The 57,671-nt window shown below is 61.7% G+C and carries 47 protein-coding genes and 1 pseudogene (1 of these 48 running past the window's edge); 15 read left to right on the top strand and 33 right to left on the bottom strand.

Annotated elements, in window-relative coordinates; genetic code table 11:
• A protein-coding gene (locus E3O45_RS03925) for a peptide chain release factor 3 (RefSeq protein WP_134441896.1) crosses the window boundary here: on the top strand, positions 1 to 1,152 show its 3' portion. It extends 492 nt beyond the left edge of the window; only the last 1,152 of its 1,644 coding nucleotides appear in the window; its start codon lies beyond the left edge, outside the window; it ends in the stop codon at positions 1,150 to 1,152.
• A gap of 92 nt (positions 1,153 to 1,244) precedes the next feature.
• Here the strand turns inward: E3O45_RS03925 and E3O45_RS03920 are convergent, their stop codons facing one another.
• The 4 genes from E3O45_RS03920 to E3O45_RS03905 all read right to left on the bottom strand — a co-directional run bounded on the left by E3O45_RS03920 (position 1,245) and on the right by E3O45_RS03905 (position 6,389).
• Positions 1,245 to 2,768 carry an aldehyde dehydrogenase family protein gene (locus E3O45_RS03920; RefSeq protein ID WP_134441895.1) on the bottom strand — a complete coding sequence of 508 codons (1,524 nt, stop codon included), beginning with the start codon at positions 2,766 to 2,768 and terminating at the stop codon, positions 1,245 to 1,247.
• 169 nt (positions 2,769 to 2,937) lie between these two features.
• Positions 2,938 to 4,173, bottom strand: a complete 1,236-nt coding sequence (locus tag E3O45_RS03915) for a GAF domain-containing protein (RefSeq protein WP_134441893.1) — start codon at positions 4,171 to 4,173, stop codon at positions 2,938 to 2,940.
• A gap of 9 nt (positions 4,174 to 4,182) precedes the next feature.
• A complete protein-coding gene (locus E3O45_RS03910) occupies positions 4,183 to 5,868 on the bottom strand; it encodes a ribonuclease J (protein WP_134441891.1) in 1,686 nt (561 codons plus the stop codon).
• 26 nt (positions 5,869 to 5,894) lie between these two features.
• On the bottom strand, positions 5,895 to 6,389 hold the full coding sequence (locus E3O45_RS03905) for a hypothetical protein (RefSeq protein ID WP_134441890.1): 495 nt from the start codon (positions 6,387 to 6,389) through the stop codon (positions 5,895 to 5,897).
• A 299-nt stretch (positions 6,390 to 6,688) separates the two neighbouring features.
• Between E3O45_RS03905 and E3O45_RS03900 the strand changes: the two genes are divergently transcribed.
• A complete protein-coding gene (locus E3O45_RS03900) occupies positions 6,689 to 7,963 on the top strand; it encodes an MFS transporter (protein ID WP_241985216.1) in 1,275 nt (424 codons plus the stop codon).
• A 15-nt stretch (positions 7,964 to 7,978) separates the two neighbouring features.
• Here E3O45_RS03900 and E3O45_RS03895 read toward each other — a convergent pair whose 3' ends face one another.
• On the bottom strand, positions 7,979 to 8,368 hold the full coding sequence (locus E3O45_RS03895; RefSeq protein ID WP_134441888.1) for a MerR family DNA-binding transcriptional regulator: 390 nt from the start codon (positions 8,366 to 8,368) through the stop codon (positions 7,979 to 7,981).
• A 197-nt stretch (positions 8,369 to 8,565) separates the two neighbouring features.
• Between E3O45_RS03895 and E3O45_RS03890 the strand changes: the two genes are divergently transcribed.
• Together E3O45_RS03890 and E3O45_RS03885 are read left to right on the top strand one after the other, a co-directional pair.
• Complete coding sequence (locus E3O45_RS03890; RefSeq protein WP_134441886.1) at positions 8,566 to 10,086, top strand: SulP family inorganic anion transporter; 1,521 nt, start codon at positions 8,566 to 8,568, stop codon at positions 10,084 to 10,086.
• 256 nt (positions 10,087 to 10,342) lie between these two features.
• A complete protein-coding gene (locus tag E3O45_RS03885; RefSeq protein ID WP_134441885.1) occupies positions 10,343 to 11,866 on the top strand; it encodes a SulP family inorganic anion transporter in 1,524 nt (507 codons plus the stop codon).
• 768 nt (positions 11,867 to 12,634) lie between these two features.
• Here the strand turns inward: E3O45_RS03885 and E3O45_RS03880 are convergent.
• Together E3O45_RS03880 and E3O45_RS03875 are read right to left on the bottom strand one after the other, a co-directional pair.
• The gene (locus tag E3O45_RS03880; RefSeq protein ID WP_104082774.1) at positions 12,635 to 13,027 is read right to left on the bottom strand and encodes a hypothetical protein; all 393 of its coding nucleotides are present in this window, start codon (positions 13,025 to 13,027) and stop codon (positions 12,635 to 12,637) included.
• Entirely contained in the window at positions 13,024 to 14,946 is a 1,923-nt protein-coding gene (locus E3O45_RS03875; RefSeq protein WP_166789393.1) for an ATP-binding protein, read from the bottom strand. The genes E3O45_RS03880 and E3O45_RS03875 overlap by 4 nt, the downstream gene beginning before the upstream one ends.
• A gap of 609 nt (positions 14,947 to 15,555) precedes the next feature.
• Between E3O45_RS03875 and E3O45_RS03870 the strand changes: the two genes are divergently transcribed.
• Positions 15,556 to 16,739, top strand: a protein-coding gene (locus E3O45_RS03870) for an IS3 family transposase (protein WP_134441881.1) whose coding sequence is annotated in 2 segments (ribosomal slippage) — positions 15,556 to 15,817 and positions 15,817 to 16,739 — 1,185 coding nt in all. Because the reading frame shifts where the segments join, the coding sequence is not laid out codon by codon here.
• Between the two features lie 75 nt (positions 16,740 to 16,814).
• Here the strand turns inward: E3O45_RS03870 and E3O45_RS03865 are convergent.
• Positions 16,815 to 17,018, bottom strand: coding sequence for a hypothetical protein (locus E3O45_RS03865; protein ID WP_233193068.1), 204 nt, complete (start codon positions 17,016 to 17,018; stop codon positions 16,815 to 16,817).
• A 616-nt stretch (positions 17,019 to 17,634) separates the two neighbouring features.
• Here E3O45_RS03865 and E3O45_RS03860 point away from each other — a divergent pair.
• From E3O45_RS03860 to E3O45_RS03845, 4 genes and pseudogenes are all read left to right on the top strand, one after another.
• On the top strand, positions 17,635 to 18,420 hold the full coding sequence (locus tag E3O45_RS03860) for a S8 family serine peptidase (RefSeq protein WP_104082777.1): 786 nt from the start codon (positions 17,635 to 17,637) through the stop codon (positions 18,418 to 18,420).
• Positions 18,417 to 19,256: a hypothetical protein gene (locus tag E3O45_RS03855; protein ID WP_104082778.1), complete on the top strand. Its 840-nt coding sequence runs from the start codon at positions 18,417 to 18,419 to the stop codon at positions 19,254 to 19,256. Before E3O45_RS03860 ends, E3O45_RS03855 begins: the two co-directional genes overlap by 4 nt.
• Entirely contained in the window at positions 19,253 to 19,888 is a 636-nt protein-coding gene (locus E3O45_RS03850) for a hypothetical protein (protein WP_134379357.1), read from the top strand. The genes E3O45_RS03855 and E3O45_RS03850 overlap by 4 nt, the downstream gene beginning before the upstream one ends.
• A gap of 524 nt (positions 19,889 to 20,412) precedes the next feature.
• Positions 20,413 to 21,075 (top strand): annotated as a pseudogene (locus tag E3O45_RS03845) (recombinase family protein).
• A gap of 299 nt (positions 21,076 to 21,374) precedes the next feature.
• Here the strand turns inward: E3O45_RS03845 and E3O45_RS03840 are convergent.
• Complete coding sequence (locus E3O45_RS03840; protein WP_134441879.1) at positions 21,375 to 22,166, bottom strand: GntR family transcriptional regulator; 792 nt, start codon at positions 22,164 to 22,166, stop codon at positions 21,375 to 21,377.
• Between the two features lie 88 nt (positions 22,167 to 22,254).
• Between E3O45_RS03840 and deoD the strand changes: the two genes are divergently transcribed.
• Positions 22,255 to 23,025, top strand: coding sequence for a purine-nucleoside phosphorylase (deoD, locus tag E3O45_RS03835; protein WP_241985215.1), 771 nt, complete (start codon positions 22,255 to 22,257; stop codon positions 23,023 to 23,025).
• Positions 23,025 to 24,428, top strand: a complete 1,404-nt coding sequence (locus E3O45_RS03830) for an MFS transporter (protein ID WP_134441878.1) — start codon at positions 23,025 to 23,027, stop codon at positions 24,426 to 24,428. Before deoD ends, E3O45_RS03830 begins: the two co-directional genes overlap by 1 nt.
• 40 nt (positions 24,429 to 24,468) lie before the next feature.
• Here the strand turns inward: E3O45_RS03830 and E3O45_RS03825 are convergent, their stop codons facing one another.
• The 8 genes from E3O45_RS03825 to E3O45_RS03790 form a co-directional block, all read right to left on the bottom strand.
• Positions 24,469 to 24,636: a recombinase family protein gene (locus E3O45_RS03825; protein WP_241985214.1), complete on the bottom strand. Its 168-nt coding sequence runs from the start codon at positions 24,634 to 24,636 to the stop codon at positions 24,469 to 24,471.
• A gap of 388 nt (positions 24,637 to 25,024) precedes the next feature.
• Entirely contained in the window at positions 25,025 to 26,020 is a 996-nt protein-coding gene (locus E3O45_RS03820) for a hypothetical protein (RefSeq protein WP_134441876.1), read from the bottom strand.
• A gap of 212 nt (positions 26,021 to 26,232) precedes the next feature.
• On the bottom strand, positions 26,233 to 26,622 hold the full coding sequence (locus E3O45_RS03815) for an ASCH domain-containing protein (RefSeq protein WP_166789392.1): 390 nt from the start codon (positions 26,620 to 26,622) through the stop codon (positions 26,233 to 26,235).
• Between the two features lie 5 nt (positions 26,623 to 26,627).
• Positions 26,628 to 28,154 (bottom strand): hypothetical protein, encoded by a 1,527-nt coding sequence (locus E3O45_RS03810; RefSeq protein WP_134441873.1) that lies wholly within the window; start codon positions 28,152 to 28,154, stop codon positions 26,628 to 26,630.
• Between the two features lie 248 nt (positions 28,155 to 28,402).
• Complete coding sequence (locus E3O45_RS03805) at positions 28,403 to 31,609, bottom strand: type I restriction endonuclease subunit R (protein ID WP_134441872.1); 3,207 nt, start codon at positions 31,607 to 31,609, stop codon at positions 28,403 to 28,405.
• Between the two features lie 57 nt (positions 31,610 to 31,666).
• Positions 31,667 to 32,878 (bottom strand): restriction endonuclease subunit S, encoded by a 1,212-nt coding sequence (locus tag E3O45_RS03800; protein ID WP_134441870.1) that lies wholly within the window; start codon positions 32,876 to 32,878, stop codon positions 31,667 to 31,669.
• A complete protein-coding gene (locus E3O45_RS03795) occupies positions 32,871 to 34,451 on the bottom strand; it encodes a class I SAM-dependent DNA methyltransferase (protein WP_134441967.1) in 1,581 nt (526 codons plus the stop codon). Before E3O45_RS03795 ends, E3O45_RS03800 begins: the two co-directional genes overlap by 8 nt.
• Positions 34,452 to 34,489: 38 nt before the next feature.
• Entirely contained in the window at positions 34,490 to 36,514 is a 2,025-nt protein-coding gene (locus E3O45_RS03790) for a hypothetical protein (RefSeq protein WP_134441869.1), read from the bottom strand.
• 236 nt (positions 36,515 to 36,750) lie between these two features.
• On the opposite strand from E3O45_RS03790, the gene E3O45_RS03785 reads away from it, so the two are divergent.
• Complete coding sequence (locus E3O45_RS03785; protein ID WP_134441867.1) at positions 36,751 to 37,239, top strand: hypothetical protein; 489 nt, start codon at positions 36,751 to 36,753, stop codon at positions 37,237 to 37,239.
• A 50-nt stretch (positions 37,240 to 37,289) separates the two neighbouring features.
• The gene (locus E3O45_RS03780) at positions 37,290 to 38,366 is read left to right on the top strand and encodes a TM2 domain-containing protein (protein ID WP_134441866.1); all 1,077 of its coding nucleotides are present in this window, start codon (positions 37,290 to 37,292) and stop codon (positions 38,364 to 38,366) included.
• Positions 38,367 to 38,552: 186 nt separating this feature from the next.
• On the opposite strand, the gene E3O45_RS03775 is transcribed toward E3O45_RS03780, so the two are convergent.
• The 11 genes from E3O45_RS03775 to E3O45_RS03725 all read right to left on the bottom strand — a co-directional run bounded on the left by E3O45_RS03775 (position 38,553) and on the right by E3O45_RS03725 (position 49,429).
• Positions 38,553 to 39,437, bottom strand: a complete 885-nt coding sequence (locus tag E3O45_RS03775; protein ID WP_134441864.1) for a DUF4393 domain-containing protein — start codon at positions 39,435 to 39,437, stop codon at positions 38,553 to 38,555.
• A 47-nt stretch (positions 39,438 to 39,484) separates the two neighbouring features.
• Positions 39,485 to 39,829 carry a hypothetical protein gene (locus tag E3O45_RS03770; protein WP_134441863.1) on the bottom strand — a complete coding sequence of 115 codons (345 nt, stop codon included), beginning with the start codon at positions 39,827 to 39,829 and terminating at the stop codon, positions 39,485 to 39,487.
• Positions 39,830 to 39,993: 164 nt separating this feature from the next.
• Entirely contained in the window at positions 39,994 to 40,656 is a 663-nt protein-coding gene (locus tag E3O45_RS03765) for a hypothetical protein (RefSeq protein ID WP_134441861.1), read from the bottom strand.
• Between the two features lie 425 nt (positions 40,657 to 41,081).
• Positions 41,082 to 41,324 carry a glutaredoxin family protein gene (locus E3O45_RS03760; RefSeq protein ID WP_134441859.1) on the bottom strand — a complete coding sequence of 81 codons (243 nt, stop codon included), beginning with the start codon at positions 41,322 to 41,324 and terminating at the stop codon, positions 41,082 to 41,084.
• Positions 41,325 to 41,580: 256 nt separating this feature from the next.
• Positions 41,581 to 42,645, bottom strand: a complete 1,065-nt coding sequence (locus E3O45_RS03755; RefSeq protein WP_241985213.1) for a hypothetical protein — start codon at positions 42,643 to 42,645, stop codon at positions 41,581 to 41,583.
• A gap of 4 nt (positions 42,646 to 42,649) precedes the next feature.
• Complete coding sequence (locus E3O45_RS03750) at positions 42,650 to 44,125, bottom strand: ATP/GTP-binding protein (protein ID WP_134441857.1); 1,476 nt, start codon at positions 44,123 to 44,125, stop codon at positions 42,650 to 42,652.
• Positions 44,122 to 45,792, bottom strand: a complete 1,671-nt coding sequence (locus E3O45_RS03745; protein WP_134441855.1) for a hypothetical protein — start codon at positions 45,790 to 45,792, stop codon at positions 44,122 to 44,124. Before E3O45_RS03745 ends, E3O45_RS03750 begins: the two co-directional genes overlap by 4 nt.
• Entirely contained in the window at positions 45,789 to 47,237 is a 1,449-nt protein-coding gene (locus tag E3O45_RS03740; RefSeq protein ID WP_134441854.1) for a hypothetical protein, read from the bottom strand. Before E3O45_RS03740 ends, E3O45_RS03745 begins: the two co-directional genes overlap by 4 nt.
• Before the next feature lie 11 nt (positions 47,238 to 47,248).
• The gene (locus tag E3O45_RS17435) at positions 47,249 to 47,944 is read right to left on the bottom strand and encodes a hypothetical protein (RefSeq protein WP_166789391.1); all 696 of its coding nucleotides are present in this window, start codon (positions 47,942 to 47,944) and stop codon (positions 47,249 to 47,251) included.
• A gap of 8 nt (positions 47,945 to 47,952) precedes the next feature.
• The gene (locus E3O45_RS03730; RefSeq protein ID WP_241985212.1) at positions 47,953 to 48,282 is read right to left on the bottom strand and encodes a pilin; all 330 of its coding nucleotides are present in this window, start codon (positions 48,280 to 48,282) and stop codon (positions 47,953 to 47,955) included.
• Positions 48,283 to 48,301: 19 nt separating this feature from the next.
• A complete protein-coding gene (locus E3O45_RS03725) occupies positions 48,302 to 49,429 on the bottom strand; it encodes a hypothetical protein (RefSeq protein WP_134441852.1) in 1,128 nt (375 codons plus the stop codon).
• A gap of 674 nt (positions 49,430 to 50,103) precedes the next feature.
• Here E3O45_RS03725 and E3O45_RS03720 point away from each other — a divergent pair.
• Positions 50,104 to 51,039, top strand: a complete 936-nt coding sequence (locus tag E3O45_RS03720; protein ID WP_134441851.1) for a DNA-processing protein DprA — start codon at positions 50,104 to 50,106, stop codon at positions 51,037 to 51,039.
• Positions 51,040 to 51,066: 27 nt separating this feature from the next.
• Here E3O45_RS03720 and E3O45_RS03715 read toward each other — a convergent pair whose 3' ends face one another.
• The 3 genes from E3O45_RS03715 to E3O45_RS03705 all read right to left on the bottom strand — a co-directional run bounded on the left by E3O45_RS03715 (position 51,067) and on the right by E3O45_RS03705 (position 54,281).
• On the bottom strand, positions 51,067 to 52,980 hold the full coding sequence (locus E3O45_RS03715) for a hypothetical protein (RefSeq protein ID WP_134441849.1): 1,914 nt from the start codon (positions 52,978 to 52,980) through the stop codon (positions 51,067 to 51,069).
• Complete coding sequence (locus E3O45_RS03710) at positions 52,977 to 53,723, bottom strand: hypothetical protein (RefSeq protein ID WP_134441847.1); 747 nt, start codon at positions 53,721 to 53,723, stop codon at positions 52,977 to 52,979. The genes E3O45_RS03715 and E3O45_RS03710 overlap by 4 nt, the downstream gene beginning before the upstream one ends.
• 108 nt (positions 53,724 to 53,831) lie before the next feature.
• Positions 53,832 to 54,281, bottom strand: a complete 450-nt coding sequence (locus E3O45_RS03705; protein ID WP_134441846.1) for a hypothetical protein — start codon at positions 54,279 to 54,281, stop codon at positions 53,832 to 53,834.
• Positions 54,282 to 54,468: 187 nt separating this feature from the next.
• Between E3O45_RS03705 and E3O45_RS03700 the strand changes: the two genes are divergently transcribed.
• Positions 54,469 to 56,124: an ATP-dependent endonuclease gene (locus tag E3O45_RS03700; RefSeq protein WP_166789390.1), complete on the top strand. Its 1,656-nt coding sequence runs from the start codon at positions 54,469 to 54,471 to the stop codon at positions 56,122 to 56,124.
• 134 nt (positions 56,125 to 56,258) lie between these two features.
• On the opposite strand, the gene E3O45_RS03695 is transcribed toward E3O45_RS03700, so the two are convergent.
• Positions 56,259 to 56,618: a hypothetical protein gene (locus E3O45_RS03695; RefSeq protein WP_134441842.1), complete on the bottom strand. Its 360-nt coding sequence runs from the start codon at positions 56,616 to 56,618 to the stop codon at positions 56,259 to 56,261.
• A gap of 60 nt (positions 56,619 to 56,678) precedes the next feature.
• Positions 56,679 to 57,041, bottom strand: a complete 363-nt coding sequence (locus tag E3O45_RS03690; protein WP_104177879.1) for a single-stranded DNA-binding protein — start codon at positions 57,039 to 57,041, stop codon at positions 56,679 to 56,681.
• Between the last annotated feature and the right edge of the window lie 630 nt (positions 57,042 to 57,671).

Below are 57,671 nucleotides of genomic sequence, written 5' to 3'. Positions count from 1 at the left end.
GAGATCCATGACCGCACCGGGCTGATCCCCACGCCGCTGACCTGGCCCGTCGGGCCGGCCGGCCAATTCCACGGCGTCCTGGATCGCCAATCCCCCGGATTCGTTCGTTTCACCCGCACCCCGGGAGGCGCGACCACCGCGATCGAAACCCGAACCACAGCGACAGCTGCTGCCGCCGAACTCGGCCCGGACTGGACTACCGCTGCCGAGGAATCCGCCCTGCTCCATGCCGAAGGGCAAGATCATGACGAAGCCCGCTTTCTTCGCGCGGCGACCACGCCCGTGCTCTTCTGCGCTGCCGTGCTCAACTTCGGTGTCCACCAGCTGCTCGACGCTCTCGTCGAGTTCGCACCGCCCGCTCTCGCCCGGGCCGACAGCACCGGTCGACGACGGCCCGTCAACGGCGACTTCTCCGGATTCGTCTTCAAGGTTCAGTCCGGTATGAACGCTTCGCACCGCGACCATGTCGCCTTCGTGCGTGTGTGTTCGGGCAGGTTCCGCCGCGGAATGGTCCTGACTCAGGCGTCGACCGGACGCCCGTTCGCGACGAAATATGCCCAACAGATGTTCGGGCGGGAGCGCACCATGGCGGAGCAGGCTTGGCCCGGCGACATCGTGGGATTGATCAACGCCGCCAGCCTGCGCGTGGGTGATTCACTCTACGATTCCGAGGCCGTCGAATACCCGCCACTGCCGGTCTTCGCTCCCGAGTACTTTCGAGCTGTGCGCCCCGTCGACACCAGCAAACACAAGCAATTTCGTCGCGGAATCGACCAGCTTGACCATGAAGGGGTCATCCAGGTGATGCGCTCCGACCTGCGTGGCGACCAGGCTCCCGTGCTCGGCGCCGTGGGACCGATGCAATTCGACGTCGTGGAGGAACGCATGACGCACGACTTCGGCGCTGACATCCGCATGGAGGAACTGCCCTACCAAGTTGCCCGGCGCACCGATCCGGTCGGCGCAGGACGGCTGGGATCATTGCGTCAAGTGGAAGTCCTCACTCGCTCCGACAACACGCTACTTGCTCTGTTCAGCACACCCTGGCGCCTGCAGGCCGTCTCCCGGGAACTCCCGGATCTGGTTTTGGAGAGTCTCAGCCCGTCGGTCGCGGCAGAACCCGGCGACGCTGCGGTGCGACCGAGGCACTAACCACCTCTGTCATCGCCCCTGTCATCATTTTGTCAGCGAGACAACCGGCCCGGCACACGTGGTGCGCCGGGCCGGTTGTCTTTAACTATCGCTTAGAACAGCCCCAATGCATCCTCGGAATAAGACACCAGCAGAGTCTTGGTCTGCTGGTAGTGGCCGAGGGCCAGCTTGTTGTTCTCACGGCCGATGCCCGAGTTCTTGTAGCCACCAAACGCGGCTCCGGCCGGATACGTGTGGTAATTGTTGACCCAGACTCGACCAGCCTGAATATCCCGGCCAGCACGGTAGGTGATGTTGCCGTTGCGCGACCAGACCCCGGCGCCGAGACCAAACTCGGTGTCGTTGGCAATTGCAATCGCATCGTCGTAGTCGTCGAAGCTCGTGACGGCCAGCACCGGCCCGAAAATCTCCTCCTGGAAGATACGCATATCGTTGGTGCCCTCAAAGATGGTGGGCTCGACGTAGAAACCTCCGGAAAGGTCTCCGCCCAGGTCAACCTGCTTCCCGCCGAGGAGCAGCGTGGCGCCCTCCTGCTTTCCGATTTCGATGTAGCCCAGGATCTGTTCCAGCTGTTCAGCACTGACCTGCGCGCCCACCTGGGTTGCGGTGTCGAGCGGGTTGCCCTGGATCGCTTTCGCGGTGCGCTGGACGGCGTCACCCACGAAGGTGGCATACATGGATTTCTGCACGAGAGCACGGGTGGGTGCGGTGCAGACCTCGCCCTGGTTGAAGGCGAAGAGGGCAAAACCTTCTTGCGCTTTGTCATAGAAGGCGTCACGCTTCGCGTCGATATCGTCGAAGAAGATGTTCGGGCTCTTGCCGCCGAGCTCGACGGTCGTGGGGATGATGTTGGCGCTGGCGGCCTTGAGGATGAGGCGCCCGACCGGGGTGGATCCGGTGAATCCGATCTTACGGATGCGCGTTGACGCGGCCAGGGCGGCTCCGGCTTCTTGGCCGAAGCCGTTGACAACGTTGATGACGCCGGCGGGCAGGATGTCGGCGAGCAGCTCCATCAGGACGAGAATCGACACGGGGGTTTGCTCGGCTGGTTTGAGCACGATGGCGTTACCGGCGGCGATGGCGGGAGCGAGCTTCCAGGATGCCATCAGGATGGGAAAGTTCCACGGAATGATCTGCCCGACCACGCCGAGCGGTTCGTGGAATTGGTAGGCCACGTTGTCGCCGTCGAGTTCGGCGTGATCGCCGTCCTGGGAGCGAATGGCGGCGGCAAAATAGCGGAAGTGGTCGGCGGCGAGGGGGATGTCGGCGGCGAGGGTCTCGCGAACGGGCTTGCCGTTGTCCCAGGTCTCCGCCACGGCGAGAAGTTCGAGGTTGGCGTCGATCCGGTCGGCGATGCGGTTGAGCACGGCGGCACGCTCGGCCGCACTGGTCTTGCCCCAGGCTGGTGCGGCGGCGTGCGCGGCATCCAGCGCCAATTCAATGTCTTCCACCGTTCCGCGGGCCGCCTCGGTGAAGGACTTGCCATTGACGGGCGACACGTTGTCGAAGTATTGGCCCTTGACGGGCTTGATCCACTCTCCGCCGATCCAGTTTTCGTACCGGGGCTTGAAGGTGACGGAAGCGCCCGGAGTCCCGGGGGCGGGATAAATAGTCATATAACTCCTCTTGTCGACGGCTGCGTCAGAGTTGAATCGACGCCTGCGTCGGGTGGTGCCGTGTGCCGGGGCTCTTCTGAAGAGACCATGCCGGGCTGTTGTTTTAAGGCTACGAGCGGTAGGGCTGCCAAGGGGTAGCCCGATGTTGCCCGCGAACCGCCTGCACCGGCTAAAACCGGGCCGGCGTGCCGATCTCGGCACTAATCGTGGTCAGCCGGGCAATGACGCCTGCTCGTTTGGCGGAATGTGACGGCAGCCGGTCAAGGCAGGCCTGCCACACTTGGGCATCGTCGTGAGCTTCGTCCGTGCGTGCATAGGCCAGCAGCAGGTCGGCGGATGCATCGCTGAGGAGGGCTTGCCGGAGTTGACCGCTCACTTCGGAGCGCATGTCAACGATGCCCGGCGCGACGGAACTGGGTAGCACCGCGCCGTGATATTTGGCCAACGCCGCCCGATGAGCGCCCCGATCCAGCAGATCCAGCACCTCACGGGCGTCCAAAGCGACCGGCATCCGCAACCGATACGGCTGGGACTCGATGATGATACCGGGTGCCAGCCGGGTGAGCTGCTTCCGCAGGCGCACCATCTCGGCGCGGACATGGTCCACCGACACGGTGTGCTCGTGCAGCAGAATAGTGAGGCGTTCAGCCGACAACCCCTGCGGATGCCAGGCCAGCAGTGCGAGTATCTCGGCGTGGCGCGGGCGCAATTCTCCCGTGTGGTTTCCCACCGCCACCTGCCCGTGATCGCGGCCGAGAACGCGCATTTCCACGAGTTTGGCATCAGCGCTGGGTCCCGTGCGTTGAAGTCGGGTGTGCTTCTCCGGTTGTTTCAACGCGATGAGGCGCAGTTCGGCTTCAATCGCCGCCACGGCAGCCTCCACCATCGGCAGTGTTTGTGGTGCGACGGCATGGTCGAAACCGGTGATGTCAATCGTGCCCAGCAGCGCCCGCGTGGTGGGGTCCCGCACGGGAGCTGCCGTGCAACTCCACGATGCCGCGAGGCGGGTGAAGTGCTCATCTTGATGAATCTGCACTGATTGCCGTGTCGCCAGGGCGGTGCCGGGCGCGTTGGTGCCCCGGGTCCGTTCCGACCAGTCGGTGCCCTCAACGAAACGCATGGCTTCGGCGCGGCGCCGCACAGCATGGTCGCCGTCCACCCACAGTAGTCGGCCCCGCTCATCGCTCACGGCCACGATGAGTCCGGCATCAACGGCGTGTCGAATCAGCAGATTGTGCACCACGGGCAATACATCGGCCAACGGATGTCCATTCCGCAAATCCCGCAAGCCATCGGCGGCCAAGTCAACGCTCGTCGCGGCAGCATCTGGCGAGAGTCTCTCGCGCAGGGAGCGCTGCCAGGACTCGCGGATCAGCATCCGCCGTCCCGCATCCGAGTGCATCATCGGTGCCGACTAGGCGTCAACAACGACCGACGTGATTACCGGGCTGCGCCGATACTTGCGTTGCATCCACCGGGTCACGCTCTCAGAAAGGAGGCGCTCGAGGGCGGCGGCGTCCAGCGCGTTGCTCTTGTTTGCTGTGACCATAGCCTCGTCGATGACCTGAGCGGCGTTGCGCGCCCAGTCGGCATCATGATTGAAACCGCGGGAAATGAACTCCACCGGCTCGGCCAGCCGTCCCGTCTCGGTGTTAAGAATGCCGAGGACGGTAATGGCACCGTCTTCTGCCAGGAGTCGGCGGTCTTCCATCGCTTCGGCCGCGTCTCCTCCGACGGTCATGCCGTCGACCAGCACATACTCGGCCGGCACTCGGCCCACAATGGTGGCGCGTCCGTCCACCAGGTCGACCACGACGCCATCTTCGACGACGAGAACGCGGTCTTGACTGATTCCGGTGCGCACAGCCAGATCCGCATTGGCGGTCAGGTGGCGCCATTCACCGTGGACAGGCATCACGTTGGTGGGGCGCATGACGTTGTAGCAGTAGACGAGTTCGCCCGCGCTCGCGTGCCCGGACACGTGGACTTTCGCGTTGGCCTTGTGCACGACGTTGGCACCCCAGCGAGTCAGCCCGTTGATGACGCGATAGATGGAGTTTTCGTTCCCGGGAATGACCGAACTGGCCAACAGAACGGTGTCGCCGTCTCCGATGCGGATCGTGTGTTCGCGGTTCGCCATGCGGGCCAGGGCAGCCATGGGCTCGCCCTGCGAGCCGGTGCAGACGAGAACGACCTTGTCGTCCTTCATTCGCTCCAGCGCCTTGACGTCGACGAGAAGTCCCTTCGGGACGTGCAGATACCCCAGTTCAGCGGCCATACCCATGTTGCGCACCATGGATCGGCCGACGAAGGCCACCTTGCGGTTGTGGCGTGCAGCCGCATCGATCACCTGTTGGATGCGATGGACGTGGCTGGCGAAGCTGGAGACAATGATCCGTCGCGGCGCGGTGCGAAACACAGTGTCGATGGCGGGGCCGATGTCGGCTTCGGGTGTGGTGAATCCGGGCACAACGGCGTTAGTCGAGTCGATCAGCAGCAGGTCGATGCCTTCGTCGCCGAGCCGGGCGAAGCCAGGCAGGTCGGTGAGCCGGTTGTCGAGGGGGAACTGATCCATTTTGAAGTCGCCGGTGTGCACGACCAGTCCGGCTTCCGTGCGGATGCCGATGGCAAGGCCGTCGGGGATGGAATGGTTCACGGCCAGGAATTCGAGGTCGAAGGGACCAACAGAGCGGCGTTCGCCCTCCTTGACTTCCACGACCGGGGGATGCAGGCGGTGTTCCTGAAATTTTGCCCCGACGAAGGCGAGGGTCAGTTTGGAAGCGATGACGGGGATGTCGCCGCGCTCTTTGAGCAGGTAGGGAACAGCGCCGATGTGGTCTTCGTGACCGTGGGTGAGGACGATGGCTTCGATGTCGTCGAGGCGGTCACGCAGGATCGAGAAGTCAGGCAGGATCACGTTGATGCCCGGCTGGATATCTTTCGGGAATAACAGCCCGCAGTCGACGATGAGGAGTTTGCCTTTGTGCTCGAACACGGTCATGTTGCGGCCGATTTCGCCGAGCCCGCCGAGCGGGATGATGCGCAGGCCGTGCGCTGGAAGTGCCGGGGGCGTCGTGAGGGAGAGTGGATGGGTGCTCATGGAGCTCTTTTCTTGGGGCGCGGGCGTCAGCCCACGGACGGGTCTGTTTCGTAAGGGTCGGGTAGGAAATCGGCTACGTCGCTGGCGATGAAATCCGGGGTCGGCACGGTGAGCCGGTCGAGGAATTCAAAGGCGAGCTGCCGGATTGCCGGTGCGGCGATGTCGGTTTCAGCGCTGAAGTCGGTGGAGAACCACCGCGTCAACGCTCGTTTCGGGTCGTTGCTGGCGACAGCATCGCTGAAGTCGCCGAAGAATGTTGAATCGTCGCGGTCGGGTCCGGTCTCGGAGTCGTTGGAGTGCGCGTGAGCGCGCGTGACCGCGACGTAGTACCGCGCGACGGTGTAGATGAAGAGGAAGGAATGTCCCTGAGACGATCCTTCGCGGGATTGGTCATCCATTGCCGCGAGCTCAAATTCCCACTCCGCATGTTCCGCGTGGCGGGCCAGCAGGAGGGTGATCTTGGTCAGCATGAAATCCTGAATCAGGTGCTGGTCGGTACGAGCGAGGGGATGAATAAACATGGTGTGCTCCTCTCGGGAACCTTGAACGGGGAAAGTTGGGTCTAGGTTCGGTCAGGGACCGATCGGTGGTTCCTCGACCACCTCCAGCAACTCTACCGTAACGTAAGGGAAGAGTGTGAATTACGGGCCGTCTCCTTTCCGATGTCATGCACCTTCCTCTCACGTGAGAGTAGAGTGTAGGTGGGCTTGCGTGTCGCCCAGCACTCGGACTAATTCGAACCTTCCAGACGCGCGTCTCTCGGCATCGTGGCCAGCGCCTTGGCAGCGCGCCGCGAGCCCCATTTTTTGTGAAAGTTTCCGTGTCGTCTCCCGCACCACAGTCCCCCACCTCCCCCGCACCGTCCGGTCGCCACTCAGCGCCTCGCTCACGCCCACGAATCTCCTGGTCGTGGCTCGCCCTCATCGGTGCCGCCGGGCTCATCTCGGTCATGACGGCCCCCGGCCAGACAGCGGGTCTTTCCGTCTTCACCGATCCCCTCATCGGCGACCTGGGGCTGTCACGAACAGACGTGTCGCTCAGCTATCTGATCGGCACGCTCGCCGGCGCGTCCGTGCAGCCATTTATTGGGCGGGCGCTGGATCGATGGGGAGCACGGTCCGTCACGGTCGTGATCGGCCTCGGGTTTGCCGTTATTCTTCTAGCCTTCAGCTTCGTCGGAGAAGTCATCGGGCTCACCGCCGGCTTCACCGGAGTGCGCATGGCTGGCCAAGGCGCACTCACCCTGGCCGCGACCACCGCGGTCGCCCGCGCCATCCATCATCGGCGCGGACTTGCCCTGGGAATCACGAGCGCCATCGGCTCCGCTGGAATCTCACTCGCGCCGATCTTTGTGGAACGTTTGATCGCATCCGTTGGCATTTACGACGCCTGGCGATGGGAGGCCGTCGCGGTGGCCGCGGTGGTCATTCCGCTGGCATTCGTCTTTCCTGGGCGCGCTCCGGCCGTCGACCCGGAATCGACGCCGTCCACGGCTCAGCTCACCATCCAGAAGGAATCCTGGACATTACCCGAGGCGATCCGCTCAGGGATGTTCTGGGTGATCGCCGCGAGCCTGGCAACCTCGGGCATGCTGACCACCGCGCTGGCCTTTCACCAAATCGCCATTCTCGGCGCCCAGGGCCTGACCCCGCTCGAAGCAGCGGCGAACTTTCTCCCCCAGACCGTGACCGGGATTTTGGCAACCCTGTTCACGGGAAGCCTCGTCGACCGGGTCAGCCCCAAAATTTTCATCGCGTTTTCCATGATTACGCTCGCCGCGGCCCTGGTCATGCTGCCCTGGGTGACCAGCGGCCTGGCGGCCATCGTCTACGGGCTCATTCTCGGTGCCGCCGGCGGCAGCCTGCGCGGCATGGAAGCGGCCTCCTATGTGCGGTACTACGGCTTGGCACATATCGGCAGCATCCGAGGAGTGGCCACGGCAATCGGCCTCGCCTCGACGGCCTTCGGCCCGGTAGCGCTCTCGCTCGGATTCGACCTGACCGGCAGCTTCACCACGCCGGCGCTGGCACTGGCACTGATTCCCCTACTTATTCTCGGCGTCGCCCTCTTCGTCCGACCTCCCCAGCGCGCCTAACTCGGGCGCGCGGCCCTACTGGGTGCGCAGAACCTCAAGAAACTCGTCGGCCATCCCCAGCTGGTCCTGGAGCTTTTGCCGACGCTCCACCGCTTGCGCAATGAAGGTGTCAAGCTCTGCGCGCACATCGGGATTGTCCGAGCCAGCCACGCCGCCCTGCAGCGTGTCGATGATCTTCAACAACGCCATCATCTCTTCCAAAGAGAACCCCAGCGGCTTCATGCGGCGAATGAGGATCAGCCGAGAATGATCTTCCTGGGTGTAGAGGCGAAAACCGCCCTCGGTACGACCAGACGCCTTGAGCAGCCCGATTTCGTCGTAATGACGAATGGTGCGCAGGGAGAGGCCGGTTTTCTCGGCGAGCTCTCCAATGTGCATGGTGCCCGCGGTGGCCTGGGAAGTCATAGTCGATACCTTTCTCGAGCGGATTAGCAATCAACCCTAACGTTAGAGTAGTGTTGCAGAAGTTGGCTGACATTGTCATGTGAGCCACACTCTCCCACCATTGTCCCTGATGACTGGTGGAGGTGCGCGACGGGGCGCCCACACTCACTTCTCTATTCATTCGACACCACTCGTGTGTCCCGCTCCAGGAAGGCCCCATGGCCATCATTGAAAAGACCACGGAAAAGAATCGGTACAAAGCCGATCCCACCGTGATGAAAGCTCTGCGCACACCGCGCATCCTCACCCGGGAGGTGCTCGCCGGCCTCGTTGTGGCAATGGCCCTCATTCCCGAGGCAATCGCCTTCTCCATCATCGCCGGCGTCGACCCGCGCGTCGGCCTTTTCTCCACCTTCGTCATGGCCGTGGCCATCGCGTTCCTCGGCGGCCGCCCCGCCATGATCACCGGCGCCACCGGCGCTATTGCGCTGGTCATCGCCCCCGTCGCCCGCGATTACGGCATCGAATATTTCATCGCCACCGTGATTCTAGGTGGCGTATTCCAGATTATCTTCGCCTTTCTCGGCGTCGCCAAGATCATGCGCTTCATCCCCCGCAGCGTCATGGTCGGCTTCGTGAACGCCCTCGCCATCCTCATCTTCACCTCGCAGCTGCCCCAGCTCCTCGGCGTTCCCTTCATGGTCTACCCGCTCGTCGCGGTCGGCATCATCATCATGGTCGTCATGCCACGCATCACCAAGGTCGTCCCCGCCCCCCTCGTGGCAATCGTCGTGCTGACCATCCTCACCGTCGTCGTCTCGATCAACGTGCCGACAATTGGGGATCAGGGCGAACTGCCCAAGACGCTTCCGCAACTGTTCTTCCCCGATGTCCCGATCAACCTGGACACCTTCTTGATCATCGCCCCCTACGCACTCGGCATGGCAATGGTCGGTATTCTCGAATCCTTGATGGCCGCCAAGATCGTCGATGAGAGCACGGACACGCACTCCAACAAGACGCGCGAGTCCTGGGCGCAAGGCGTTGCCAACATGCTCTCCGGCTTCTTCGGCGGCATGGGTGGTTGCGCAATGGTCGGCCAGACGATGATCAACGTCAAGGCCTCCGGTGCCCGAACCCGCATCTCCACCTTCCTCGCCGGCATCTTCCTACTCGTGCTCGTGCTCGGACTGGGCCCCGTGCTATCCGTTGTCCCCATGGCCGCACTGGTATCGGTCATGATCATCGTGTCCGTGCTGACCTTCGACTGGCACAGCATCCGTCTCAGCACTCTGAAGCGGATGCCCAAGAGCGAGACGACCGTGATGGTCTTCACCGTCGTCGCCGTCGTCGCGACACACAACCTCGCGGTCGGCGTCGTCATCGGCGTCGTCATCGCCATGGTCGCCTTCGCCCGACGCGTCGCCCACCTCGCCCAGGTCGAACGCAGCCTCACCGTCGACGACGATGGTCCGATCGCCTACTACACCGTCACCGGCGCCCTCTTCTTCGCCTCGAGTAACGATCTGAAAACTCAGTTCAGCTACCTCGACGACCCCGACCGCATCGTCATCGACATGACGAACTCACACATCTGGGATGCGTCAACAGTCGCCACCCTCGACGACATCAAGTACAAATACCAGCGTCACGACAAGGTCGTGACCATCGAAGGACTCAACGAATCCAGCACCCTGCTGCACGCACGCCTCGCCGGAAACATGGGCACGGGTCACTAACCACCCGCACGCCTCAGCCTGAATAGGTCGGTCCTCGCCACATGGCGAGGACCGACCTATTTCTACGCAACGGGACATTTAACTCTTACGTTAAGGTAACGTTGCGATGGTTGAGTGGTTCGACGGACCAAATATGCTCTGTCGGGTCGACTCTCATCACGCCGCACACTCAGCTGTGAGACGCGTGACCACGGCGGCCCGATCGCCCACTCCCACCCATTTGGCTTCTCCTTGAGGTCCCGTTCCTGGAGGCCTCATGGCCATCGTTCAAAAATTCGCGTCAACAAATCGCTACAAGGCGGAACTCTCGGTACTCACCGCGCTGCGCACGCCCCGCCTGCTCACCCGCGAGGTCCTCGCCGGCCTCGTCGTGGCCATGGCGCTGATTCCCGAGGCGATCGCCTTTTCGATCATCGCCGGCGTCGACCCCCGCGTGGGCCTGTTCTCCTCCTTCGTCATGGCCGTCACCATCGCCTTCGTCGGCGGGCGCCCCGCCATGATCACCGCCGCGACCGGCGCCATCGCCCTCGTCATCGCCCCGGTCGCACGTGAGTACGGAATGGACTACTTCATCGCCACCGTCATCCTCGCCGGGATCTTCCAAATCGTGCTGAGCCTGATCGGCGTGGCCAAGATCATGCGGTTCATCCCGCGCAGCGTCATGGTCGGCTTCGTCAACGCCCTCGCCATCCTCATCTTCACCGCCCAGCTCCCCCAGCTGCTCGGCGTGCCTTTCATGGTCTACCCGCTCGTCGCCGCCGGCCTCATCATCATGATCGTCATGCCACGCATCACCAAAGTGATTCCGGCACCGCTCGTCGCGATCGTCGTACTCACCGTTGCGACCGTCGTGATCGCCATCAACGTGCCGACCATCGGCGACCAGGGCGAACTCCCGCAGAGCCTGCCCGAGCTCTTCGTACCCAATGTTCCCCTCACCTGGGACACGTTCATAATCATCGCCCCCTACGCCCTTGGCATGGCGCTGGTGGGAATTCTCGAGTCCCTCATGACGGCGAAGTTCGTCGACGAGATCACCGACACCCACTCCAACAAAACCCGCGAAACCTGGGGCCAGGGCGTCGCCAACGTCATGTCCGGCATCTTCGGCGGCATGGGCGGCTGCGCCATGATCGGCCAGACCATGATCAACGTCAAAGCCTCCGGCGCCCGCACCCGAATCTCCACCTTCCTCGCCGGCATCTTCCTGCTGGTGCTCGTGCTCGGCCTCGGCGACGTGCTCGCCGTGGTGCCCATGGCTGCTCTGGTAGCGGTGATGATCATCGTCGCGTATCTTACGTTCGACTGGCACAGCATCCGATTCTCAACCCTCAAGCGGATGCCCAAGAGCGAGACCACCGTCATGGTCGCCACGGTCATCGTCATCGTTCTCACCCACAACCTCGCCATCGGCGTTGTCGTCGGAGTCATCGTCGCCATGGTCGCGTTCGCCCGCCGCGTCGCCCATCTCGCCACGGTTGAGCGGAGCGTCACCGACGTCGCTGGTGAAGCGCCGACGGCGTACTACACGGTCACCGGCGCGCTGTTCTTCGCCTCCAGCAACGACATGATGACGCAATTTGAATACGCCGACGACCCGGAACGAATCGTCATCGAGATGTCTGGATCCCACATCTGGGACGCCTCGACCGTCGCCACGCTCGACGCGATCAAGTACAAATACGAACGTCACGGCAAGCACGTCGTCATCGAAGGCCTCAACGAGGCCAGCACCGTCCTGCACAGCCGCCTGGCCGGCAACCTCGGCGGCGGCCACTAGCCGCAGCAGCCCACGGTGCTAGCGAATGCCTCAATCGCATGGGCTTGGTCGCGTACCTCGTTGCCGCCGCTGCAGGAGGCGTCTGGCCCCAAACTTGTCTTTCGACAACGCTGACCTGGGCCCCCCGCACGCGTTTTCGCACCGTTCTGGGACGAACGCACATCCTGAGAATCGATAGAGGATTCAAGTGGGAGTATCAACAGATTGACGGCCCAGCCCAGTCGGAATCGAATCTTCCTGGTCAAAACATTGCCCGTCAATCACCATGATGTGGGTGAATTGTGGGCAAAACGGCACTCCACAGTGAGCAAAAGTCTATCTGATCAAGGATAAAGATGGCGGTACCGGTGGGATTTGAACCCAATCTCCGTCCCAATCAGCGCCCGGCAACGGCCCAATTCCCGCATAAAATCAACGATCTATGATCATCGGCGGGGCTCTAGAATCACAATGATTTTGGAGAGTTGTGGGCAAAATGTGGGCAGGGCAGCCTCGGTTTTCGGGCGGCGATAGGGCGTCACGAGCGCATCATCCTGCCGTCTCGCGACCCGCAAGTTAATACGCATAGGTTATGAGACCGACTGCCCCTTGAGGCCGTGCGGTATTTCACTTGTGGCTGTCAATGAACACGTCCGCGCTTTGCACCACGGCCGATAGTGGTGATTATGTCAAGTTCTTGATTTCCTCACAGTTGGGTCGAACCTGCCTGGTCGGCCGAGCTCTCCCTCACGGCGAAAGCATCTCTCAGCCCCAAAATCAAGCTGAGATTCACCTGTTGCTTTCTCGTCCTGACAGATACAGCTGGGCCAACGCGATCCAGTCTTCTGGTGTAACTTCAGGCGCCCAGATTGCGAGGTATTCGCGGGGCGTGAGCCCACTCGGCGTCATTTCGATACCGTCACGATAGGTGGCAAAAGGAGAACTGGATCGACTGACGCGGAACAAAACGTCGCGAAACCGATTCTTCCCCAGTGCGAACGTCGGGAATTCCGAGACGCTCGCGCAACGCCAGGCTCGCCAGGCTTTCCCGAACGCAAATTCAAAGTCCATGATCGATGGGTTGAACTCGACAACGCCCTCCGCTGCAAGAGCTCCAAAGAATCCATTGGCTACAAGAAGGAGTTGTTGGTTGCGGGTAGTGGCCGAAGCCCCCGGATTCACGCTGCCACATCCGCCACCGTCGCAACGGCCAAAAGAAGATCTCGCTCGGCACCGAGGGCCAAAAGAGCCTCCGCCACAGACGGGTGCCCGAAACATGGGACTAGTTTCCTCTTCACGTCAGACTCCTTCTCGCTGCGCTTCTTGTCAGAAGCGAGTGACCATTCGACCTCCGAATTGAGAGAGTGAAGCACTCTTGCGACGGTCTCCGGCACGTCGACATATCCCCAGTCGTGGCCTTCGACAGCTTCCCGGAATAGTTTCGGGAACATTGGGTTTGCACCCTTGAAAGCATCTTCGATCGCCTCAATAGTGAGGTAGTTTTCCATCTCTCGCCGGGTCAGAACAAACATGTGTGACGACAGGTGATCGTCGGTGTTGTAGCGCGCTAGGTACTTGGATATCTCGGGTTTCAGAGCCGACCCTTCAACCAAGCGATCGGAATCAAGAAGGTGAACCTCAGGCCTACTAAACGGCGACAGGCGGCTCTCCCAAAGAGCAGCGGCGCCGCAGCCGCCGATAGGTATGAAGCAAAGCTCACCGTCAGTTTCCATTTGGCGAAGATCTGGATATTCAGTGGGACGGGCGGCTTGTAGCGCATCGCTCAGTGCCAGTAGACCGCCGATATCGTTCTTGCCCTCAACGATGAAGAAGCAACGCACATTGTGATCCGCGAAAGTCCCCATCGCCTTGTTCAATTGCTGGAGAACGAACCGCTCGCTGGATGTGTCACTGGAACTCCACACGCGCTTCCCCTGCTGCTCCTCGACGAAACGCACGGCTGCGATCGGTATGTTCCTCACCAAGTGCGAGCTGTGCGTCGTCATCAAAACCTGCCTGTTTGCGAGCCCCGCAACTTCAATTAGAGCGGAAACAGTTTCGCGCTGAAGATCCGGGTGGAGAGCCGTCTCGGGCTCCTCCACTGCGATGATGACGCCCCGTCGCCACTCATCCGTTTCTTCATATCCTCGCTCAACTTCCGCCCGAAAGAAGCTCAAGAGAACCAGTCTGCGTGTCCCGCTGCCACGCTTCGCAAGGGGAACATCGTTCTCGTCGACAAATTGTAGGGACGAGAATGCCTTCTGCCATACGGGGTCTAGGTTGGCCGGAATCAGCTTGGCCGCAAGATTTGGTGCGAATTCCTCCAATTTCCCAACGACTTCCAGGAGAAGTTCTGAAATCTCAGCCTTAACATCGCTCGTAAGCTTCGTGAGTTCAGCCGTATGGCGATCGAGCACGGCCTTGACTATGAGCTTGGCTGGGTCTTGGGCAACCTCATCGGACTCCGCCCCCAGCCGGTCAGCTTGAAAGAGGTGGAACAGGGGAAAGACACTCTCCAGAGCGCTGGCAACGTGCTTCCCGTCCTCTGAGTTCAACGGGATGATCGTCGGTTGCAGCGACGAGAGCCCCTTGGCTTCCCAGGCGCGCCAGATCGCCTGCCTATAGTTCAGGTTCACGCGTCGATCCTCCAGCTCCGCGACAACATCAAGAGTCGAGGCGAGGGATTTGAGTTGCGCGTGCTTCAGGCCGATAAGCGTTGGGCCGCCATCGACGACCGGGTGTAGAGCATGCGCCAAAATCTCGGGGTTGGCTCGCCCCCTGGTCCAGGTCTTGCTAATCACCAAGTGGCCGTTAGCGTCGAGGAGTTTCTCATCCTGGAGGGTCGTCACCGCAGTCTGGTCGATGACCAGCTCAGGGGGAAGGTCAGCGAATGTGCACGTGATGCGAATCGTTCCATGCCCATGAACCGAATAGTCAGAGACGTCCGGCTTTCCCTTGTCCAGGAACAGCCTCATAGCTTCCAGGATGCTGCTCTTTCCAGCGTCATTCTTGCCGGCAAACACAGTCAACGTATCGATCGACACGTAACTCGATGTCAGATATCCGCGAAAACCCTCTAGCTCAATACCCACAATGCGCATTTGTCCCCCTCGACAACAACTTGACATTCAAGTGCCAAGGCTGAGCCTGCCGGATTTGGGCCGACTCCGCAAAAGCGGACTGGTCAAGGCGCAACATGAAGCAGCGCGGCGACCAGCGATGCTAATCACCTCCGAAATAGCACCGACATCAGGCATGAGAGTGAGACACGCGTGGGAGGCAACTCGTGCGTTCCATCGTTCGGATTGTCCTTCCGAATGGAATCTATCGCCTCTACGCACCCGGCATAGCCCTAACCAATCGCCAGCAGGGTCACGCCCACAAGAATGAATGTCAAGGATGTGTCGAGATTAATCTGGGAATTGATTGAGTGTTAGCGCTTAGTGGCGGCGTTCTGTGATCGCTGTTTGGCGCATCGACCCGGTTCTCTGCGTTGCGTCAAAGGGCAGTCAGGGTCTTGTATCTCGTGCGATACGAAACAGGTCAGTTATGAGACACCACAGTCGTGAGAACTGGGGCAGCCTGGTCGACCTGGAACAGGCATTTCTATGTGTGGAAGACTCGAGAGTAGAGGGGATCTCTGACCTGCCGCGGATATCTCGGACAGTGGGCCCTCTTAAAATGAGGGTTCACTGAAAGTAGAGATCAGCATGGCCGCAGCACGTAGGCGTTTCACCCAGGAGTTCAAAGACGAGCTGTGCCGTGAGGTGATCAACACCTCCAAGCCGATCAAGGACGTCGCCACCGCATATGGCGTCGGCCCCGAGACGCTCCGGAACTGGCTCAACAAATATCGCGAGGCCAACGGCGGCACCGAAGCGGACCTGACTGTGTCGGAACGGGCCCGTCTGAAGGAGCTCGAGCGGGAAGTTCAAGAGCTGCGGGCGGAGACCGCATTCTTGAAAAAAGCCAGCGCTTACTTCGCGCGGGAGCAGCGGTAGTGAGCAAGTACGAGTACATCGACTCCCAAAGATCTGAGCCCATCAACGGGGATTCGGTGGTGAAAATGTGCCTCTGGCTGGCCGTCTCCACGTCCGGTTTCTACCACTGGGCAATTCGGCCGCAGTCCGCGACTGCGGCCCGCCGAGAGGCCCTGATCGTCCGCATTCAACACTTCTTCGAGGAGTCCGACGGCACCTACGGATACCGCCGAATCCACGCCGACCTTGCCGCCGAACAGACCGAATGCTCGCCCGAGCTGGTGCGGCAGCTTATGCGCCAGATCGGCCTCGTAGCCTGCCAACCACGGCCCTTCCGGATCACGACCGAAGCCGACGCCGAGGCGGCGGCGAGCATGCCCGACCTCGTCAAACGCGACTTCACTGCCGACCGCCCCGGCGTGAAGTTCGTCGGCGATATTACCTACATCCACACCTGGCAAGGCTTCATCTACCTGGCCACCGTCATCGACTGCTATTCAAAGAAGGTCGTCGGCTGGTCCATCGCCGATCATATGCGCACCGAACTCGTCGCCGACGCCCTCCGCAACGCCGCTGCGACGACCCTGATCGAGCCACACGCGATCTGGCATTCCGACCGCGGCAGTGTCTACACGTCGGCCGAGTTTCGGGCCTTGGTGACCAGACTGGGGATGCGCTCCTCGATGGGCCGCACGGGCGTGTGCTGGGACAACAGCATGGCGGAAAGTTTTTTCTCGATGCTCAAGAATGAGCGTGTTTATCGCACTGCGTATGCCACAAAATCGCAAGCTCGCAGCGACGTCATCCGCTATATCGAGGGGTTTTATAACTGTCGACGCCGGCACTCCGCGCTCGGATACCGTCGGCCTAATGAAGTCCACTATGGTTATCAGCAGCCAGCATTGGCAGCGTAGAAGAATCCACTAATTCCGCTGTCCGAAATGCCCGCGGCAGGTCACTCCATGGGTGCGGGCAGCCTTGAGAGCGCATCAGGTCAGTCCCGGTTCGGAGTATTCTTCGTGCGAGATCGCACGGAGGATGCGGATGGTGCCGTCCAGGCTAGTGCCTGCACGGGTGCTGGTCTTGGCAAGTTGGCGAGGGGCTTCCAGCACTGGGAGCGACGTCGTTGTGCTCCGGCTGACCCGGGTTACTCCGCCAGTGCGGGCAGTGAGGTAGCCCTCGGATTCAAGCACTTTGTACGCCTTAGCGACGGTGCCAGGAGCGACATCGAGATCCTCCGCGAGCTGACGAACCAAGGGACGGCGCCCCTCGGCGTGCCCACAAGCGCGCAGTGGAACCTTCTCAGTCGGAGCTGCTCGTCCCCGTCCCTTTGACGATTTGGAGTAGTTGGACCCGCTCGTCGGGCGTCAGGGTTTCGCCCACTGAATGACGAGATGGTCGGATCTGTAGAAGTCGGCATGGCTGTAAATGACAGACTGTCGCGCACGGTCGAGGGACTGATACCGGTAGGTGCTGAACCGCACGATTGAGTGGGTGCTCAAGTCCTCAAATACTCAGTACTCACCGACATCGAAAAAAGAGAGATGCCCATGCTGGGCGAGGACGGAACTCAAATAGCCGCTTAATCGTCGCCCACATGAAAATTCCGTTGACTATTTCCGGATGGAGTTGACGCCGCGAGTTATCTCCGCCAATCTGAGTTTCACACGACATCTGGTTCGTGAGCATCGGGGGGAAAATGATGTTTCGAAAATGGGCGGGTGGATCGTATCGCCTGCGAGACCAGCCATTTAATGAACCGCTGCCCGGGGTAATTGTTCCGCGCGTGAAGTCAACGCAACGCATGTTTTGACCTCTCTCCGAGGGGGTCCCCGCAGACGCCCCGCGTTCCTTTCGACGTCAATCATTGTCGTCACAGCCCTTCTGTTGATAGGTTGCTCATCGGCATCGATCACGCCGGCGGTTCGAGACACAGTCGCGATCGCTCTCGTCGATAGCGGCCTCAACGATGAAAACGTCGACTTTAGCTGTTTTCATGTTTTCGATACTGACGCCGACGACCAAGGGCACGGCACTTTAGTCGCATCGATCGCAGCAGGAATCGATGAGGATAGCTGTCCTGCGTGGGCCCATCGAGTCACTTGGATTAGTTACTCCGTCTTCACTGCAGGAACCGCGTCGGCGGAGGACGTTGCGGACGCTATAGAGCAAGCTATCCGGGACCAGGTGGACGTCATTAACGTCAGCATCGCGATCGGGACGGACACCCGGGCCTTACGTGACTCGGTGAAACGCGCCGTTGAATCGGGAATCGTGGTGGTCGCGGCTGCTGGAAACAACCAAGGGATGGGGGCGGGCTACCCCGCCCGATACCCGGGAGTTATTTCCGTCGGCTCATTAGATGCCGCGGGCCATCCATCAAGCTTCTCGGCTATTGACCATGTGAATTACTTCGCACCCGGTGAAGACATTCCCGCGGTCGACCGCACGGGGGCCCGGCAGCTTGTCACCGGGACGTCAGCGGCTGCAGCAATGACCTCGAATCAAATCTTGAAAAGCTTGCTCGGCGTAGCTAAACCCGATTCCACCCTGTCCGCACTGATCGCTCACCAATCAAAGGAAGACAATCAATGAAAAAGATCGCCATCGGAGTCGTAGCGGCGCTGCTGCTCTCTGGATTCGCTTACTCGCCCGCGTTCGCAGAGACCAGCTCTGCCCCGGTAGAAGCTTCAGGCAGCGGGATGGTTGACGAGGAAAAGCTTGAATCCGCTTTCAACGACGCAGGATTGACACTGGAAGACGTGGACGCCTCGCTCACTAAAATCTCAGTCGAGACGACATCGGATTTGGGATCTGGCGAACCTGTCACGGCGCTGACAACGTTGTCGTTTGAGGACAGTAGCGCTCTTTTTTCTCTAGGGAGCATCGACACCGACTACAACGCCAACTACTCCATCCAGATACAAGAGTTGAACGACGAAGCCACCTCGTTCACCATGACAGACCTGGCCACTGGTGAGACAGAATCATATGCCGATGACGTGGGCTATGCCGCCTTCGTGCCAGTACTGGTTCTGGGAATACCTATCGCTCTAGAGATCTTGAAAACACTCCTGGTGGCATCTGCAGTTGTCATCGTCGCTGGTGTTACGTGGATCGCAGCCACTAACGCAATCGATGCCCTCAATAAAAAGGGATCAAGCTACCAACATTTCCGCGCAATGATTCTAAACGGCAAACTCGTGCTTGCAAATGGTATGTCGCTTTCCGCGGCCATCACATGGGGCCGCGGGGGGAAAGACACGTGGTCTCGCAGCGAGGCCGGCGCGCTCGCAGTTGCGAAAGGAATCAAAAACGGCCTGGCCGTAGTCGGACCTGAGCGCGATTCGGGCGGTCGCGGAAAATTCGCACACTTCCACCCGAGCAACCGCACCCCCGCAATGCACGCCTTTTTCGGACTACCCAATTGATGGACAATCACGAAGCTGACGACCGTTCAGACCTCCTGGCACGGTGGAAGAAGACCAATCCTCAGCGATGGACAACGGACGCCGTTGAAGAACACTTGAAACAGGGTTTTTGTGCATATGAAATCCCGCTCGAGGCCATTACACGCACTGACTATTCGAACGATGGAGAAGTCCGCGAGGACTTGATCTACTCGCTCTACACGATCACTCATCCGGACGTCCTATCCCGCCTGTACAGCGCAGAAGAGAAGGAAATGAAAGATGTTGGTCCTGATACGTACGATGAAAGCTGGCGGGGACTCTTCCTTCAAGAAACTTCGGGCAGTGACACTGACGATCTTGGAACGGCGCCTCTTGGAGACGCGTCTTGGCTGGCATACAACCTTCTAAACACTCAACATTTGGTGGGCCAACGCACCTCCATCGTGCTCGAGCAAGAAGACGGCCTCGTCACTGGTGCCAAGGTTTATGGGATGTCTGACCACCTAACGACGTACATGACCGCGCTGACCGGATACAGAGAGACTGGAACAGAAACTGACCAAAATTACTACTCGATGAAAACTGGCGACGTAAACGACGAAGCCTTCGTCTACTACCTCGACTGCCTCGCGCGACACAGCTTCATCTAGCCCGATACGAACAACACCTGTCAGGCTGCGGATGCTGACCCACGGTGATGCGGCAGAATTATGCTAGCTGCCGCTATCACCCGTTGGTCAGCACCGTAGTCTGACTCGTCAGAGGAACCTGCCAAGAAGTCGCCCTTGATGTGCCTCGCCCGGAGGCCAAAAAGCGGCCTATTCGATCCTGCGATGTCCGCGATCGCATAGTGGCCACCGGCCGCAGCCAGTTAATCGAACACCCCCCTCACGACGGAAATATTTCTCGGCCCATAAGCACACTGTCGTGCCGGCGTAAACGCGACCGTGGCATCAACTGCGGTCGCGACAACTGCCCTGCCCTGGAAAACTCCGCCATTCCACGAAACGGCTGTCTCGAAACCCTAGGGATATAAGACGTCTCACGCCCACGCCTTGGCTCCCTCCGCATTTGCTGGGATCGTGCGGCGCGCCGATTCTCATAACTACGTCGCATAACCGCATGCTTGAACTGTGGTACTCGCCATTGGTTAGGAGACGCCCCAGGAGCAGAAATGACTAAACTGACCGGCTACGCGCGCGTGTCCACGCGACAGCAGTCCACCGACCGGTAACAGATCGACATCTTCGCCGCTGGCGTCCGGCGTAACGACCTCTACGTCGACCACGGCATCTCCGGTGCTCGAGCATCACGGCCCCAGTTCGACCGTGCGCTCGACGTACTCCAAGACGGCGACACCCTCGTCATCACGACCGTGGGCCGGCTCGGGCGGTCAACACAGAACATGCTCGCGTTCGCCGAAGAGCTCCGCGGTTGCGGCGCTGGTCTTCGCGTACTCAACCTGGGTGGCGGCGATGTCGATACTGCGACACCGATGGGGTCCCTGCTATTCACGATCATGGCAGCGCTCGGGCAGATGGAACACGAAATCAAACGAGAGCGTATTGTCGACTCCATCAATAAACGCCGCAAAGCCGGCAAGGATTTAGGCGGCCGTCCACGGATCATCACCGACAGCCAAATCCGCAACGCTCGTCGACTCATCGACGGTGGAGAGACAGCGACAACAGTTGCCCGAGATCTTAAAATGTCTCGTGCAACTTTTTATCGCCGAACGCGGGCACTGGACCTCACCACTGAGGCATCGAGGCGTCCGAACGTGCCCCGTATAGCCTCAACCAGCTACTACTCTAAGCAAAACCCTACGTTGCTCTGACTGCTTGATTTTGCCCTAGAAACGTTGTAGCGAAACCGTGATCTTGGCGCAATCACATCAAATCATCAACCGCAAAACGAGCAGTCACAACGATGACCAACCGTACCGGACCTGACAAAGACGCCTGCAAGCGCCACAACGTCATCGAATACTATTTCGCCGTATGCAAGCAATAGCGCCGCATCACCATCCGCTACGACAAGCTCAACCGAACCCACCGCGGTCGGGTTGTTCTCAGGACGATAACCATCTGATCGAAGACAATAAGAGTCACGTCCCAGTTCCACCGTGAAGCGCCACTAGCTCGGGTTGCGTTGCATGATCGACAGCGACCCGTGACCGGGTGCGACGACACACTTCGCGGCGTAGAGCGGCATTCCGCCGTGCTCCGCTGTCTGAGTAAAGATGAGGACCGCCGCCGACGGCTTCACGTTCAGCAGTTTCGCCCGTGTGGGGCCAGCATCGGTTGCGACGATCTGGCACACGCCGTTTGTAAAGACGTGTCCGTTGGCCTGCATGGATGCGAGGAGCGTCCGTGGCTCGGCAGCGATTTCCAAAAGCTCGGATGCGATTCTGGCACTCACATCACTGAGGTAGCGCCCAGCAGGGAGATGCTCTTGAACAGTCGCAACGGGAAGGCCGTCTTGCAGCAAGACGCTCTCGCGGATCCAAGCGTTAGCAGTCGGGTCCAGCGCGAGCCGTTTGGACACGAAGTCTGTTACCTTCTCCAACTCGAAGCGCACCGGCTGCACCGTAATTGTCATGGTCGGGTCCGCTAAGACAACCTCAAATGGCCGCATCTGCTCCAGCCCGCCGTGCGGAAGGGCGTCCGTGACGAATCGCCCCACTCCGCGCCGGGTGACCAGCAACCCGTCTTCTTCGAGGAGCATCAGCGCCTCGCGTACGGGCGTGCGGCTGACGCCAAGCATTACCGAGAGCTCTGTTTCTCTGGGCAGCATCTCACCGAGCCGGAATGCGCCAGAGCGGATCCCCTCAGCAAGCCGCGTATAAATGGCGACCCGAATCGGTTGGCCGACGGCAAGACGAAGTTGCTGTTGCAAGAACGGGTGGGGTTCCAAACGGGTCGTCACTCGACCTCCTTGTTGCCCGACAGTATCATATGTGACATCTTACTCAAGAGGTATAACCTCATACTGTAATCCAGACGAAGGAGTCCACGTGAGTTCAACAAGCCTTAAGGCCGAATCACCGTCAACGGCGAAGGATCCGTTCCCCACTATGGTCACGATCAGCACGCCGCACATTAATCCGAAAGGGGTGGACATTGCCGAGACAATCCTCCTTCCTGGGGATCCACTGCGAGCGAAATTCATCGCCGAGACCTACTTAGACGACATCCGGTGCTTCAACGAGGTTCGTAACATGTTGGGCTTTACGGGCACTTACCGGGGGCGTCCTGTGTCCGTAATGGGCACGGGTATGGGTATTCCTTCCATCTCGCTCTACAGCTATGAGCTGATCCATTTCTTCGGGGTTAAGAACCTGATCCGGGTGGGTACCTGCGGCGCCATGCAGGCGAACATGAACCTCCACGACGTAGTCATCGCTCAGGGTGCGTCGACCAACTCCAACTACCTGCACCAGTTCAACCTGCCCGGCTTCTGGGCGCCGCTGTCGTCGTACCGACTACTAGAGCAGGCCAAGCGGATCGCCGACAACCGCAGCCAGCGTACTCACGTCGGCAACGTGCTCTCGTCGGACCTGTTCTACGGCGCCGATCCCGATGCCATGACCAAATGGATGAAGATGGGCATCCTTGCCGTAGAGATGGAGTCGGCGGGGTTGTTTGCCAACGCCGCGGCCGCGGGCGTCGATGCGCTTGGCATCTTTACCGTCAGCGACCATCTCATCACCAACGCCGAGACCACCCCTGCGGAACGGCAAACCGCCTTCACCGCGATGATCGAGATCGCGTTGGAATTGGTCTGATGGGCACGGCGACCAACGCTACGGGTCCGTTCCAGGTTTTCAAACCAACCCGGGCCGTACCCATTCTGCTGTCCCTCTTCGTCTTCTCGCTGGTGCTGGACAATGGCTTCAAGTTCTTGTCGCCGGCGTTAGCGAAAGATCTCAATCTGCCCGTTGACACCGTCAGTCTGCAAGCCACCCTAGCCGGCATCCTGATTGGTATCGGTGCCGTAGTTTACGCCGCACTAGCCGACTCGATCAGCATCCGAAAGCTCATCATCTTCGCGATCATCGTGATGACAGCAGGTTCGATCGTCGGATTCATCTTCCAGACTAATTTTTCGCTGATCTTGGTCGGCCGTCTGATTCAGACCGCCGGCTTGGCGGCCGCCGAGACCCTCTACGTGATTTATGTCACCAAGCACTTTAGGGGCGACGAGCAGAAGAAGTACCTAGGCTTCAGCACCGCAGCCTTCCAATTGTCGCTGCTGATCGGCACCGTCGGCAGCGGCTTCATCGCCACCTACATCGGCTGGGCAGCCTTCTTTTTAATCACGTTACTTTCCTTGCTAGCCATCCCAGTCGTGCTGCGTACAGTTCCCGCAGAGACGACACACGACGGCCACGTGGACGCGTTCGGGCTTTTCCTAATCGCGGTGTTCGCCACCGGCACCATCTTGTTCATGCAGAACTTCAACTTGTGGTATTTGCTGCCGGTCGTAGCGGGACTGATCCTCTTCGTCTGGCACATCCGAACCCACGACAACGCCGTGATCACCATCGCGTTCTTCGCCAACGCCCAATACTCGCTGATGATAATCGTGGTGTTCGTCATCTACTCGGTCCAACTGGGCTACACCTTCATGTTCCCATTCCTTGTCTCCGACGTTTACGGCTATAACCTCGGCGAGGTTTCCTTGTTGCTGATCCCCGGGTACATCGCGGCCGTGATAGTCGGCTCGGCCACCGGCAAGATCGCCAAGTTCCTCACGTCCAAGCAAGCCATCACCATCGCATTGATCGGGATCATCGTCTCGATGCTGCTCCCGGCACTCTTAGTGGATACGTGGATCGGGATCTTCGTGATCTCGATGATCCTGTTCGGGATGAGCTTCGCGTTGATGTACGGCCCACTCGTCTCGACCGCCATTATGCGGGTGCCGGTCGAGAATTCGGGTATCGCCATCGGCTTCTACAACCTCACCATCAACATCGCCGTGCCAATCGGAATCGCCTACACCGCAACCCTGATGAAGCTAAAACCCAACCTGCTAGATGGCATCACCGGCGCCGACCAAGCGTCCTCCTACGGATCAGTGTTGTTAATACTCACGGCGGTCGCTACCTTCAGTCTGGTGCTCTACCGAGTCTTCGTCGTGATCCTGGAGCGTCAGAGCACCGAGAAGCCGAACACTTTGAGATAGTGAAGAGTTTGATTCCGCTCGACGTCGTGCCGAGCCAATGTCACGTCATAAACCGGGGCCTCCGTTCAACATGGCCGGCCCGGTTACTTCCGGTGAAGCCCTGATCGATGAACGTCTTTTGGAGTGAGACCCCGAGGACGACGAGGGCGTTCTTTTGGGCCGTCCGGTCTTGGTTGTTGGTGGATACGCGTGCGTATCCGATAAGCATCCCGGTCATGCTGGAGTACACCCCAAATTGACAGTTCATTGCTTGCTTTGACACTTTCGGCTTCCCCATTGACGCCTCTTAATGTCTCCCAACCGTCCTTGACTACAAAAATGGTAACGCCGGTAAAAACACACGTTTCGAGACACGCCGACTCATCCGTCGCCCTTGGACAATGACGCCCCGATCCCGGTCACAGGAAGGAATGCGTTCTGCCTCGCTCTCCACAATCGTGCATGCTCGATCTGTCTCGTCAATGTGTCTCGCAGCCCACGGGTTGCAAGACGCTGAGTGATGACCGTCAAATTCCTATGCGGTACGCGCTTTCCCTAGAGGGGGCGAGAGCGAGGGCGAGCAAAATCTCTCTCGTAGGGTCCTAGCATCGGCTTCGTTACAAACCCGACTGCGGTGCGGTGACAACCTCAGTCGTCGCACCACTGCCTGCGGCTCCGGCAGGGTTTCCTTCATCGTCGAGCTCGACCCAATACGACTCCACGAAATCCACACCCTCGATCAGTACGTTTGTGACCGGCGAATCGGAGTCGATAAGAAACTCGCGGCCGGAGTCAAGATAGGCCGTGTCGTGCGACATACCAAAGCCAAGTCCCCACAGGAAGAATTGCACGCCGAACGACGAAAAGGTGATTTGAATCTGTTGGTCGAATGGGGTGCTCAACCGCTTGCGAGGCAGGAACTTGAACTGTTTGTCGAGGTTCCCGGAATGCTTCGAAAAAAAATCTCGATCTCCGTAGCCGACGCTATCGATCAGATCTTCCTTGCTCATGCCTTGGAGCGCGTCGGCCAATCGGTAAAAGTCCGATCCATCGCGATCGAGCCCCACTGCTTCGAGGAAGTCTTCCATGGGAAATGCGACTTCCCGCGATTTAAACTCATAAAGCCGTGTCTTCTCACCTGAAGCCTTTACCACCTGGCGGAGATTGAGGTAGATCAAGTAGTGCGCTCGTAACTGAAGCGCTGACAATCGTGAAATTAAATTCGACCACGGAAGCGCGTCGTCATTGCCTCCATCGGGTTTGCGCGCACTTGCAAGGACGCCGCTGAGGTAGTCGGTCACAATCTCCTCATCTGCATACTGTGCCGCCTCAAAGACTGCCGCTGCTACGCGGGGCTGGGCCCAGCCAGGGTCGGAATCGCTCCCTGCGTGCTTTTCCGTCTTCACCAATAGACGTTCCATGTTCTTACGGCGCAGCCGATCGGCCCAATCTTGCCCGATCACGTCAGCTGACGGTCCGAGAATACGACGCAGAAGTCCTCCGGTCTCCACCGCGGCGCTATCCGCGAACTTCTGGCCAGCCTCGCCAACTTTAATAAGGGCGCCGATCGCAATAGGAACCATCTGATTGTCACCGTTCGATTCTTCAGTCACGCCGTCAGACTACTGGCTACCGGTACCACTGATAGTAATCACGCGTAGCGCGCGTGCTCGGTAGCCGGTCGGCTACCAAGCGACCGCATCCGGCCAGGAGCATTCTTTTGTCGGTACGTTGCGCGTTACCTTGCCCGCTCAGAACGTCCACCGGCAACGCACGTCTCCTCGATATGTTTTGGTTGAATGCTAGAACGTCAGCGGCACTTGCATCAAACGACAGCAGCCAGTGCCGGTGTTGTTGAAGGGAGGTAGCTGAACGACTGGGGAATCCCGGGCTTGGGATAAATGTCGTTGAGCTCGAGCGGGTCCTCGAACCGTTGTGCGCTAGCGACAAGGATGGCAACTGCGGAGCTTTTCCCATTGAAGTATGTGAAAAAGGCATCACGACCGATCGCGCCCACGTTGCCAAACCGCGCCCAGATGTCGGCGGGCGTACTCGATACGATTTCGTCGATCATAAAGTGCCCGACAATTTTACTTACCGGTGCCGTCGCGTAGACCAGAACCGTTTCGATGTCGTCGGCTAGGCGTCGCTTGCGGAACTCGACACGCTTGCTTCCGTCCATGATGGCTTCCGCCCAGTCCTGATGAATTGCCATCAGGGCTACCCGTCCAGCTGGTTCTCGATCCATGCTCGGCCTTCCTCACTCCGCACGCGGACGATCGATTGTGGCCACGTATTAATGACACTATTGGACACAAGGTCGCCGAGAGACCACGGGGGCACAACGAAACGATCGTGTCGAAAGAGCACACTCAGAACCGCCTTGTTGTTCTCATGCAAGGCCGCGACTTCGTTGGACGAATACACAGTGCGTTTAAAGGACAGCTCGATGGTTTCCACGGGGTCCTCGGAGCGAAGCGATCGCTCGGCTACCCCCACGGCGACGACCGCTCCGTCGGCTTTCAGCTTGCCCTGGCTCCGGTAGAAGAGAAGTGTGGAACCAGGCGGTACATCCTTCGTTGGGCTGTGACACAAATACGCTTTTCTGATCGCGTTACCGTGCGCTTTTGGCGTCGTGAAGGTGTCGTCCAGCATCATGCTCCCAGAGGTCCCGACGACTGTCGCATCCGGAAAAAGATCCTCATACCACCCCGGCGTGATGGGAATCACAAAGATCGGTTGCCCCGCACGCACGGCGGGAGGACCATACGCAATGTGATGCGCCAGACCGTCAAGGTCGGAACTCGCCGGCGGATCCAGAATCTTTAGATAAACGTGTTCGTCCGGTTGTCCGGGCTTGCTCGTCACGTATCCAAATCCAAAGTCTATGAGGAACTCAATGAGCCGCTCCTGCGTTGCGCTCACCTCGACAAAAAGGTCACTCGGTCGTCCGGGCTCGTTCGCAGCCCATCGCAGTACCGCCTTGAGCAATAATTCACCGAGCCGTCGTCCTGATACCGCGTCGCCGACTTTGAAAGTAGAGAGCTTGATCGCGTCTTGATCGGTATGAACCGGATGTTGATCGCGCATCTTGACCACAGCCAGAGCCTCATACGTACCAGAAGTGTCTCGAATGATCCACGCGCGCCGGTCTGCGGACTCTCTCCTAACCTTCGCAATCCATTTATCGAAAGCCGGGTAATAGGCAACACGAAGAGATTCAAATATCGCTTGGGACTCGTCCAGGGTGTACGTCTTGACTTCTTCCACCATTGGAGGCGGTGGCGGGGCGTCTGGGTGCCACGCGGCCAGTTGACCGGCAGCTTCGCCGGGGCGAAGCACTGTGAGCTCATGACCGAGGCGAATGGCCCGACTACGAAGCTTCCGATCGTTCGTGACGAGGAAATGTACTGCACCCTTGTGAAGCGCGGTAAGGATGCGGGCGTCCCTTTTATCGTTCGGGTTGGGGAAATCCGGAAATACATCCCAAACCTCTGGTGGAACCGGTAATTCCGTGAGACTTGGATACTTCGTATAGGCCGCAATGTTTTGAGCCCGATGGGTTTCGTCCGAAGTCTCGCGGAGATCGTCGAGGACCGCTGGGTGCACGTAAACCTTGTGGCCATGTTCCGAAGCGATGCGCATAAATGAGCTCACGACGGGCTGCAGATCTTCCAATTTTCCATTGAACGGCTCGGCCGCGATCACAACATTGGAGTCGATGAGGAACGACATTTCAGTTTGCATCGTTACCCCCCTTCCGCTGATGCTATTCCCAAACGGCTAGGGTGATATCCAATGCGCAGCCGACACATCCTCCGCGATTAACCGTCTTCCTGCCTATTTATCCATCGGGAAGCCCGTGCTCGTCTGGGCTGTGCAACATTGAATGGCTTGAACAACCCAAATTCACCGGGTTCACCGACGCTCCGCATGCCCTCGGACTGGGGTGTCGTGGCAGCCACCAGCGAACTTCAGCGCCCGACCCGTGCCAGTTATACGCGCTCCCCCGCAAACCGCAGCGCCATCGACTCCATTTGCTCCATCACGAGCTTGATGGCGGAGGGCTGCTGGTCGGGCGGGTAGCCATTCAGCACGAGCAGCCGCTTGATCGACGAACGCAGCTTGGCGCGCACGTCGTCGCGCACGGTCCAGTCAGTGCGCACGTCCCGGCGCATCACTTGCACCAGCCCGCGCGCGATGTCGGCGAGTTTGCCCTCGCCCTGCAGATCCACAGCGGACTCGTTCTGCGCCACCGCGTCATAGAACGCCAGCTCATCACTGGTCAGCGCGGGCTTGAAGTGCGAACCACGCTGCGACTCGGCGGCGACCTCCCGCGACATCTCCACGAGCGCGGCAATGACCTCGGCGGAGGTCAGCTGCTGGTTGGTGTACTTGTTCATCAGCTCGGTGATGCGCTCCGAGAACGCGCGCTGCCGCACCATATTGTTACGAGTGGATGCCACGGCCTCCTCGGTCAGCAGCTTGCGCAACGCTTCAATCGCCAAATGCGGGTTGCGCGCCTGCTGCGTCTTCGCCACGAACTCCGGCGTCAGATCACTGAGCGACGGCTTCGGCATGCCGGCCGCCTCGTAGATGTCGAGGACCTCACCCGACGACGTCGCGGACATGATCAGCTCCCCCAGCAACCGTTGGATCTCCTCGGGGATCGGCTCGCCGCGGGACTGCCGCTCGAGGGCATCCGCTTTGGCCATCCACACCCGGATCTCCTCGTAGATCTGCACCTCGGGGCGCAGCACCGCCAGATTCTGCGAGCCCGAACACAACGCCCAGGCCCGCGAAAGCTGCCCGGAATATCGGCGGTATTTCACCCCGAGGGTCTCTTCACCCTCGACGATCTGGTTGCCGGGCGTGCCGGGGGCCCGCAGATAGTTCACGGAACCGGTCACGGCGTTCAGGTACCCCTTTGGACCACCCTTCTGCAGCACGGCCTTCCAGCCGTAGCCGGCCAGGAGACCGCGCAGGGTCTCAACGAGCGTCTCGGTGAGCGCGACCACCTCGTCGATGTTGCGGCCGAGCGGCTTGCCGGTCTGGTCATCCGCTGTGTATTCGGCGAGCGCCTTGGCCAGATTCTCGGCGAGCGGCGCGTAGGCCACGAGCAGCCCGTCTTCCTTGCCGCGGAAGGTGCGGTTCACCCGCGCGAGCGTCTGCATCAGCAGCGCACCCTTGAGTGGACGGTCGAGATAGAGGGTGTGGAGCGGCGGTGAGTCGAAGCCGGTGAGCATCATGTCTTTCACGATCACAAGCTCGAGCGGGTCGTCGACGTTCTTTAGCCGGGCCTTGATCACATCGTTCTGCGAGGTGCGCCGCACGTGGTTCGACACCGGCGGCTGGTCCGTCGCATCCCCGGAATACACGACCTTGATAACGCCCTGGTCGAGCGCGTCCGAATGCCACTCGGGCCGCAGCGTCACGATCGCCTCGTAGAGCAGCGCGCAGATCTCGCGGGTTCCGCCCACGATCATGGCCTTACCCGGAGCATCAATGAACTTCTTCATGCGCGCGCGCCGGTTCTCCCAGTGCGCCACGATGTCCAGAGCGAGCGCGGCAATACGCTCGGGAGCGCCGTAGACCGCGTTGACCACGGCCACGCTCTGTTCGATGCGGGCGCGCTCGGTTTCGTCGAGCCCCTGGGTGGCGTCGTCGGCCGCGTCGTCGAGCATCTCTTCGGTGACGTCCGCTGCGAGCGACACCTTGATCAGCCGTGGCTCGAAGTACACCGGCACCGTCGCGCCGTCCTCGACCGCGCGAGAAAGGTCGTACACGTCGATGTAGTCGCCGAACACGTCCTGCGTGTTGCGGTCGTCGAACGAGATGGGCGTGCCGGTGAACGCGATCAGCGTCGCGTGGGGCAGGGCGTCCCGCAGGTGGCGGGCATACCCGTCGAGGTCGTCGTAGTGGCTGCGGTGCGCCTCATCGACGATGACGATGATGTTGCGCCGGTCCGACAAGAGCGGATGCTCCATCCCGGCATCCTTCTCGGCCTTGCTGATGCCGAATTTCTGCAGCGTGGTGAAGAAGATTCCGCCGGTATTGCGCTCACTCAGCTTCTGCCGCAGGTCGGAGCGGCGGAGGATCTGCTCCGGCTTGCCCGGAAGCAGCAGGCTGCGATCGAACGAGCTGAACAGCTGCCCGTCGAGCTCCTTGCGGTCGGTGATCACGACGATGGTCGGGTTCTTCAGCTTGGGATGCAGCGTCACCAGGTTGGTGTACAACTGCATCTCCATGGACTTGCCCGACCCCTGCGTGTGCCAGACCACCCCGGCCTTACCGTTGCTCGCGACGGCCTGCACGGTGCTCGCGACCGCCTTGTTCACCGCGAAAAACTGGTGCGGCTTGGCGATGCGCTTGGTCAGGCCGTCGTCGCCCTCATCGAACGCGGTGAAATAGGTCAGCAGCTGCAGAAACCGCTCCTGGTTGTAGAGACCGGCCAGGGCGGTGTCGAGTCCGGTGACCGCGTCGCCGTCGACCGTGGTCGAGCCGGGTGGAACCGGCACACCCCCGTCGTCGACGTTCCACGGCGAAAAGTGGTTGAGCGGAGTGAACGGCGTGCCATACGACGCCGACTGCCCGTCGGAGGCGAGCGTGAATACGCAGAACCGAAACGCCAGCGGAAACTCGCGCAGGTAGGTCTGCAGCTGGGCGTGCGCGGCCGCCACGGTGGCCCGCTCGCTGCCCGCCTTCTTCAGCTCGATAATGCTCACCGGCATGCCGTTGCAATACAGCACAATGTCGAAGCGGCGCTTCACGTCAGGCTTCACGAGCGTGACCTGGTTCACGGCCAACCAGTCGTTCTGCGCCGGGTCAGAACTGATCAAACGGATGCTCGGGCTCACCTCAGCCCCGCTGGCATCGAGATAGCTGAACGGAAAGCCGTGCACGAAGTACTCGTGCATACGCTGGTTCTCGGTGATCGCGTCCATTGACTTGGGAGCGGCGAGCTCAGCGAGCGCCTGACGCAGGTACTCGACCGGAACGGTCGGGTTGAGATTGCGCAGCGCCTCGAGCAGGCGCGGACGAATGAGCAGCTCACTCCACGACTCGCGCTCCCCCGTGCCCGGCGCGATCTTCTCGCCGGCCAGCGGGAGCCAGCCGAGCGGCTCCCCCAACTGGTCGAGCGCGAAGCTCTCCCACGCGGCTTCGGAGAGCCCCTGTGCTGGAGTCGATGTCGTGATCGTCATTGCCTATCCCCTCAATACTTTGACGTTGAAACTGTTAGTTGCGCAGCGCGGCGGGCATCACAGCACGCCCGCGAGCGACTTATCCGCGTCTTTGACGCGCAGCTTGCCCGACATGAGTTGCGGGAGGAGGGCGTCGCGGGTTGCGGCGAGTTGGATGTTTTCCTGACTCAGGCTGTACAGGTGCTCTCTCATTGGGGCCGCCAAGGCTTCGAAGGCAGCAAGTTGCGCCGCCGGTAGCAACGGAACTTGTGCTTCTCCAAAACGATCGGCGCGCACTGCCGGGTAGGCGCTACCCTCGGCGACCGTCTCAAGATAACTCGTGAACTCAGCCCGTTTGGTAATTTCATATAGGTACGCGAAACCCACCGTGGTTGGCGTGAGGACAGCGAGTCCGGTCGATCCAATGAGGTCGCGATCGCTCGACAAATTGAGTGAATGCGATCGTCGATTAGGTCGCACCGTTGACCAGAGCGTGTCGCCACGGCGCAGCGCCCTACGCGCCCGTCCTGGGGCGTCGTTCCAATCGATCGGCGTCGGAATGGTATGCGTTCCGATTCCAACTGCCGCTATGTCGATATAACGAATCGTCTCGTCAGAAAGTGGTTTGCGAGTGAGTTCATTGGTCTTCGCAATTGTTGCCAGCGGAACGTCGGCGCTGCCAGACCGCAGGAGTAAAGCGAGTTCAGTTGAAAGGTACTCGTCCGTCGAGTTTGAAATAGTGATGTTCGCGGTGATCTTGTCGTCGAGAGCCGTGAGTACCTTTCCAATCGCACGCTGGTCGTCAATGCAGGGAAGCGACAGTCTGAGCGATCGAATGTCAGCCAGGTTTATGTAGGCCGCCATATCCGTATTATTCATCCGATCGGCTGCCTGAAGAAGAAATTCGGGGCTGCTGAGCCAATGCTTCAGGAATCCGCTGTCCACCCGCTCTGAATCTTGAACGCGAAAATAGCAGAGCTGCGGGCTATAGACAATCGACTCACTGAGAATCGGGACCACGGCAACTCGTCCCACCGTTCCTTTGGTCGTGAGGAGGATGTCCCCGGCTCGACCCGCCTTTGCCCCGATCGACTTTGTGTAATCGATCGAAACAAAATCTGGGCTGTCCATGCCGATGACCCCGTCAATGACGTCTGCGACCCGAATAATCCGATGTCCGTCAGAAGCAAACTGATCACGTTTTGTGCGATAACCGTCGCCGACATCTAAATGACCAAGCACGATCATTTCGTTAATCGTGACAGTTGCCACCTGCAAGGTCTCAGACATGAACGCGCGCCAGCTGCTCGCGCACTATCGCCGCAAGCCGCTCAGACTCATCGAAGTGAGCGAACAGCTCGGCGCTCAGCCGGGCGATTTTCTCCTCGATCGGCTCGGCATCTTCTTCCACCTCGGCAGCCCCAACGTAACGCCCAGGAGTCAGCGCGTAATCCGCAACCTTAATCTCCGCGAGCGACGCGGAGTAGGCGAAACCGGGCTCGTCTGCGTAGACGAGCGAAGCATCCGCTGCTGAAGGCGTGCCTCGCCAGGCGTGATAGGTGCCGGTGATTTTGGCGATGTCGTCGTCGGTCAGGGCGCGTTCGGCGCGGTCGACCATGGTGCCGAGGTTGCGGGCGTCGATGAAGAGCACCTGACCGGTGCGGTCGATCGAGCCCTTCTCGCCGGCTGTCTTGTCTTTGGCGAAGAACCAGGTGCAGACCGGGATGCCGGTGCTGCGGAAGAGCTGGGTGGGCAGGGCGACCATGCAGGTGACGAGGTCGGCCTCCACGAGCTGCGCGCGAATCTCGCCCTCGCCGCCGCTGTTGGACGACATCGACCCGTTGGCCATGACGACGCCGGCGCTGCCGCCGGGGTTGAGTTTGGAGATGATGTGTTGGATCCAGGCGTAGTTGGCGTTGCCGGCGGGCGGCACGCCGTAGCCCCAGCGCGGGTCCTGCTCGTTGCGGGCCCAGTCCTTGATGTTGAACGGCGGGTTGGCGAGGATGTAGTCGGCCTGCATGTCGGGGTGCTGGTCGCGGGCGAAGGTGTCGCCCCAGCGGCTGGCGAGGTTGCCGTTGAGGCCGTGAATGGCGAGGTTCATCTTGGCCATGCGCCAGGTGCGCTCGTTGAGTTCCTGGCCGAACACCGAGAGCTCTGAGCCCTCCTTATGGTGGTTCTCGAGAAACTTCTCGGCCTGCACGAACATGCCGCCCGAGCCGCAGCACGGGTCATAGACGCGGCCGCGGGTGGGCTCGAGCATCTCGACCAGCACCCGCACGACGCCGGCCGGAGTGTAGAACTCGCCGCCGCGCTTGCCCTCGGCCTTGGCGAATTTCTCCAGAAAATACTCGTAGACCTCGCCGAGCAGGTCGCGGGCCTTGGTCGACCCTTCGCCGGTAAACCGGGCGGAGTTGAACAGGTCGAGCAGTTCGCCGAGGCGACGCTGGTCGACGCCGTCACGGTTGTAAATGCGCGGCAGCGTGGCGGCGAGGGTGGGGTTGGCCACCATGATGAGGTCCATGGCCTCGTCGATGAGCTGGCCCACCTGCTTGAACGGTTCACCGGCTGCCCCGGCGATGCCCTTGGCGTTTTCGGCAATGTAGGTCCAGCGAGCGGGCGCCGGCACCCAGAACACCCGACGGCCGGTATATTCGTCGACGTCGTCCATGAGCTGACCGATCTGGTCCTCATCGAGGCCGTCGGCGGCGAGCTCGGTGCGAATCTGCTCGCGACGCTCGTCGAAGGAGTCACTGACGTACTTGAGAAACACCAGACCGAGAATGACGTCTTTGTACTGCGAGGCGTCCATGGATCCGCGCAGCTTGTCCGCGGCCTTCCAGAGGGTGTCTTTCAGTTCCTTCATGGTCGACGGCAGTGCGGCGGCTTTGGTCTTCGGTGCCACTAGGTGGTTCCTTTCAAGAGTGCGTCAGAAGCGATAGTTATAGTGCCGGCGGTGACACCGGCCATGAGCAAATCGGTGAGCTGATCGAGCTGCCCCAGCCGTTCGCGCGCAAGCTTCTGTTCCCACCGTAGCGAGGTGAGAGCGTCGGCGAGCGCCGCACGTTGGGTCAGGGCGACCTGGCGCACCGGCCAGGCGCGCCACCGGCGATGGCCGGGGGGCATTGACTGGATGTCGGCGGCGAGTACCGCATCGAGCAGACCATTCGGGTCGGCTTGCTCGATGCGAAGAATGCGGGCGGGAAAGAGGACGACCGAGGTACCTTCCGTGTCGACCACCGCTGCCGGCCGGGGCGAGGTGGCGAACACCACGTCGCCCGGCTCAGTCACGCGGCCAGACGAGTACGCGGCCGCGAACCTCAGTCGGTCGATTCGCCGGTGGCCGAGCTCGGTTGTGCCCGCGACTTCGGCCGGTCCTATTAAGCGGATGCCGGCGGCATCCGTTGCCCCCTCGATCACATCGTCGGCGGCGATGCGATTGCCCGGAATATAGTGCAGGTGCCCGGCTGTGAGGAGCTCGTGCACGGTCGAGGAGGCAGCCTTGTCGCTGGCGGGTTCAACCGCCAGGTCGGCGTCGAGCAAGGCTGCCAGCCGGTCAATGGTCACGGCGAGCGCCGCCGCCGGCTGATCGGCGGCCGAGGGAACCGTGTGCACTCCGGCCACGAGTGGCCGGCGACTGGCGAGCAGACTGCGGGTGAGCACAAGTCGGGCAAAGCGAAAGGCGTGGGCGCGCACGGTGCTCTGGCTGCCGAGTGACGCGGCGAGGTCGCTGACGAGGTCGTCGATGGCGGCGTCACCCAGCGGCGTCGCAACGAGGTCGGCGACCATGGCGTAGCGATCGGCGAGGGCGACCTCGGCGTGGGCGGCACCGAGCACCCAGAGCGCCTGCAACTGCTGCGGTTTGCCAGTCAGCAGCCCGGCGGGCAGACGCACGATGGCGCGCACTCGGCCGGAACGCAAGAGAGACGAGCGCAGCTCGTCGGCTTCGCGGCTGAGGCCGGTGTCGCTGAGCACCGCTGACGGAGCCAGAACCACGGCCAGCTGCTCATCGGTCATCTGCAGCACGATCTGCTCGATGTCCGAGAGAATCTGCACCGGCGTCATGGTCGGCCGGGCCGCTGAGGGGTATTGCGCCACGTGCACGGCGGCGCCGGTCACGCTGAAGGCACCGGAGGGCAGAACCTGCAGCTCGGTGCGCACGACCCCGTGCACCATCAGCCGCCGGCGCTGCAGGCGAGCGGTGGGGCTGTCGATGTTCGCTGTCATCACCGGAACCTCGCCCTGGTGAATAGCAATGAGCAGGTCGCTCGCGCTGCCCGTGGGGTCGACGAGCACCGAATCAGCGGGCTGAGTGAGTCGCAGCGCGGTGACGGTCTCGGCCATGAGGTCCAGGGCTGCACGGCTGAGCGTGAGGTCGCCCTCGCCGGCGAGGTTGCGCTTGAACCGGTCGGTGAGCATCCGTTCGAAGGCGGGCGCCGGGCCGAAAGCAGCCTCGACCAGGGAATCGACGTAAGCCACCAGGACGGGCAGGGTGTCGCCGAGGGCTTCGATCTCGCGGAGCAGCAGGTCGTCGTCGGGGTCATACTCGTCGGCCAGGTCGACCAGCTCGGCTGCGGTAAGGGTACTGAGCGCGTGATCGCCTGCGGCGCGCACAGCGAGCAGAGCGGTGACGCCGCGAAAGGTCTGCTCGTCGAACTCGTCTGCACCCTGCGAAGCGTCGGGTAAGGCGTAAGCGGCGGCATCCGCTGTGGCGTCGCGGTTGTTGCCGCGGCCGGTTCGTTCGAGCCAACTACCCACTTGGCCGGCGTCGAAGAGGTCGACACCGCGCTGGCGGCCGACCGGGGCCGGAAACGGAGTATTGGTGCCGGCCGAGCGGCTGCGCCAGACCGAGACGACCGGACGCTGCACCCGGGCAAGGCCCGCTATGTCGGACATGGTCATCAGCAGGATGGTGTCGGTGGTCGTCATGCTGTGCTCCTCTCGTGGTGACCTCAGGCTACGGCCAACCCTCATTGTTGTGCATTATTTATCACTGATAACCCCTCTTATCAACGTCAGAGTCGGTTTATTTGTAGCAAACCAATAGTTTGGTGTCGTGCCCGCCGCAGTCGGTCGGTACCGGTGGGTGAGGAACGGTCGTTGTCATTGGGGGGAGTGACCGCCCTCACCCGCTCACACTGCATCCCAGCTAGAGGAGCACAATCATGGAACCAGAATCCGCCGAGATCACGGCCGAACATCTCACACCGCCGCCGCTGCCACAGGGCCCCGCGTTCAACAAACGCGACCTGACGATCGGTCTGGTCAGCCTGGCCATTGGCCTCATCGTCGGTGTCGGCGGCACGCTAACCGCTTCGTCGTTTGGTGGTGGGACCGGCTCTTTCTTGGCGTCCACCGCCATCGTCGATGCCACCCAGACCTGCGACGTTATCGACAACGTGTGGATCGCCGTGGGCGACGAGGGCCAAAGTATCTCGATGCAGAGCGAAGGCAAGGAGTCTCCTGGTGCTGAATACGTCGATGTTCTCTGCGTTCTCGACCAGCTCGACGTACCGGACAGCGTCAACACCCGCATCGGCAGTACCCGCGCACTCGACGGCCGACAGACCGCGACCTGGGCCGATTTCGACGCCTCCTGGGGCTATCACCCCGATAGCGGTCTCGACATCGTCGTCGAACTTTCCCAGCAGTAGCCCTGCCGATCCACTTAACGCACCCATCACAACAAACAGAGGATCACAACATGCCCACGCCCAACCACAACGCACCCCCGGCCGGAGTGCCGACATCCCAGCAGGAACAGTTCCTTCAGCCAGCGCCGCCAGCGGTGCTGGCCACGGACGCACGAATGATCGGCCCTGCGGTCTCACAGAAGTCCTTTATGGCCACTTGGCTTTTCGCCTGGCTGCTCGGCGTCTTCGGCGTCGACCGCTTCTACCTCGGCAAGATCGGCTCCGGCATCGCCAAGCTGGTGACCTTCGGCGGCGTGGGAATCTGGTGGCTCGTCGACCTCATCCTCGTTCTCGCCCAGGGCCGCGACAAGCAGGGATTGCACCTCGCCGGGTATGACCAGTACAAGAAGATCGCCTGGATCGTCACGGGCGCGGTAACCGTACTGTCCATGATCGTCTCCGGAGTCAACGCGAGCAACGCGCCGGGTGATACTCCGGCGGCCGTGGCTCCGGTCGCCGATTCGGCAGCCGAACCGGCCGCGGAGGAACCCACCGTGGAAGAGCCGGTCGTTGAAGCGGCGCCGGTCGACACCGTGCAGACCTGGGCCGACGATGCCTTCGGCACCTTCGAGGTCGTCACCCAGACCGGTGCCGGCGACAACCTCATCACGCTGCCGGCCGGCGCCACTGCCGGAATCGTCACCGCAACCCACGACGGCACGAGAAACTTCGCCGTCTCTGTGCTCGACGCGAGCAACGCATCCACTGGGCAACTGCTCGTCAACACAATCGGCGCCTACAGCGGCACAACACAGTTCGGCTTCAACTCATTCGGTGAAGACACGACCCTGCATATCACGGCCGATGGAAACTGGAGCCTGACCATCGCACCCATCTCTGCGGCACCCGCGCTCGTCGCATCCGGGACCGGTGACGGCGTCTATCTCTTCGACGGCTCCGCCGGCAAGCTCACGGCCACCCACGACGGCTCGAGAAACTTCTCGATCATCGAAGAGACGGACGAGGCCTTAAGCATGGGACTACTCGTCAACGAAATCGGCCCCTACTCGGGAACCGTGCCGCGGAGCTCCGGTCCGTCCGCCATCGTAGTGAGCGCCGATGGCAACTGGACGCTGCTTTCCGAATAACAACCGGCCGGCCGGCTTAGGCAGGCCGGCCCTCCGCCAGAGGTGTCCTGCCGGTGAGTAACGGCCGCAATCGCTCTAGGGACTGTCTAAGCAGTGCGGTCGAGACGCCGATAGACCGCTTGAAATCAGCGCCAAAACGGCGCTGTGCGACTCCAACTCGTTTTGTCCCATCCCTCGTGCAGACTCTCAGCTCCCGGGGGAATTGTCGATCGGTGTTTTTGCGCGGGGTTCTGGTCGAAATAATGGAATCTGTCCAGCAGTGGCCTGGGCTGTCCTTGCACCGATAGCTTCCGCGAACTGGTCTCCAAAGCTGGTGCGTTTGAGTACCCCTTTGGCCAAGATTGGTAAGGCATTGTCCCCCTTATGGAGCTGATACTCCGGGCGGCTCTCAACCCAATCGTAGGCATGGGGCGAGGAGAGAAAGGACATGAATGTCAGCTCGAACAGGCCAAGTCGTACCCAGTTGTCAATCCACACGGCGTACTCAGGACTTACCGCTGGCTCGCCGGAAGGTCGTTTAAGATCAATGATGTTTCGCTCGAGCACGTTCCATGCAGATTCGGAAGTGCGAATCTCAACAATGGCAAGCATCTCAGAACCGCGAAGAAGGGATCTGAGAGTGTCCGCTTCGCGTCCGTCAATTTGCTTTACTATTTCGACGAAGGCGGGGTGTGCCCGTTTGCTTATCCGCCCGTCCATTGCCGTAGCGATCAAATTCAAGTACATGTCCTTCAAGCTCTGCTCTTCATGTGTGAAAGCTAGACCCTGGATTGCTGGACCAGCCACAGAGGACTTAGGGGAAATGAGGTTTTCTGGCGGGATGGTGCCAGTTAGATCGGCCAGTTCCTTTTCAAACTTGTTCTTCATGTAATCCGCAAAGTGCAAAATGGCGAAATTAGCAGCCGCAAGCGGCAGGAGGACGGTATGTACCGTCTGGGCAACGATCCTCAATGATTTTGCCGCGTATTGACCCGCCTCCTGCGCGTCAGGATTTTCTTTCGCGATCTGCATGATGTCAGTCGTCAGATTGACTATCGCCTTTGCATTCTTTAGCGGCTGATCGTGGGTCATGAAACATGAGTCTATTGGTGACGTCCGATGAGCCTAAACAGCGTCGCCTATGGTCGGAACATCAGGATCTCTGCGAGCTGAGCGTCATCGTCAACGGGGTCGCCGAGGAGCAGGGGTACGAACCGGGTTAGAGCGGCGAAGCCGTTGGCCTGGTCTGGGTACACGCCGAGCGACACGAGGTGTGTGCTCCCGTTTGAGGTGGTCAGCTCGACACAGGGATAGTGCTCTTCCGGCGCGAGTCCCTCGCGCACGGCGTCCGCGAAGGTGTTGCTGTCGAGCTGTTCCTCGATCGAGACGACCTGGTCGAGGTTGATCCAGACGTCGTCAGCGCCGATAACCGGCCGGGAGCGGTCGTGTCCGTAGGTGGTGACGGCAAGTTTAAGAAAACGCATGAGGGTCCTTCCGTGTTGGGTAGGCCTTGACGCTAAGGCGCGGAAACCGGCCGTCGCCGCCGATCAGGGCGATCTGTGGAAAACGTCGCGCTGTGCGGGGAGTGTGAGGGGGATGTTCCCCCTCACCGGGTGAGACCACCGCCTCGCGGCGGTCTCACCCGGGGTTAGTGCCTGATATTGGCGAGGGCGGCGAGTGCGATTTCCAGTGCACGGTCGTAGGTGATTCCTGCGGGTCGGATCGAGCCGCGCACGAATCTTTGCGACTTGGGCAGTCGGAGCGTCCCGGCGTATCCTTCGGGCGCATCCTGCAGGGGCCCATAGCCGGGGTGCAGAAGCAGCCACTGGCTGAAGGACAGGTCGGCGTCGTTGAGGACGGCGGCGCGATACTTGGCGGTCGGGTTCAGGCACCGGGCCCAGAAGCGGTCGGCTTGGCCTCGGGCCGTGAGGCGTTCACTCACCGGGCGGGGCGTCACACCGGGGGTCGGCAGGCGCTTCATGGTCGCGGCGTGCACATAGGGATGTAGGCGAGAATCGTCGCGAGCGGGAATGTCGTTGAGGGCTGCTTGGGCGGCGCGTTCAGCTCGTCGTGCGGCGCGGCGCGCGGCGCTATCGTCTGCGTGGGTTCGGGACCACTCGGTGGCTTCGATGGCGCAGCAGATGAGGTTCCAGTCGTAGCTGTAGAACCGGATGAGGGCGTTGCGGTCGCGCTGAGTTCTGGGGCTTCCGGTGGCCGCGTATCGGGCAAAGAACGCGTTGGCTGCTTTGCGGTCGGCTGCTATGTCATCGCTGGTGCGTTCGGGACGGGTGGTGACGGGGAACTGGGGCATGAGACTCTCCGCTCAACTGATTTTTTTGCCTGGCTGGCAAGAGAATCGATAGAGAGCGGGAGTGCCGAAGTGCACGGCTGGTCGGGGGAAATAAGGGAGCCTGCGACCGCGCCCGACCAGGTGGGCACGGAGGCACGGAAGCGAACTACGATGACCGGCCAGACAGACGAAAAACGAAAAAGACGTCCGCGCAGCGGTCCAAGGACCCGCAGGGTCTCCCCCGGGTCCCCCATGGGGTTGTGTCTGGAGTTAGGCGACGTATCCGAGGCGCGAACACCGATTCACGGGGCTGAGCACGCCGAGGTTGACGAGCTCCCGCGCCGAGCGGTGATCACCACGCTGGTCGGTCTCCCTGCGCGTTCCGGGTCGTTTCATTGCCGGATGCGCTGCCCTGCTGCCGCGGGCCTTGTCCATCGGCGCGGCGGTTAGTGGCCGATTTTGGCGATGAGGTCGGGGCGGAAGCCGGCCCAGTGGTTGTGGTCGTCGATGACGACGATGGGAGCGCTGCTGTAGCCGAGTTCGTCCTGCACGTAGGTGAGGGCTGCGGGTGTTTCGGTGAGGTCGACGACGGTGTAGCTGATGCCCTGTTTGTCGAGGGCGAGTTTGGTCATCCGGCACGGCTGGCAGTTCGGTTTCGTGTAGACGATGACGCCGACTGTTTCGTTCATCGCGGGGCTCCTTTCACTCACACTGTCGGGGTGGTGCTGTTCGGTAGCGGAGGTTCGCTGTGCCCGGGAGGAAGCGACCATAAGTGCGGGACCGAGTGGTGGGGCCAGTGGGTGAGGAAATAAGCGACCGGAGGGAACGCCGAGCCCAGTTGTCCCACCGGTCGGCACATCGTGCGCGCGTTGGTCAGCGCCCGCCCGAGTCAGCAGGCTCCTCGAACGAACAGACAGCATCCGTGACGTGGGTGGGGCTGCGCGGTTATCCAACAGTCATCGGATCGTTGGTGAACGCGACATCGAGGTGCAGGTGATTGCAAGTGTCGTCGAACTGGGTGAAGTGCACCACCGCCAAGTTGATGCCGGCCTCCCGCCGGCAGTCTGCCTGTCCGATCCGTGCCCCCGTCGGCATCACCGGATCGAGCAGCCCGATCAGGCGGAGGGACTGGCCGTCGGCGCCGGTGAGGCTGCGTCCGCCGAGGGAGTAGAAGTCGACGGCTCCGCCGCCGCCGTTGATCCAGTGCGAGGACGCGGTGCCGGCGCCGAGAAGTTGCCCGGTGCATTTCCGGTTGATGTCGCTGACGCCGACCTGGTGAAACTGGTTCACCGCCAGGACCATCACCTGCAGGATGCGGGTGTCGATCCCGCAGTCCGGCACGGTTTGCCCGCTGGCGATCCACCGGATCTCCTTCAGATGATCCGGGACGAGGCCGCGCAGCTGCCCGTTGTCGGCAGCGGTGACCAGCTGCTGCGCCAGCCCAACCGCATCCCCGCCACCGACACCACACGCACCGCCGCCGCTGGCGGTCAGTGCGGTGACTACGTCGGTCGCCGGTGCGAAGAACGGTGCGTAGTGTTCCGGGTCAGCGTTGATCTGCACAGCGGATGCTGCCGCCGACGGCGCCATCCCCTCCCACCCCGTCAGGGCAGTCAGGCGTTGGAAGAACAGCCGCGCGGCGGTGGCCGGGTCCATCCGCTCCGCGAGCGTCCCGTAGGACGCGCGTTGTTGGAAGAGACCGCGGCTGTCGGGGCCGGCGGTGTCACCGTGGTCGAGGTTGACCAGGCTGGACTCCCCCATCGCCGTCATCACCCCAAGGGTTTGCGCCTGCATGGTGAGGCCGAACTGGACGCCGGCGTTGATGATGTCAGCGGCGTTGGCAAGCTGGTCGCCGCTATACCCGGCGATCGCCGGGTGCTGGGCGGCATCCGCTCTGTTGACCGCGGTGAGGCCGCAGCTGGTGCCGGTGCCGGAAGAGAGGGCGACGGTGCCGCCGACGGTCAGGAGCAGGCCGGTGAGGCTGGCGGCGAGCAGTTTGACCAAGCCCATGATGTTAGAAGATGGTGCCGACGGATAGGCCCTCGTCGGTGTTGGTCAGCTGTCGCTCCCAGTCGGAGCGAATGTGCTCCACGTGCGCTTCCGGGTGCGACCCGAACTTGAAGATGTAGTGCCCCTCCGCCAAGTTCTCGATGGTGCGCGCCGTTTCCGGAGCGAACCCGAAGGTTTGCTGGCACCAGAGTGCGTCTTCGGGGCGGGACTGCCGATAGACAATGACGGTTTGCGCTTCCTGGATGATCGCCATGCCGGGAGAGTCCTTGGGGATGTCGGTGCCCTTGTGCATCACGAACACGTTCGAGATGCCCAGGCCGCGGGAGAGTTTCTGGTTGGCTTTGATCAGCTGCGCCGACGGTCCGCCAATCATGTGCCAGCCCTCCTCATAGACGACGGTGGTGGCGGAGTCGCGTTCGCTGCGCAGCCGGCCGAGCATCCACATGTTCCCGATGGCCATCACGACCGGCACCGCTGGGCCGTCATCGGGCAGCTGCGAAATATCAAACGACGTCAGCTTGCCACTCAGGTCCACCGTCGACGATGTTTCGCCGTCGAGAAGTCCGGCGTATTCGTCGAGCAGCCCGTTCAAAGTCCATTTCACCGAGAGGCCGGCTTTGTGCAGGTCGTCGCGGGCGGTGGCCGAGAGAGTGCGGTAGTCGTCATCGTCGACGATGAGGCCGAGGTTCGGCAGCACGTCGGCGAGCACCGGTGCCCGTCCGTGGGCCTGGCCGACCGTGCGGCGCAGCGCCGCTCGGAGGGCTTCCTCTTCCCATTCGCTGAGGGGCTGATCGCCCCGAGCGATGCGGGTGACGATGTTCAGCAGCCGTGTCTGCCCTTTGACGCCAGTGCCGCGAGCGATCATCGGATCGAGCAGGTTCAGGGTCGTGCCGGTGCCGTCGGTGGTGAACCGGATCGGTTCAAAGCCGTAGTGCCGCACCACGTTGGAGTATTCGCCCTCCCCGCTCTGATCCTTCTTGTCAAACACCACCCCGCGCCGGCCCTGCAGCAAAAGAGGACGGACGACGTAGTTGCATTTGGTGTGAGAGCTTTTACCGGCGCCGACGTCGCCCATCACGATCACGTTCGGACTCGACACCTCCCGCGGCTCCGAGTTATACGCCGTCACCGGGTCGTGGGAGATCGTCGTCCGCGACAACACGTCCCGTCCGTTGACCACGCCGCGAGTGCCTGTCGGCGGGCCGATCAGCGCGGTGTTGAGAATCTCGGCTTGCCGCGTCGTCGTGGGCGCGCCCGCCAGCGCCGGCGCGTAGAAGCCGCGACGCGCCGCGGCCGCCTGCGTACGCAGCGGTGTGCCTGGCAGCGCCCACGGCACAATCTCTGCCGCACCGTGGCTACCGGCCGCGTCGATCCCGCTGGTCTCGTCGGCGGGCACTTCGACGGGCGGCGCGAAGCGGCGCAGCACCGGCAGCGCCCACAGCCTCGAGCGGGATGAGCTGGTGTCGTTGGGTGTGGTCATGTGAGGGCCTCCTTGTCGGATTTGCCGGCCAGGCGGCTGTAGACGCGGGCAGAGAACGACGGCGCCGACGCGACCAGGCCTCGCCCGATCGGCCACGTCGTGCCCGAGGCGGCGGCCTGATACGAGTCGAGCCAGTCCAGGCTCTCTATGCCCAGGCCGGTGGAGCAGGTTTCCTCGAGCTGCCTGGATGCTCGCGCCAGCTCCTCCCGCGAGCGGACGGAGATCGTCACGAAGCCGATCCAGACGGCGCCGTGGTGCTGCGACCCGGAGACGAGGTCTTGCCGGCGGCGTCGGGCGGCTGTCATGTGCACGTCGGTATCGTCCGTGTCGAGTTGCCCAGCCTCCCTGCGGGAGAGTGCTTCGGCGGTGTCGCGGACGAGGTCCTGGCGGGCGGCGACTTTCGCCTCCGATGCCGGCACCAGGTGCAGGTGGAAGCTGACCGAGCGGATGAACTGGATGTCCTTCCCGATCAGCAGATCCAACACCCACAGCTGCGTGCGGGCGGCGGTTGCGAGCGCTTCGGCGCGGATCGCTGCGGTGCGATGCCACCACCGGACCGGCAGCCCGGTGAGGGGGTCGATGCTGTCGACGATGTGCGCGGAGAACTCTTCCTCGGCGGGTTCGCCGACCCGGTTCGGGTGCACGTCAGCGACGAAGTCGATCGGACGCGACGGGTGCTGCTGATGCCGCACCACCGCAGCCACCTGCCGCGCCGTGAGCACCTCCACCCGGCCAATCTTCGACTCCGCCAAACCACGCTGGGTTGACACGATCTCCTGACGCATCAACGCCCGCCATCCGTCCCGGCCGTCGCCGTATTTGCGGGCGGCGTCAACGAAGGCGGGAGTGAGGGGCCAGTTCACGGTGACGAAGTGGCGTTGCACCATCGCATCGTTTCCAGTCAGCCGCAGCACTTCCTCGTAGGAGGCGACGGCGTCGACCGGCGCCGACGGGTCGAGGTTATTCAGCACCCAAAATTCCTGCAGCGCCGTGTCGGCCGGCAGCACCCGGGTGGTGATCTGCACGTCCTGGACGAGGACGGACGGAACGGCGCGGGCGGCGAGGAACGCACCCCAGCCATGGGCGGCGCGCGCCATGACACTGGCCGATTCGATCCCGCGTAGTTGCCCGCTGACGGTAAACGTCACCGACAGGTAGCTCTGCTCCCCAACGGGGGCGTGCCAGGCGATGCCGGGCTCGCCCTTGCCGTATTGCAGCCAGCCGAGTCCGTCCGACCCGTCCGGGTTCGCCCGCATCGCCACCACAGCCCGGCCCGCCTCCGCAGCCGCCTCCCGGGCTGCCGGGCCTTTCGCTGCACGGGCGTCGGTGAGGGCTTGCTGGAGCTGGTCCCACGCGCCGACTTCGTAGGGCTCAAACCTGGTCGTGCCCGCCCGGGTGCGTTTCTTCCAGCGGGCTCGTTTACGCCGCCGGTCGACGATTGACCCGCGGTGTGTTTTCGCCGTGACCAAGAAGGTCACCCCGCAACTGACCGCCGCCGCTGCGAGGGCGGGCCAACCGATCAGTGGGGTGAACACCATCCCGAACACGAGCGAGCAGGCCAGGAAAATGATCCGAGCGCGAGAGTGCGTGCCGCCGAAGAAGGAGCGGTGCCCGCTCTCCCCGCCCAAATAGCGAATAACCGTGCGGTTACGCAGGTCCGTCATCATGTGTGATCTCCTCCCAGGGTCGGGGTGTCATCCATCGACTCCGTCGCCTGCTCTCCGGCGGTCTGGACCATGTCCATGCCTTTCCCGACGGCCTCGACGCTCTTGTGCGCGGCGGCGATCCCCGCCGCCGCGATCAGCGTCGGGACGCCGACGACCGCGCCCGCGCCGGTCGCTGATTCCGCCGTCCCGGCGGCGAGCCCGGTCTCAGCCGCGGTAGCCGCTCCGCCAGCGGCCGCACTTGCCCCGGCAGCTCCCGCGGTGGCCGTCGCTGCCCGGCCGGCGCCGATCGGCGCGCCGTCACCGGGGGCACCGGTGCCCGCTGCGGCAGCAGCAACGCGGTTGCCAATGACCTCCGACAGGCTCCCCGGAGCTGTCGAGGACTCTGAGACGCGCTCGGTCGTGGAGTCCGTGGACTCTTTCGTCGTCGTCGAGGAGGTCCGATCCTGGCTGGAGGGTTGGCCGTAGCGTTCGGTGGCTTCGGTCATGTTCTGCGCCCCGATGTGTTTCCCGACGTCCACGGATGGACCGGTGGTGCCGCCGAAAGCCATCGGAATGATCGGGGCGAACTTCATCAGCAGCAATGGCGAGAGCGCGGCCATCAGCAGCCCGATGATCGCGACCATGAGGGACACCATCGATTGCAGGCCGAAGTTGTTGCCGAACGCGCTGATCTGGTTCGCCGTCATCGAAAAGGCTAAACCCAGCAGCAAGAACAGCAGCGGGTGGGCTGCGAGAATCCCAATCCACAACGCGGCGATCTTCAAGCCGAAGGAGCGCTTGTTTTTGTCGATGATCCACACCAGTCCAAGCGGCAGCAACACGCCGGTGAAGTAGAGGGTCACCAGCTGCACGAGCAACATGAGCAGCACCAGGAAGAGGGCGAGGATCATGCAGATCATCAGGATGACGCCCATGACGATTCCGCCGGTGATGCCGACTGGGTCGGCCTGCTCAATCATGGTGGTGAACTGCCCGGTGACGGTATTCGCTGTGCCGGTCAGGCCGGCTGCGACGAAGACGTCCGTGAGGGAGTGGAAGAAGTTAATCAGCATGATCCCGAACATTGGGCCGAACATGGCCCCGAGAAGGAAGGTTCCAAAGTACAGTCCGACGGACTCGACCAGATCGCGGCCGGCCTGGGCGCCGCGCGCCGTTCGCACAGCTTGCGGGATCAGCAGCAGCACGGCGACGAAGATCGCCGTAGCAAAGCTAATCTTGTAGGCGTTGATGAACCAATCCGCCGTCAGATCCGGCAGCGTTGCACTGGTCAGCGCTGGCATGATGTCTCGGCTCATCCCCTGCGCTGTGTCGCGGAGCATCTTGAATGTGTTTCCCCACGGGTCCGACCAGTAAGACACCACTCCGGCGGCACCGTTGATGGCATTACCTATGCCGCCCACGAGATCTCCGAAAAATCCTGGGTCATCGCCGGGCGTGGTCGCCATGCCTAGCATCGTTAGCACCCGCTCGTGAAGGGTTCACCGATCGAAAACAAGTCCTCCGTCGTGCGTGTCCCTTCAGACTTCGCAAATTTCCACGCGCCGTTTTCCCACCGGACGGTCACGGTAATCGATCCTTTCAACGTTGGGCTCATGGCCCCTTTTATGACGAGCCCCGTGCCGATCGTGGCGACGACTTCCTCGTTCGACGCCGATTCGATGTGCCACACACCAGGAATAGTCGACAGGTAGTATTCCGTCGCGTCCGGCACGAGCCCGCCTGAGACGTTCGGATTGTTCGCGAAAAACTCTCGCAAATCCTTCGTCGGAACATCAGTGGCGAGAGCGCTTGCCGCGACAGAGTCTGCATCGTCTGACGACGGGTAGGGGTACTGGTGTAGCCACCGTACGAAGGCGGCGGCGTACTCGACGGCCCCGCTGCTCGTGTGCGACGCGGCTTTCTGGGCGGCGAGGACCATGGCTGCGTCTCGTGTTTCGCCGCCGAGGCATCCGGTCGGCTCCGCGTCGACAGGTGTGGTGCTCGGCGACGGCGTGCTGCTCGCTATCGGTGTTGTCGGCTCGGGTGAGGGTGTGGCGGTGTCGCGTTGGCTGCCGAAGTAGACGGCGCCAGCGATGATGAGTGCGCCGATGAGGATGGCGGCGGCGACGATCCAGGGCCAGGTGCTGCGGGTGGGTGGTGCGGTCGCGTGCACGAGTGCTCCTATCCGAAGACGGCGAGGATGGCGCCGACGATCACGGCGAGGGCGGCGAGCACCCCGAGGGAGATACCAGCCCACATGGCTTGGTTGCGGGCGGTTTTGTATTCGTTGGGGTTGCCACCGCTGGAGGCGCTGGCCATTTTGATGATGCCGATGATTAGGAACACGATCGCCAGGATGATGCCGATCCCCCACACCCCGGCGAGGAGCTTCTGCCAGAGCAGGGTGAATTCCGCCCCGAAGATGGTGAAGTCCGGCAGGATGCCGTCGAGCGGGTTGTCGATCGTGCGCACAATGGTGGCCACGAGGGTCTGCAGGGATTCTGTGAGCATGACGGTTCGCCTTTCGCTGCTATCGGACGGTGGCTTGCAAAGTACGCACGACGCCCGCCGCCGCTGCGGTGAACGCCCGCCGCGTCTGTGGGGCGAGATGCCCGAGGGTAATCTGCCCGCGCTCGGCAATGTGCGGATCATAGGGGATAGTGAACACCTGCTCGACGCCGGCGTCGGCGATGATCTGGTCGACCCGGTCGACGACCTGCCGGTTCTCCGGCCGCCCATCGGTCAGCCGCAAGATCGTGGCGTGATCGGCCAGGCTCGCGGCCTTGCCGCCGGCCGAGCGGAGCACGTCCAGCAGCGCGACCGCCTCCAACACCGCATCTCCGGCGTTGAACACCGGAATCACCAGGGCGTCCGCGGTGTCGACGGCGCCCTGGAACGCTGAGGAGGAGGGCTGGTTGCCGCTGTCCATGACGCGGATGCCGTAATACTGATCGACGACCGCCGCAACGGCCACCACATCCTGGTGGGTAAGGCGCGGCCGGCGCCGGACGGTACCGATCACGGACGCGAACGAGGTTTGCGGGGCGGTATAGCCGGCGAGCTGCCCGGCGCTACTGATCGTGTCGACGTCGCGGACGAGTTCTCCCATGCCGCGGGCAGGGTTCCCCTCCGCCCGGAACGACAGTGCGCCGGGATCGTCGGAGACCTCGAGGATGCACACCGATCCGCCGCGCGCGGCGGCAAGGACTCCGCCGACGATGATCGCCGACGGCGTCTTCCCGACACCGCCCTTCTGGTTAGCGACCAACACGCTCACCGCACGAGTCCACGTCGCCTGCCGAATCGTTTCCTCATCCCGCCGCAACGCCTCGGTCTGTTCGCGCTCGGCCAACTCCGCCGGCCCCGGCGTCATCGAAAACCCAAGTCGGGAAAGCACGCCGCGCAGGCCGCGCTGCGCACCCTGCGCCTGCGGGGCTGTGGAGAGCAGCCCGAGGTCGTGATCGGAACCGCCAAACAGATCGGCCAGAGCCGGCTCAGACGGGATTCCTGCCGGCCGCTGCGGCGTCGCGGTGGACGGTGCAACAGTCTCGTCGACGGCTTGGCGTTCCGGAAGCGGTGCGACCGAACGTTCGGGGGTGGGGGCATCCGCTTCGATGTAGCCCTGGGCACGTGACGCACCGCGAAACGCGGTACTCACGGGTGGGTCAGTGTGCTGGTTCGTGGTCTGTGTTGTTGCCTGATTCTGACTGGACACAAGCAAATTTCCCTCTCTAGGACCCCATACGGTGCTCGTCAATCACCACAACGACACAGCGATTGGAATCAGTCATGGGGCTGGCCGGGCGTCGGCGGATTGTGGCAACAGCCGGGCATATTCCTGCCAGCCATGCTGTCGTATCCGTTCGAGCGGACCGGGTGTGCACCGTCACGATTCCCTTTCTGTGCGGCGTCGTTGCCGTCTAAGTCGAGAGTAATGCTCACCTCTGACATTGGATGCGACACACCGCCAAGAAGACACGAAATGCCCTCAAAAAGTCCCGGCCACAACAGCGACCCCGGGACCGGGCAGTCGCCCCCTCCCTCGTAAAGTGCTAGTCAGTTCGCATGGGCAACGACCTATGTGGAAGCGGCTACGCCGCTGCGAACCTCAAATTTTGAGCCGCATTTGCGGCCTCTTTTTCAAGGGCTTGTTTGACCTTTCCGGCCGGTCATCGTAGCTCGCTTCGCGCTTGCGTTCCCAGATTCTCAGACGCGGTCGCAGGCTCCCTTATTTCGCATGAGATTCTGGGCACTACAGCTCTCCCGCTCGCTATCGATTTCTCTCGCCGGAAGGCAAACAAAATATTCGGTCCAGGAGAGGGAGCCACCATCATGACCATCGCTGCGGTTATCGAGACCATCAGCACCGACACCACCGTAAGCAGTCCCATCAGCCACGACACCATCGCGCGTACCGCCTGGGCCACCATCGCAGAACCCGGCGACCGCCACGTCGGAGCACTCATCGCACGGTATGGGGCCGAAGCCGCCCTAACCGCCCTCCTCAGCCTCAACGGCGGTACTGCGGCCAGCCAAGACGGGACCCTCGCGCAGCTGCGATCGACCAGCCTGCCTCGTTACTCGGTTGACCGGGTCGTCGACGCGATCCGCCTCACCGTCGAAGGCGGGTACGAGCTGCTCACGCCAGTACATCCGAACTGGCCGGCATCCGTTGCCGATCTCGGAGAGACAGGACCGTTTGCTCTCTGGGTGCGCGGGGACGCTTCGCTTCTGAGCGCGCCTAGCGTGGCGCTGACGGGCACGCAGTTCGCGACTCCGTACGGCAAGCACGTCTGCGTGGACCTGACCTCCGGTCTAATCGAGCGCGGCTGGGCGATTGCCTCCGGCGCCGCTCGCGGCATCGACACCGCCGCCCTCGCCACCGGTCGGGCATTCGCCGGCCGCAACGTGGTTGTCCTCCCCACGGGCATGGATGACACCTTCCCTGCGGAAAACGCGGAGCTGGTCGACGCAGTCGCGACGCACGGTGTCGTCGTGAGCGAGATCCCACCGGGACAAACGCCCTCGGCGTGGCGGTTCCAACGTGGCAACCGGCTCCTCGCTGCGCTCACAACCAAGACCATCATTGTCGAAGCGGAGTACGAGTCCGGGCACCTCCACACCGCGGTGACCGCCATCGAGCTCGGCCGACCGTGCGGCGCCGTGCGCGGGTTGACTGCGACCGTGTCCAATGAGGGATGCGACCGGCTCATCCGTCAGTACGGCGCCCGCCTTGTCGCCACCATTAACGACGCCGACCGACTCTGACCCTGACTGGAGCGCCGCCCGCATCGGTCAGGCGGCGCTCCCCGATTCATCCGTCTCGACGACGTCGAGCCGCACAACCTCCTCGTCACGACCACCCTCGACATCAGCCGGCGCCGGCACCGGCGTGAGCGGCGCGGATGCTGGTGTCTGCAGTTGCCGGTTGGGCAGTGCTCGGAACGGAGCGATCGCGCCGCCCTGCACGATCCAGAACGCTCCATCCGCGGCTTCCCGTACGTCCTGCGGCGGGATGACGTAGGTGTGTTGGGCGCGGGCGCTGCCAAGCTCCTCGCCGGTGGCGCGGCCGGCGGATTCCATCCGCATCACCGTCCCGGCATACTTCACCACATCTTCCGGGTCTTTGGACCGGCCAAAGATCAGCGCCGCGCCACTGGTGAGTGCACGGCGCCGGCGGACCTCATCGTTAGATAGGCCCGCCGGGCTCTGCGTCGCGAGGACCAGTCCGACGCCGGCGCTGCGCGCCGTCTCAAACAGGCTCCCCGCGGTATCGCCCGGGTCCTGCGCACCGGTCACCAGCTGGGGGAACTCGTCAACGATGACGACCACCGGGGACTTGTCGCGCCGCTCCAACCGGGTGGCGAGGAAGTTCCGCAAGTCCAGCAGGAGCAGATCACCCAGCCGCGCCTGAGCGTCGTCGACCGGCGACAGCGGAATAACCGTCACGTCAGCTTTCGGCGCGTCGTAGGACCAGCCGTCCTGGCCGATCCAGCGTTGCATCGGCCGCAGCGCCACCAGCAGGCTCTGCAACGCCCGTGCTCCCGCGGTCGACCCGTCGCGCTCCACACGCTTGTTGATCAGCGGCAGGTCGTCTGTGTCGTCGACGAACCGGGCCGGGTAGGTCAGCCGCTCGCGCAGGTCATCGATGCTGCACAGCGGAGACCTACCTTGCACCATTTGCAGCACCCCACGAATCTCATCGAGATAATGCTGGTTGGCACCATCAGGGACAGGCATCAGCCGCATCAGCTTCGCCGTGATCTGATCCCCGGTACCGTTGAACAGATTCCACGTACCGCCGGTTGTCGCGGTGCGACCATAGGTCTGCGCCACGGCGACCAGATTCTCGGCGTCAGCCGGGTCACCTTTCGCATCTATGACGAACACGGGCCACCCGTATTCCAATGCACACAACACGACCCCGTTGATCAGGACGGTTTTGCCGCTACCGGACTCAGCAATGATCAGTGCCCGCACCGACGATGCCGTCGGCGGCAGCACCAGATATTTGCCGGTGGCATCGACCCAGTCGCGCACCCGGCGCATGTCATAGAAGCGGTCAGCGAGGGTCCGAACCGTCACCCGGCTCGTCACCCCGAACGCCTGCCGCTGATCTCCCACGGCCAGCGGAACGGTGACCGCTTGGCGAGTGGTACCGACGATGCGGCCCGTCTCGGCCTCGAGGCGCACTCCGATGCGGCGGGCCACGCTGCTGTCGGCAGCACGCTTACGTGCGGTCTCAATCTTCTCCTGCCGCACCACGTTCGATACCCGCCGAGACCGCACCTGCTCGGCGATCTTCCGCCGCCGCAACGACCACGCCGCCGGCAGCAACAGCACCCCGGCAAAGAAATTCGCCACCGCCCACGGACCAACCATCGACCAGAGCTGCGCCCACCACTCAGCGCCGTCAAAGAACTCGGTCGCGGCCCCCGAGCGGATCCAGTCCGCCAGCAGGATTGCCTCCCAAGCGAGGAGCGCGACTACGAGGAGGATACCGACGGTATTGACTACCCACTGCCACCGCCACACCACCCAGAACCGGGTCTTCGTCGCGACAACGTCGCCGGCAATCCGGCTCACCACGACCGGCACGACCAGAGGCAACGCAATCAAGACCATGACGACCGCGAACGCGGCGCCCAGCAGCCGCGCGATCGTGTCACTGGTGGCGTCCGTCTCTACCGGAGCGGCCGTGTCGCTCATGCGTGGACCTGCGTCGACTCGCCCCACCCGCTGCTGCTGCTGCTGTCGAGCTCCACCACGAGGGCGGCTCGTCCGTGTGCAGTCGCGTAGGCGCCGGCGCCCAGCTCGGCGCCGGTCCAGTACCCGCGCGCGTCGAGGGAGTGTTGGGAAACGAAACGGGGTCGGTCGCTGCGGACCAGGTGCTTGTCAGCCTCCCGTGTTACCGCCCGATCAGCGTCCGCCGTGCAGAAATACGCGATCCGATCAATCCCCTCATGCGCCAAGCGATACGCGTGGCTCTGACAAATCGACTGATACCGCTGCCACGTCTTCGGCGTCAACTCCACCTCCACCAACTCGACAACCCCGTCACGCTCGGCCACCCCATCAGCTTGATGCTCGCGCACGCTGTTCGGTTTGCGATCCCGCCGCCACGTGAACCCCTGCGCCAGATAGCGCGCCGACACCGTCGCGACCGCTACCTCGTGCCGCGTCGTCTGCCGAAACAGATTCGGCGCCGGCTTCCCAATCGCCAGATACGTGGCCCACACTATCGACCCATCCCGATACGCAACCCGGCCCCGGTCCAGCAATCCAGTCCCGATCATCCGCACGGCCCACTGCTGCGCCCGGCGCAATGACACCGGTTCACCAGCACCAGACAGGGCGCCCAACGCCCACCGCACGGCGTCCATATCGGCGAGCCGCACAACATCCAACCACGCCAAAAGTGCCTCGTCGCGCTCCGTCACCTGCACCATCACTCAGCCTCCGAACTGACAACGTTTCAGCTTTACCCCACGATTCTGCACCCAGCCACCGACACAGCCCCGCATGCCACACCGCACATCGTCCACTTCAACTCATCAACCTCACCGCTTCAGCTCATCGTTTTCCTTACCCGATTGCTTCCTACTTTCTGCCATCAGCTCCCCCATTTTCTGCCGGCTTTCCCTAGCTTTTCCTGTCACCATTTTCACTTCTTCTCTGTCTTCACTTCTTCTCTGTCTTCTCTTCTTGTTCTCCCTCTTTTTTCTTTTCAGTTTTTTTCTTTTTGTTTTTGTACTTCTGTTTTTTCTTCTACTTTTTTCTTCTCTTTCCCTGTCCCACCACCACCCCTTTACTTCCCAACCTCCTACACACTGAGGAACGATGGGTGTGGGAGGTTGAGAAGCGAGCGCAGCGAGGGGGTGGCGGTGGGACAGGGAAAGAGACCCCTCGCCTATTCGTTTACCTATTCGCTGCCGGTGAATAGGTAAACGAATACCCGCCCCGTACAGAACTTGCCCAACTCGTCGACTACCGACGGTAGATTTCCCCATATAGTCGAGTCGCTAGAGCAGATCCATCGTCTCGAAATACTCCATTGGCGGCACGCCAAGACCAGCGACAATTGTCATATCGAGTGGAGAGATTGTCGCCGGACTTCTACTTTCCGATTGGCAGCGATTCCTAAAGTCAAATCACCCCGCCCATGAGCGATATGTTTCTTGGATGCTACTAACTGGTGTGCGCGTCAAGAATTTCCGGACTGTCGGCGCGCAGGAGCAATTGCTGGACTTAAGCAGAACGCTCACAGTCATCGGTCCAAATAACAGCGGAAAGACGAATCTTCTTCGATCCGTTCAAATGTTGTTCACTGGATACGATAACGCGCACGAGTACAACGTGACGGAAGATTCTCCCCGCGGCAAGGGCGCACGCACCAGCATCGTTGGATATTTCGACGGTGACCCCCACGGCCCGGATGTTGAGTTTTATAGCGACCTCGACAGGCTCTACGGGATGTACGGTCTCAACCGCCCCGGGACAATCGTGGCTCTGTACCTCACGTTTTCTCCCTCCGGTACCCCTACCTACAACTTCTTCCCGAACCAGAAGAAGCCTAATGATGGTGCAGTACAATCCAGCATCAGTCGACTTCAGAGACAACTAGTCGTGGACCTGCTGAGTCGGTTTCAGTGCCACTTCATCCCGTCCGAGAAGAGCATGCGGGAACTCGTTGACGATGTCCTCACACCGTTCGTGCACGGAGTCGTTGTTGATGTTCTTCAACCGCTCTTGGGAAAAGTGGAGTCCGAACTGAACAAGGTCTCTACGCAAATCACACGGGCATTAGCTGACAGCGGCGTAGATGGTCTTTCCGCTTCCTTCGGATTTCAAGGAGGGCTGATCCAGAACATGCTCGGCAGCTTTGACTTCTATCTGAGTGACCCATACAAGACGCTGCTCGCGCGGAAAGGGCAGGGGACGCAAAGCCTGGCATTCATGGCCGCGCTTCGTTGGGTAACTGAGAAGGAATCTGAATTTGGGCGGCGGTCCATCTGGCTGATCGAGGAACCTGAGTCGTTCCTGCACCCGAAGTTATCTCACAATGCAACTCAACTACTCGCTTCCTTGGGCGACGCATCAACGGTGATCATGACAAGCCACTCGATGGCATTCGTCCCGCACGACCCCAAGAAGGTGGTTGGCACGCATATTGGTCCGGATGGGTGCACTTCTTTGGAAACGTTCGTTTCCCACGAGAAGGCCACTGCGGCTCTCCGCATAGGATTGGGCCTCAGGTTCGCCGACTACTTCTCGTTAGGCACCTCAACGGTGCTCACCGAGGGGCAGTCGGACTCCGAATACCTCCGATGGTTTCTGGCGCTTTCCGCAGAATGGGAAGGATGTGAGTGGCCGTCGCTCAGGCGCGCGACGTTCAGTGACCGGGGCGGCGCTTCCCAACTGGGTGGCTTTGTCCGTGCGAACTACGAAATTCTTCGCAATGAGCAGCCGACGGTCAGCCTTTTTGACGGGGACGAAGCCGGTCTCAAAGCCGTCAGCGACGTCAGTCATTACTTCAACAATATCGGCGTCGCCTTCAACTCAAACCGAGAATATGTCTACGTTCGCAGTGGGTTCGCGATTGAGGGACTCTTCCCTGATCTCTGGGTGGTGGAAGCGCGAGACGCCAATCCTAATCACTTCATAGAAGTGCAGACTGATGCGGCTGGAAAGCTGATGAAAGTCCGCATCAAGGACAATTCAAAGCACTCCGTGGGAAATTCTCTCAAGCTGCGCGCAGAGAGCGAAGTTGACCAAACATGGGCATCAATGTGGTCCACCGTCTGCGCCGCTCTGGACGGAGCGCTCCGGATACAGGCCGACGCACGTACATGAGCTCGCCGCCACACTAACGATCGAGCAAATCCACTTCGCGAGAGCCATTTGCCGCCAATGCTGCTCGGGGACCCTCCCTGCAAGTGTTAGTAAATTCACTGGACCAGTCTCCCCGAGCGTTACAACCGGTTCCATCATCCATCGAACCAGCGGACGACGCCGTTGGCGTTGTGGGCTTGCAGGAGGGCGTCTTCGACGATGCCGGCGAATTGGGCGGCGTCGCGGAGGCCGAGTTCGGCGCGGGCGACTCCGGGTGCGCAGCCGGCACCGCAGCCGTCTTCGCCGTTGTACTCGACGCCGTCGATGACGGTGCTGTGCCAGTTGGCGAGCTGATCGTAGACCTGGCCGAGCGAGCGTTGGATGGCCGTCAGGCATCCGAGCAGCAGGTACGAATCGTAGGGTCGGTCGATCGCTCGGGTCGCGTGCGCCAGGCTGCGGGCAGTGTCGGCCAGTTCGTTGGCCTGGGTGATCAGTTCGCTGTCGTGGTCGTTCATGGTGGTGCTCCTTTCAGGAGGTTGTGCGGGTGGGCCGCGCGTGCGGCCCACCCACGATGGCTATTCGGTGTCGGGCTTGGAGTTGCGGCGTACGGTGGCGACGGCCCGGTTGAGGTCGGGTCCGACGTTGTCGGCGTCGATGACGCGGCCGTATTGGCGGGCCTGGTCGTCGCCCCAGCTGTCGGTGTGCTCGCGGCCAACAACGATCACGGGGTCACCTTTGTGCAGGGTGGCGGCGACGTTCTGGCCGAGCTCGAACTTGGCTTCCACGAAGTGCGTGGTGGCGGCGTCGTGGGCGAGCCATTTGCCGCCGCGGTATTCACCGGTGTTTTCGATGACGCGGAGCTTGGTGATCTGGATGCTGCCGGCTGTGACGACCTCGGGGTCGAGAGCCAGGTTGCCGATGATGGTGCGTGTGGTCATGAGTGCTTCTCCTTCGATGGGTGGTGCGTTGAATTGCTACGGAATGCCGTTGGCCTCGGGTTCTTCGACCAACTGTTTTTTGTGCCGTCCGGCGAGAGAAATCGATAGCGAGCGAGAGCGCCCCGAGTGCCCTGAATCTCTGACGAAATAAGGGAGTGTGCGACCGCGTCTGAGAATCTGGGAACGGAGGCGCGAAGCGAGCTACGGTGATTGGCCGGACAGGTCACAAATTGTGTTTTAGGCGGTGTCGCATCGAGCCATGTGTGGCTGCGATCGAGCGTCAATCGCGCGGCAGATTGGGCAAGTTATCCACAGGCGTTTGTCGCGCGCGCGTACTGTTAATGTTTTGTTTGTCCTGTTAATACTGTTAGGGGGGCCGGTCAGCGGCCCCCTGTAGGGCCAGATCTGGCCCCCTATCGGTACGCTAAACGGCCCCCTACGGGGGCCGCTCACCGGCCCCCAAACTTCCGCGTCGAAGCATCGGAATGACGTTAGTTTCATACCCTCGGTGACCGCCCGGTTTGGCCTTGCCCCCGGTTAGTGGACACGGGTTAAGCGGCGAGTTGAACTTCCGCGGTCTCTGACGAGTATTGCAGTTCGAAGGTGACGGGGCTGACATCGCCGATCGAG

Origin of the sequence: Cryobacterium sp. TMS1-20-1, from assembly GCF_004402355.1 — a bacterium.
Classification (GTDB): domain Bacteria; phylum Actinomycetota; class Actinomycetes; order Actinomycetales; family Microbacteriaceae; genus Cryobacterium; species Cryobacterium levicorallinum.
This window is presented reverse-complemented; position numbering and strand designations above follow the sequence as displayed.

What these genes read in the sequence shown, in the direction of transcription:
- E3O45_RS03905 (WP_134441890.1), bottom strand. Translation starts at nt 6,389, where the DNA reads ATGTTTATTCATCCCCTCGCTCGTACCGACCAGCACCTGATTCAGGAT.
- E3O45_RS03730 (WP_241985212.1), bottom strand. Translation starts at nt 48,282, where the DNA reads ATGCTCACAGAATCCCTGCAGACCCTCGTGGCCACCATTGTGCGCACG.
- E3O45_RS03805 (WP_134441872.1), bottom strand. Translation starts at nt 31,609, where the DNA reads ATGACGATCACGACATCGACTCCAGCACAGGGGCTCTCCGAAGCCGCG.
- E3O45_RS03800 (WP_134441870.1), bottom strand. Translation starts at nt 32,878, where the DNA reads ATGTCTGAGACCTTGCAGGTGGCAACTGTCACGATTAACGAAATGATC.
- E3O45_RS03780 (WP_134441866.1), top strand. Translation starts at nt 37,290, where the DNA reads ATGCCCACGCCCAACCACAACGCACCCCCGGCCGGAGTGCCGACATCC.
- E3O45_RS03910 (WP_134441891.1), bottom strand. Translation starts at nt 5,868, where the DNA reads ATGAGCACCCATCCACTCTCCCTCACGACGCCCCCGGCACTTCCAGCG.
- E3O45_RS03740 (WP_134441854.1), bottom strand. Translation starts at nt 47,237, where the DNA reads ATGGCGACCACGCCCGGCGATGACCCAGGATTTTTCGGAGATCTCGTG.
- E3O45_RS03895 (WP_134441888.1), bottom strand. Translation starts at nt 8,368, where the DNA reads ATGACTTCCCAGGCCACCGCGGGCACCATGCACATTGGAGAGCTCGCC.
- E3O45_RS03750 (WP_134441857.1), bottom strand. Translation starts at nt 44,125, where the DNA reads ATGACCACACCCAACGACACCAGCTCATCCCGCTCGAGGCTGTGGGCG.
- E3O45_RS03690 (WP_104177879.1), bottom strand. Translation starts at nt 57,041, where the DNA reads ATGACCACACGCACCATCATCGGCAACCTGGCTCTCGACCCCGAGGTC.
- E3O45_RS03790 (WP_134441869.1), bottom strand. Translation starts at nt 36,514, where the DNA reads ATGACGACCACCGACACCATCCTGCTGATGACCATGTCCGACATAGCG.
- E3O45_RS03705 (WP_134441846.1), bottom strand. Translation starts at nt 54,281, where the DNA reads ATGGGGAAATCTACCGTCGGTAGTCGACGAGTTGGGCAAGTTCTGTAC.
- E3O45_RS03765 (WP_134441861.1), bottom strand. Translation starts at nt 40,656, where the DNA reads ATGCCCCAGTTCCCCGTCACCACCCGTCCCGAACGCACCAGCGATGAC.
- E3O45_RS03715 (WP_134441849.1), bottom strand. Translation starts at nt 52,980, where the DNA reads ATGAGCGACACGGCCGCTCCGGTAGAGACGGACGCCACCAGTGACACG.
- E3O45_RS03890 (WP_134441886.1), top strand. Translation starts at nt 8,566, where the DNA reads ATGGCCATCATTGAAAAGACCACGGAAAAGAATCGGTACAAAGCCGAT.
- E3O45_RS03770 (WP_134441863.1), bottom strand. Translation starts at nt 39,829, where the DNA reads ATGCGTTTTCTTAAACTTGCCGTCACCACCTACGGACACGACCGCTCC.
- E3O45_RS03795 (WP_134441967.1), bottom strand. Translation starts at nt 34,451, where the DNA reads ATGAAGGAACTGAAAGACACCCTCTGGAAGGCCGCGGACAAGCTGCGC.
- E3O45_RS03720 (WP_134441851.1), top strand. Translation starts at nt 50,104, where the DNA reads ATGACCATCGCTGCGGTTATCGAGACCATCAGCACCGACACCACCGTA.
- E3O45_RS03825 (WP_241985214.1), bottom strand. Translation starts at nt 24,636, where the DNA reads ATGCTTATCGGATACGCACGCGTATCCACCAACAACCAAGACCGGACG.
- E3O45_RS03885 (WP_134441885.1), top strand. Translation starts at nt 10,343, where the DNA reads ATGGCCATCGTTCAAAAATTCGCGTCAACAAATCGCTACAAGGCGGAA.
- E3O45_RS03830 (WP_134441878.1), top strand. Translation starts at nt 23,025, where the DNA reads ATGGGCACGGCGACCAACGCTACGGGTCCGTTCCAGGTTTTCAAACCA.
- E3O45_RS03875 (WP_166789393.1), bottom strand. Translation starts at nt 14,946, where the DNA reads ATGCGCATTGTGGGTATTGAGCTAGAGGGTTTTCGCGGATATCTGACA.
- E3O45_RS03760 (WP_134441859.1), bottom strand. Translation starts at nt 41,324, where the DNA reads ATGAACGAAACAGTCGGCGTCATCGTCTACACGAAACCGAACTGCCAG.
- E3O45_RS03855 (WP_104082778.1), top strand. Translation starts at nt 18,417, where the DNA reads ATGAAAAAGATCGCCATCGGAGTCGTAGCGGCGCTGCTGCTCTCTGGA.
- E3O45_RS03915 (WP_134441893.1), bottom strand. Translation starts at nt 4,173, where the DNA reads ATGATGCACTCGGATGCGGGACGGCGGATGCTGATCCGCGAGTCCTGG.
- E3O45_RS03695 (WP_134441842.1), bottom strand. Translation starts at nt 56,618, where the DNA reads ATGAACGACCACGACAGCGAACTGATCACCCAGGCCAACGAACTGGCC.
- E3O45_RS03920 (WP_134441895.1), bottom strand. Translation starts at nt 2,768, where the DNA reads ATGACTATTTATCCCGCCCCCGGGACTCCGGGCGCTTCCGTCACCTTC.
- E3O45_RS03775 (WP_134441864.1), bottom strand. Translation starts at nt 39,437, where the DNA reads ATGACCCACGATCAGCCGCTAAAGAATGCAAAGGCGATAGTCAATCTG.
- E3O45_RS03815 (WP_166789392.1), bottom strand. Translation starts at nt 26,622, where the DNA reads ATGGCAATTCATCAGGACTGGGCGGAAGCCATCATGGACGGAAGCAAG.
- E3O45_RS03745 (WP_134441855.1), bottom strand. Translation starts at nt 45,792, where the DNA reads ATGATGACGGACCTGCGTAACCGCACGGTTATTCGCTATTTGGGCGGG.
- E3O45_RS03755 (WP_241985213.1), bottom strand. Translation starts at nt 42,645, where the DNA reads ATGGGCTTGGTCAAACTGCTCGCCGCCAGCCTCACCGGCCTGCTCCTG.
- E3O45_RS03810 (WP_134441873.1), bottom strand. Translation starts at nt 28,154, where the DNA reads ATGCAAACTGAAATGTCGTTCCTCATCGACTCCAATGTTGTGATCGCG.
- E3O45_RS03785 (WP_134441867.1), top strand. Translation starts at nt 36,751, where the DNA reads ATGGAACCAGAATCCGCCGAGATCACGGCCGAACATCTCACACCGCCG.